51 protein-coding genes are annotated in these 57,085 nt (G+C 69.4%); 12 read left to right on the top strand and 39 right to left on the bottom strand.

What is annotated here, in order from left to right; genetic code table 11:
* Window positions 1–146 precede the first annotated feature (146 nt).
* Window positions 147–1,739, top strand: a complete 1,593-nt coding sequence (locus MHN84_RS27765) for an HNH endonuclease signature motif containing protein (RefSeq protein ID WP_241207686.1) — start codon at window positions 147–149, stop codon at window positions 1,737–1,739.
* A gap of 1 nt (window position 1,740) precedes the next feature.
* Here the strand turns inward: MHN84_RS27765 and MHN84_RS27760 are convergent, their stop codons facing one another.
* Genes MHN84_RS27760 through MHN84_RS27745 form a run of 4 tightly spaced genes read right to left on the bottom strand, consistent with a single transcriptional unit; the run spans window position 1,741 to window position 5,173 of the window.
* The gene (locus tag MHN84_RS27760) at window positions 1,741–2,133 is read right to left on the bottom strand and encodes a universal stress protein (protein ID WP_241207685.1); all 393 of its coding nucleotides are present in this window, start codon (window positions 2,131–2,133) and stop codon (window positions 1,741–1,743) included.
* On the bottom strand, window positions 2,130–3,671 hold the full coding sequence (locus MHN84_RS27755; protein ID WP_241207684.1) for a tripartite tricarboxylate transporter permease: 1,542 nt from the start codon (window positions 3,669–3,671) through the stop codon (window positions 2,130–2,132). Before MHN84_RS27755 ends, MHN84_RS27760 begins: the two co-directional genes overlap by 4 nt.
* Window positions 3,672–4,187, bottom strand: a complete 516-nt coding sequence (locus MHN84_RS27750; RefSeq protein ID WP_241207683.1) for a tripartite tricarboxylate transporter TctB family protein — start codon at window positions 4,185–4,187, stop codon at window positions 3,672–3,674. It lies immediately after the preceding gene.
* Window positions 4,184–5,173 (bottom strand): tripartite tricarboxylate transporter substrate binding protein, encoded by a 990-nt coding sequence (locus MHN84_RS27745; RefSeq protein WP_241207682.1) that lies wholly within the window; start codon window positions 5,171–5,173, stop codon window positions 4,184–4,186. The genes MHN84_RS27750 and MHN84_RS27745 overlap by 4 nt, the downstream gene beginning before the upstream one ends.
* Before the next feature lie 149 nt (window positions 5,174–5,322).
* Here MHN84_RS27745 and MHN84_RS27740 point away from each other — a divergent pair, with 149 nt between their 5' ends.
* Both MHN84_RS27740 and MHN84_RS27735 read left to right on the top strand, forming a co-directional pair.
* Entirely contained in the window at window positions 5,323–6,870 is a 1,548-nt protein-coding gene (locus tag MHN84_RS27740) for an ATP-binding protein (RefSeq protein WP_241207690.1), read from the top strand.
* Window positions 6,863–7,531 carry a response regulator gene (locus MHN84_RS27735; RefSeq protein WP_241207681.1) on the top strand — a complete coding sequence of 223 codons (669 nt, stop codon included), beginning with the start codon at window positions 6,863–6,865 and terminating at the stop codon, window positions 7,529–7,531. Before MHN84_RS27740 ends, MHN84_RS27735 begins: the two co-directional genes overlap by 8 nt.
* A 3-nt stretch (window positions 7,532–7,534) precedes the next feature.
* On the opposite strand, the gene MHN84_RS27730 is transcribed toward MHN84_RS27735, so the two are convergent.
* Entirely contained in the window at window positions 7,535–13,771 is a 6,237-nt protein-coding gene (locus MHN84_RS27730) for a Calx-beta domain-containing protein (RefSeq protein ID WP_241207680.1), read from the bottom strand.
* Between the two features lie 727 nt (window positions 13,772–14,498).
* On the opposite strand from MHN84_RS27730, the gene MHN84_RS27725 reads away from it, so the two are divergent.
* On the top strand, window positions 14,499–15,230 hold the full coding sequence (locus tag MHN84_RS27725; protein ID WP_241207689.1) for a type 1 glutamine amidotransferase: 732 nt from the start codon (window positions 14,499–14,501) through the stop codon (window positions 15,228–15,230).
* On the opposite strand, the gene MHN84_RS27720 is transcribed toward MHN84_RS27725, so the two are convergent.
* Window positions 15,200–16,561, bottom strand: a complete 1,362-nt coding sequence (locus tag MHN84_RS27720) for a TIGR01777 family oxidoreductase (protein ID WP_241207679.1) — start codon at window positions 16,559–16,561, stop codon at window positions 15,200–15,202. The two genes, MHN84_RS27725 and MHN84_RS27720, sit on opposite strands and share 31 nt — an antisense overlap.
* A gap of 114 nt (window positions 16,562–16,675) precedes the next feature.
* Here MHN84_RS27720 and MHN84_RS27715 point away from each other — a divergent pair, with 114 nt between their 5' ends.
* Window positions 16,676–17,341, top strand: coding sequence for a phosphoribosyltransferase (locus MHN84_RS27715; protein ID WP_241207678.1), 666 nt, complete (start codon window positions 16,676–16,678; stop codon window positions 17,339–17,341).
* A gap of 21 nt (window positions 17,342–17,362) precedes the next feature.
* On the opposite strand, the gene MHN84_RS27710 is transcribed toward MHN84_RS27715, so the two are convergent.
* From MHN84_RS27710 to MHN84_RS27615, 20 genes are all read right to left on the bottom strand, one after another.
* On the bottom strand, window positions 17,363–17,692 hold the full coding sequence (locus tag MHN84_RS27710) for a DUF308 domain-containing protein (protein WP_241207677.1): 330 nt from the start codon (window positions 17,690–17,692) through the stop codon (window positions 17,363–17,365).
* Window positions 17,693–17,701: 9 nt separating this feature from the next.
* A complete protein-coding gene (locus MHN84_RS27705) occupies window positions 17,702–18,526 on the bottom strand; it encodes a DivIVA domain-containing protein (protein ID WP_241207676.1) in 825 nt (274 codons plus the stop codon).
* Window positions 18,527–18,728: 202 nt separating this feature from the next.
* Window positions 18,729–19,019 carry a YggT family protein gene (locus MHN84_RS27700; protein ID WP_241207675.1) on the bottom strand — a complete coding sequence of 97 codons (291 nt, stop codon included), beginning with the start codon at window positions 19,017–19,019 and terminating at the stop codon, window positions 18,729–18,731.
* 104 nt (window positions 19,020–19,123) lie between these two features.
* Entirely contained in the window at window positions 19,124–19,780 is a 657-nt protein-coding gene (locus tag MHN84_RS27695) for a cell division protein SepF (RefSeq protein WP_241207674.1), read from the bottom strand.
* Window positions 19,777–20,592, bottom strand: coding sequence for a YggS family pyridoxal phosphate-dependent enzyme (locus tag MHN84_RS27690; RefSeq protein WP_241207673.1), 816 nt, complete (start codon window positions 20,590–20,592; stop codon window positions 19,777–19,779). The genes MHN84_RS27695 and MHN84_RS27690 overlap by 4 nt, the downstream gene beginning before the upstream one ends.
* Entirely contained in the window at window positions 20,589–21,302 is a 714-nt protein-coding gene (pgeF, locus tag MHN84_RS27685) for a peptidoglycan editing factor PgeF (protein WP_241207672.1), read from the bottom strand. The genes MHN84_RS27690 and pgeF overlap by 4 nt, the downstream gene beginning before the upstream one ends.
* A gap of 19 nt (window positions 21,303–21,321) precedes the next feature.
* Window positions 21,322–22,488: a cell division protein FtsZ gene (ftsZ, locus tag MHN84_RS27680; protein WP_241207671.1), complete on the bottom strand. Its 1,167-nt coding sequence runs from the start codon at window positions 22,486–22,488 to the stop codon at window positions 21,322–21,324.
* Window positions 22,489–22,666: 178 nt separating this feature from the next.
* Window positions 22,667–23,542, bottom strand: coding sequence for a cell division protein FtsQ/DivIB (locus MHN84_RS27675; protein ID WP_241207670.1), 876 nt, complete (start codon window positions 23,540–23,542; stop codon window positions 22,667–22,669).
* Window positions 23,539–24,951, bottom strand: coding sequence for a UDP-N-acetylmuramate--L-alanine ligase (murC, locus tag MHN84_RS27670; protein WP_241207669.1), 1,413 nt, complete (start codon window positions 24,949–24,951; stop codon window positions 23,539–23,541). The genes MHN84_RS27675 and murC overlap by 4 nt, the downstream gene beginning before the upstream one ends.
* Complete coding sequence (gene murG, locus MHN84_RS27665; protein ID WP_374238437.1) at window positions 24,948–26,072, bottom strand: undecaprenyldiphospho-muramoylpentapeptide beta-N-acetylglucosaminyltransferase; 1,125 nt, start codon at window positions 26,070–26,072, stop codon at window positions 24,948–24,950. Before murG ends, murC begins: the two co-directional genes overlap by 4 nt.
* Window positions 26,069–27,619 carry a putative lipid II flippase FtsW gene (ftsW, locus tag MHN84_RS27660; protein WP_241207668.1) on the bottom strand — a complete coding sequence of 517 codons (1,551 nt, stop codon included), beginning with the start codon at window positions 27,617–27,619 and terminating at the stop codon, window positions 26,069–26,071. Before ftsW ends, murG begins: the two co-directional genes overlap by 4 nt.
* Window positions 27,620–27,629: 10 nt before the next feature.
* Entirely contained in the window at window positions 27,630–29,072 is a 1,443-nt protein-coding gene (gene murD / locus MHN84_RS27655; RefSeq protein ID WP_241207667.1) for a UDP-N-acetylmuramoyl-L-alanine--D-glutamate ligase, read from the bottom strand.
* A gap of 1 nt (window position 29,073) precedes the next feature.
* Window positions 29,074–30,153 carry a phospho-N-acetylmuramoyl-pentapeptide-transferase gene (gene mraY, locus MHN84_RS27650; RefSeq protein ID WP_241207666.1) on the bottom strand — a complete coding sequence of 360 codons (1,080 nt, stop codon included), beginning with the start codon at window positions 30,151–30,153 and terminating at the stop codon, window positions 29,074–29,076.
* Window positions 30,150–31,634: a UDP-N-acetylmuramoyl-tripeptide--D-alanyl-D-alanine ligase gene (gene murF / locus MHN84_RS27645; RefSeq protein WP_241207665.1), complete on the bottom strand. Its 1,485-nt coding sequence runs from the start codon at window positions 31,632–31,634 to the stop codon at window positions 30,150–30,152. Before murF ends, mraY begins: the two co-directional genes overlap by 4 nt.
* The gene (locus tag MHN84_RS27640; RefSeq protein ID WP_241207664.1) at window positions 31,631–33,190 is read right to left on the bottom strand and encodes a UDP-N-acetylmuramoyl-L-alanyl-D-glutamate--2,6-diaminopimelate ligase; all 1,560 of its coding nucleotides are present in this window, start codon (window positions 33,188–33,190) and stop codon (window positions 31,631–31,633) included. Before MHN84_RS27640 ends, murF begins: the two co-directional genes overlap by 4 nt.
* A gap of 52 nt (window positions 33,191–33,242) precedes the next feature.
* Window positions 33,243–35,186, bottom strand: coding sequence for a penicillin-binding protein 2 (locus MHN84_RS27635; RefSeq protein WP_241207663.1), 1,944 nt, complete (start codon window positions 35,184–35,186; stop codon window positions 33,243–33,245).
* Complete coding sequence (locus tag MHN84_RS27630; RefSeq protein WP_241207662.1) at window positions 35,183–36,181, bottom strand: hypothetical protein; 999 nt, start codon at window positions 36,179–36,181, stop codon at window positions 35,183–35,185. The genes MHN84_RS27635 and MHN84_RS27630 overlap by 4 nt, the downstream gene beginning before the upstream one ends.
* Window positions 36,178–37,284, bottom strand: coding sequence for a 16S rRNA (cytosine(1402)-N(4))-methyltransferase RsmH (gene rsmH / locus MHN84_RS27625; RefSeq protein WP_241207661.1), 1,107 nt, complete (start codon window positions 37,282–37,284; stop codon window positions 36,178–36,180). Before rsmH ends, MHN84_RS27630 begins: the two co-directional genes overlap by 4 nt.
* The gene (locus MHN84_RS27620; protein ID WP_241207660.1) at window positions 37,259–37,693 is read right to left on the bottom strand and encodes a division/cell wall cluster transcriptional repressor MraZ; all 435 of its coding nucleotides are present in this window, start codon (window positions 37,691–37,693) and stop codon (window positions 37,259–37,261) included. The genes rsmH and MHN84_RS27620 overlap by 26 nt, the downstream gene beginning before the upstream one ends.
* Window positions 37,694–37,985: 292 nt before the next feature.
* Window positions 37,986–38,402, bottom strand: coding sequence for a DUF3040 domain-containing protein (locus MHN84_RS27615; RefSeq protein WP_241207659.1), 417 nt, complete (start codon window positions 38,400–38,402; stop codon window positions 37,986–37,988).
* 228 nt (window positions 38,403–38,630) lie between these two features.
* Here MHN84_RS27615 and MHN84_RS27610 point away from each other — a divergent pair, with 228 nt between their 5' ends.
* From MHN84_RS27610 to MHN84_RS27595, 4 genes are all read left to right on the top strand, one after another.
* Window positions 38,631–39,218 (top strand): N-acetyltransferase, encoded by a 588-nt coding sequence (locus tag MHN84_RS27610; protein ID WP_241207658.1) that lies wholly within the window; start codon window positions 38,631–38,633, stop codon window positions 39,216–39,218.
* A 79-nt stretch (window positions 39,219–39,297) separates the two neighbouring features.
* Window positions 39,298–39,945, top strand: coding sequence for a DUF3153 domain-containing protein (locus MHN84_RS27605; protein WP_241207657.1), 648 nt, complete (start codon window positions 39,298–39,300; stop codon window positions 39,943–39,945).
* A gap of 38 nt (window positions 39,946–39,983) precedes the next feature.
* Window positions 39,984–41,084: a bifunctional (2E,6E)-farnesyl/geranyl diphosphate synthase gene (gene idsA2 / locus MHN84_RS27600; protein WP_241207656.1), complete on the top strand. Its 1,101-nt coding sequence runs from the start codon at window positions 39,984–39,986 to the stop codon at window positions 41,082–41,084.
* 2 nt (window positions 41,085–41,086) lie between these two features.
* Window positions 41,087–42,646 (top strand): alpha-(1->6)-mannopyranosyltransferase A, encoded by a 1,560-nt coding sequence (locus MHN84_RS27595; RefSeq protein WP_241207655.1) that lies wholly within the window; start codon window positions 41,087–41,089, stop codon window positions 42,644–42,646.
* Here MHN84_RS27595 and MHN84_RS27590 read toward each other — a convergent pair.
* Window positions 42,567–42,971, bottom strand: coding sequence for an Rv2175c family DNA-binding protein (locus MHN84_RS27590; protein WP_241207654.1), 405 nt, complete (start codon window positions 42,969–42,971; stop codon window positions 42,567–42,569). The two genes, MHN84_RS27595 and MHN84_RS27590, sit on opposite strands and share 80 nt — an antisense overlap.
* 72 nt (window positions 42,972–43,043) lie before the next feature.
* On the opposite strand from MHN84_RS27590, the gene MHN84_RS27585 reads away from it, so the two are divergent.
* Window positions 43,044–44,252, top strand: a complete 1,209-nt coding sequence (locus tag MHN84_RS27585) for a protein kinase (RefSeq protein ID WP_241207653.1) — start codon at window positions 43,044–43,046, stop codon at window positions 44,250–44,252.
* On the opposite strand, the gene MHN84_RS27580 is transcribed toward MHN84_RS27585, so the two are convergent.
* Genes MHN84_RS27580 through MHN84_RS27570 form a run of 3 tightly spaced genes read right to left on the bottom strand, consistent with a single transcriptional unit; the run spans window position 44,249 to window position 47,018 of the window.
* Entirely contained in the window at window positions 44,249–45,637 is a 1,389-nt protein-coding gene (locus MHN84_RS27580) for a class II 3-deoxy-7-phosphoheptulonate synthase (protein WP_241207652.1), read from the bottom strand. The genes MHN84_RS27585 and MHN84_RS27580 overlap by 4 nt on opposite strands.
* A 20-nt stretch (window positions 45,638–45,657) precedes the next feature.
* Window positions 45,658–46,146, bottom strand: a complete 489-nt coding sequence (locus MHN84_RS27575) for a polyadenylate-specific 3'-exoribonuclease AS (protein WP_241207651.1) — start codon at window positions 46,144–46,146, stop codon at window positions 45,658–45,660.
* Entirely contained in the window at window positions 46,146–47,018 is an 873-nt protein-coding gene (locus tag MHN84_RS27570; RefSeq protein WP_241207650.1) for a hypothetical protein, read from the bottom strand. Before MHN84_RS27570 ends, MHN84_RS27575 begins: the two co-directional genes overlap by 1 nt.
* 96 nt (window positions 47,019–47,114) lie before the next feature.
* Here MHN84_RS27570 and MHN84_RS27565 point away from each other — a divergent pair, with 96 nt between their 5' ends.
* Window positions 47,115–48,380: a glycosyltransferase 87 family protein gene (locus MHN84_RS27565; protein ID WP_241207649.1), complete on the top strand. Its 1,266-nt coding sequence runs from the start codon at window positions 47,115–47,117 to the stop codon at window positions 48,378–48,380.
* A gap of 10 nt (window positions 48,381–48,390) precedes the next feature.
* Here the strand turns inward: MHN84_RS27565 and MHN84_RS27560 are convergent, their stop codons facing one another.
* The 6 genes from MHN84_RS27560 to MHN84_RS27535 all read right to left on the bottom strand — a co-directional run bounded on the left by MHN84_RS27560 (window position 48,391) and on the right by MHN84_RS27535 (window position 52,786).
* Complete coding sequence (locus tag MHN84_RS27560) at window positions 48,391–49,305, bottom strand: hypothetical protein (RefSeq protein ID WP_241207648.1); 915 nt, start codon at window positions 49,303–49,305, stop codon at window positions 48,391–48,393.
* A gap of 116 nt (window positions 49,306–49,421) precedes the next feature.
* On the bottom strand, window positions 49,422–50,147 hold the full coding sequence (locus tag MHN84_RS27555; RefSeq protein WP_241207647.1) for a 1-acyl-sn-glycerol-3-phosphate acyltransferase: 726 nt from the start codon (window positions 50,145–50,147) through the stop codon (window positions 49,422–49,424).
* Window positions 50,148–50,224: 77 nt separating this feature from the next.
* Complete coding sequence (locus tag MHN84_RS27550) at window positions 50,225–50,593, bottom strand: hypothetical protein (RefSeq protein WP_241207646.1); 369 nt, start codon at window positions 50,591–50,593, stop codon at window positions 50,225–50,227.
* Complete coding sequence (locus MHN84_RS27545; protein ID WP_241207687.1) at window positions 50,590–51,864, bottom strand: ArsA family ATPase; 1,275 nt, start codon at window positions 51,862–51,864, stop codon at window positions 50,590–50,592. The genes MHN84_RS27550 and MHN84_RS27545 overlap by 4 nt, the downstream gene beginning before the upstream one ends.
* Window positions 51,860–52,297 carry an SRPBCC family protein gene (locus MHN84_RS27540; protein ID WP_241207645.1) on the bottom strand — a complete coding sequence of 146 codons (438 nt, stop codon included), beginning with the start codon at window positions 52,295–52,297 and terminating at the stop codon, window positions 51,860–51,862. Before MHN84_RS27540 ends, MHN84_RS27545 begins: the two co-directional genes overlap by 5 nt.
* A gap of 99 nt (window positions 52,298–52,396) precedes the next feature.
* The gene (locus MHN84_RS27535) at window positions 52,397–52,786 is read right to left on the bottom strand and encodes a polyketide cyclase / dehydrase and lipid transport (RefSeq protein ID WP_241207644.1); all 390 of its coding nucleotides are present in this window, start codon (window positions 52,784–52,786) and stop codon (window positions 52,397–52,399) included.
* A gap of 94 nt (window positions 52,787–52,880) precedes the next feature.
* Here MHN84_RS27535 and MHN84_RS27530 point away from each other — a divergent pair, with 94 nt between their 5' ends.
* Complete coding sequence (locus MHN84_RS27530; RefSeq protein ID WP_241207643.1) at window positions 52,881–54,680, top strand: long-chain fatty acid--CoA ligase; 1,800 nt, start codon at window positions 52,881–52,883, stop codon at window positions 54,678–54,680.
* Here MHN84_RS27530 and MHN84_RS27525 read toward each other — a convergent pair.
* The 3 genes from MHN84_RS27525 to MHN84_RS27515 form a co-directional block, all read right to left on the bottom strand.
* The gene (locus MHN84_RS27525) at window positions 54,677–55,822 is read right to left on the bottom strand and encodes a glycosyltransferase family 4 protein (protein ID WP_241207642.1); all 1,146 of its coding nucleotides are present in this window, start codon (window positions 55,820–55,822) and stop codon (window positions 54,677–54,679) included. The two genes, MHN84_RS27530 and MHN84_RS27525, sit on opposite strands and share 4 nt — an antisense overlap.
* Entirely contained in the window at window positions 55,819–56,637 is an 819-nt protein-coding gene (locus MHN84_RS27520) for a peptidase (protein WP_241207641.1), read from the bottom strand. The genes MHN84_RS27525 and MHN84_RS27520 overlap by 4 nt, the downstream gene beginning before the upstream one ends.
* A partial coding sequence (locus MHN84_RS27515; RefSeq protein ID WP_241207640.1) for an NlpC/P60 family protein occupies window positions 56,606–57,085 on the bottom strand: 480 nt, incomplete at its 5' end. The genes MHN84_RS27515 and MHN84_RS27520, both read right to left, overlap by 32 nt.

Genomic DNA, 57,085 nt, shown 5'->3' with positions numbered 1-57,085 from the left:
GCCAGAACCAAACGGGTCTTCTCCTCGGCGCTGACCTTCACCTTCCGCGATCTCGACATCTGACACTCCCTCTGGACGTGTCACCATCATTCTCCGGCGACCCTGCCAGAAAGTTTGAGTCAGTGGAACGACATAGGTTCGATAGTATGTTCGATCATTTCGTCAGCAGCGCCACCACACCGGGTGAGCGGCTGCGGGCGTACGCGCGGCTCGAGAACGCCGCCTGCGCAGCGCGATTGTCGGCGATGGCCGATCTGCTGGAGCGGGCCTACGCCGCGTCGGGGTCGGCCGAACGAGAGCAATGGCGTTGCGACAACTGGTCCGCTGTGTGTGCGCAGATCGGTGCGGCGCAGACACTGACCAGTGGGATGGTCAACGCGCTACTGACCAACGCGGTCATCCTGCGTGATCGGCTCCCCGAGGTCGCCGCGGTCTTCGCCGAGGGGCTGATCACCTACCTGCTGGTGCGCACCATCTGCCACCGGACCGCGCTGGTGCAGGACGCCGCTGCGCTGCGGGCGATCGACGCCGAGTTGGCCGAGCAGCTGCGGCACTGGGGTGCGAAGTCGCTGAGCCAGACCGAGGCCGACATCGACACGCTCGTGCTGCGCCACGACCCGTATGCGGTGCGCCGGTCGGAGGATGCGGCGCGCGCGACGGGAGTCACCGTGCACACCGATGACGCCTCTGGAGTCGCTCATGTGGATGCGACCGTCACCGCCACCGACGGCGCAGCATTCGACCGGCGCGCCGACCTATTGGCCCGCACTGTGTGCGATCGTGATCCGCGCACGCTCGATCAGCGCCGGGCGGCCGCGCTGGGCGCGATGGGGTTCGGCTGGGACCGGTTGCCGTGCCTGTGCGAGCAGCCAGACTGTGACGCCGCTGCCAAACCTGCGGTCGGCGGGGTCGTCATCCATGTCATCGCCCGTGAGGACGCCGTCGATGATGTAGGCGACCGTGCTACCGCCGCTGCGCCCGAGGCCGAGACGGATCCGCCACCGGGGAAGCCACGGACAGGCGACCTCACCGCGCAGCGACGCGCTCTGACGGGTCAATCGCCGCCACTACTGTCACAGCCGTTGCGCGACAACACCTTCATGCAACTCGTCGCCGATCTGAACGCAGACCCCGGCGAGTTCAGTCCGGCTTCGCCGGGGATCGTCATCGGGGGTCCGGTACTGCCCGCGGCCGTCGTCGCGCACCTCGCGATGAACGCCACGATCGCGACGTTGACACATCCGGGCAAGGCTCCACCGGAGCCCCGGTACCGACCCTCGAAAGCACTGGCCGACTTCGTGCGTGCTCGAGATCTGACGTGCCGCCACCCGGGTTGCATCCGACCGATCGATGACCTCGACCACCCTATCCCGTACCCCTGGGGTCCGACGTGCGCGTCGAACCTGGCCGGTTACTGCCGTCACCACCACCTGCTGAAGACCTTCTGGCCGGGCTGGGCGACCGTGCAGTATCCCGACGGGACGATCGTGGTCACCGACCCTGACGGCCAGAGCACGACGAGCTACCCGGGGAGCCGAATGCTGTTTCCCGAGCTGTCAGAGTCCACCGCACCGGTGAGCGGGCGCGGCACCCCACCGCCGAAATGCAGCACAGGGCTCACCATGCCGAAGCGGCGGATCACCCGTGCGGCGGCGCGTCGACAACGCGTCGACGCCGAGCGACAACGCAATGCGCCGTGGGCGGAACAGCATCTGCGCGAGTCGATTCCACCGTTCTGAGTCAGTCCTCGGCGGGTTTGACAGCCAGCACCGGCTTGGGGCATTCCAGAATCAACTTCTGCGCGACGCTGCCGAGCAACAGCTTGCCGACCGGACTGCGGTGGCGGATGCCCACGACCAGCAGCTGCGCGTCGTCGCGATCCATCGCCGACAAGAGCTCATCCGCGGCGTCGACACCCACCGGCTGCGTCAGTTCGAAGGCCACTCCGCACTCCTTCAACCGCGCTTCGACGTCATGCACTTGCGCTTCCCCGGCGAACCGCGAATCCACATAGGCTTCACCGGATGTCGCGTTGATGACGAACAGGTCGGTGTCGCGCAGCTTCGCCTCGGAGATGCCGTGCTCGAGCGCGGCCTGGCCGAACCGGTCCGCGGTGTACCCCACGACGATCACAGCTGACCCGCCTTTTCCTTCTGATCCTTGTCGTCCTCGACCACGAGCAGGGTCTCCTCGCTGCGGTGCATCAACCGCAGAACCAGCGGCGCCAGCAGCAACAACGCCATCAGGACATAGGTGACGATCGCGACCGGCTCGGTGAACAGGTTGCCCCAGTCACCGCCACCGAGCTGAAGGCTCTGCCGCAGTTGACGTTCGATGCGTGGCCCGAGAATGACGCCGATGATCAACGGGAGCACGGGAAGTCCGAAGCGCCGCATCATCAGACCCATCAACCCGAACACCAACAGCAGAATCAGGTCCAGCGGTTGCAGATTCACCGAGAACGCCCCGAGCGTGGCGAAGAACAGGATGCCGGCGTACAGGTACGGCCGCGGTGTGCGCAGCAGCTTGGCCCACAGCGGCGCCAGCGGCAGGTTCAGCACCAGAAGCAGGAAATTGCCGATGAACAGGCTTGCGATCAACGTCCAGATCAGCAGCGGCTCCTTCTCGAACAGCGTCGGCCCCGGCTGGATGCCGTAGGACACGAACGCGGTCAGGATCACCGCGGCGGTGGCATTGGTCGGCAGGCCGAGTGAGAGCATCGGCACCAATGTCCCTGCCGCCGAGGCGTTGTTGGCCGCTTCGGGTCCGGCGACGCCTTCGATGGCTCCCTTGCCGAACTCCTCGGGATGTTTGGAGAGCTTCTTCTCGGTGATGTAGCTCAGGAAGGTCGGCAGCTCGGCGCCACCGGCGGGCAACGCACCGAACGGGAACCCGAACGCGGCGCCGCGCAGCCACGGCTTCCACGAGCGTCCCCAGTCCTGCTTGCTCATCCAGGGCCGCCCGACCGGGATCACATCCGCCGGACGGCGGCGCAGATGCGCGGCCACCCACAATGCCTCCCCGATCGCGAACACGGCCACCGCGATCACGACGATGTCGATGCCGTCAGCGAGCAGCGGGATGCCGAACGTGGCGCGCGGCTGTCCGGTCAGCGAGTCGATGCCGACGATGCCGATCGCCAGGCCCAGCAGAAGCGAGATCAACCCGCGCATCTTCGACGAGCCGAGCACCGCGGTGACCGCGACCAGCGCGAACAGCATGATCGCCAGGTACGACGGCGCGCCGAGCGTGACGGCGAAGCGGGAGATGGTGGGCGCGAACGCGGCCAGCAGCGCGGTACCGATCGACCCCGCGACGAACGATCCGATCGCTGCCGTGGCGAGGGCTTGCGCCGCCCGCCCCGCTTTCGCCATCTTGTTGCCCTCGATCGCCGTGATCACCGACGACGACTCGCCCGGGGTGTTCAACAGGATCGAGGTGGTGGACCCGCCGTACATGCCGCCGTAGAAGATGCCGGCGAACATGATGAACGCCGCGCTGGGGCTGACGTTGTAGGTGATCGGCAGGAGCAGCGCCACGGTCATGGCGGGCCCGATGCCCGGAAGCACGCCGACGGCGGTGCCCAGCAGCACGCCGATCACGGCGTACAGCAGGTTCATCGGAGTGGCGGCCTCGGCGAAGCCCTGGAGCAGCCAGTCGAAGTTTCCCATTTACAGAATCCCATCCAGAACGCCTGCGGGCAGCGGGATCCCGAGCCCGGAGTAAAACCCGTAGAACGTGCCGACGGCCAGCACGGCACCGATCACGACGTTGCGCACGTAATGCTTGCTGCCGAGCACGGTGGCGCACCCGGCGAAGAACAGCGCACCGGCGATCGCCCAGCCCAGCGGCTCCACCAGCACGATCAGCAGGATGAAGAGCCCGACCAGCAGGCCGACGGTGCGCCAGTCACTGGGCATGTCGGGATCGATGTCCTCACCTGCGTCGGCCTCGCCGCGGGAGCCGCGGGGAATCGCGACGGCCAGCACCACCGCCATCACCAGCAACCCGATGCCGATGGCGATCGGGAACAGCCGGGGCCCCACGGGATCCACCTCGGCGTAACCGCCGGGCATCGTCACCCCGTCGAAGACCAGGAAGGCTCCGACGATCACCATCACCGCGCAGACGACGTACTGCGCGTAGTCCGGACGAGCCGGCGCCGAGGTGTCCTGTTTCTCGCTCATACCAGCCCCAGATCCGTCAGCGTGGTCTCCACCCGGCGATCCTGCTCTTCGAGAAAGTCCTCGAACGGCGCTCCGGTCATGAAGGCATCCGTCCACCCGTTCTTCACCAGCGCTTCCTTCCAGGCATCGGTCGCGTGCATTTCCTCCAGCACCTTGATCAGTGCGTCGCGGTCCTCATCCGAAATCCCCGGCGGCGCAAGCACTCCGCGCCAGTTGGTGAACGTCAGGTCGATTCCCGCCTCCTGCAGGGTGGGTGCGTCGACACCGTCGACCCGCTCATCGCCCGAGACCGCGAGCACCCGCACCTGACCGGATTCGATCTGGTCGACGTACTCACCGAGGCCCGAGGTGCCCGCGGCGATCTTGTTGCCGAGCAATGCCGTCAGCAGGTCGCCACCGCCGTCGTAGGACACGTAGTTGACCTTGGTCGGGTCCACACCCGCCGCCTTGGCGGTCTCCATCGGGAACAGGTGATCGGGACCGCCCGGATTCGAGCCACCGCCGACGGTGATCTTGGCCGGGTCCGCCTTCCACGCCGCGATGAAGTCGGCCAGCGTCTTGAACGGCGACGAGGCCGGCACCAGGATGCCCTCCTGCTCCTCCACCATCTTCGCCAGCGCGGTGGCGCTGGAGGCACGGGCCTTCGAACCGTTGGTGAACGTCGCCCCCACCACGCCCAGACCCATCATCATCATCAGGTCGCCGTTGCCTTTTTCGTTGATCAGACGAGCCATCGCGACGGTGCCGCCGGCGCCGATCACGTTGAAGACCTCGACGCGGCCGGTGATCTTCTCGTCTTCCATGATCTTGACCGCTGTGCGGGCGGTCAGGTCGTAACCGCCACCCGGGCTGTTCGGCACCATCATGCGTAACCGGTGCAGCCCGGTGTCCTCGCCACGAGTCACACCGCACGCCGTGAACAGCAGCGCGGCGATCACAGCGAGGACGATGCCGGCGACCGGCGTACGCCGGCCCGATGCGAACATGTCGTCCTCCGTCAGTCGATTGTGATGCTCAGCAATACTGGACCCCGGCAGTGATTCAGGTCACGCATAAGAACGCAAAGGAAATTCTGGTCATTAAGAACATCCCGCTCGCCCGCAGCCTCGCCGCGCAGTTCCTGGCGTTTCAGCTGATGGTGGTCGCGGTCGTGCTGATCGCGGTGGGGGCGGTCTCGGTGGCGCAGTCGACCAGCGAGTTCCGGGAGGCACGGGGGACGCGGATGATCGCGGTGGCCGAGAACATGGCCTCCACCCCGATCGTGCGGGAACGCATCGAACGCGCACCCGCCGATCCCTTCGCCGGCCGCATCCTGGCCCCGGAGGTCGACCGGGCGGTCGCGCTGTCGGGCGCGACCCTCGCCGAGATCCTCGGCCCGGACGGAACGGTGTGGGTGTCCTCGGATCCGTCGCGCGTCGGCGCCCGGGTGGACCTCGGGCCCAGCCGCGCCGACGAGGGGCGGGCCTGGTATGGCGATGCGGACGTCGACGGCACGCACAGCCTCATCGGCCAGGTGCCGATCCTGTCCGCCGACGGGGACGTGCTCGCCATCGCATCGGTCAGCGAGGGCTATCCGTCGGTGTGGGACCTGCTCTCGGGCGCAGGCGAGCGGCTGCTGATCTACCTGGGCCTCGGGGCTGCGCTCGGCCTCATCGCCTCCTACCTGCTGTCCCGCCGGATCAAGAGGCACACCCGAGGTCTGGAGGTGGCGGAGATCGCCAGCCTCGCCGATCACCGAGAAGCGTTGCTGCACAGCATTCGAGAAGGCGTGATCGCGGTCAACACCGACGGGGAGATCACCGTGCTCAACGACAGCGCACAGGAGTTGCTCGGAGTCGGGGCCGACGCGGTCGGCAAGCGAGTCGATCGGGTGGGGATCGACGCCGCGGTGGTGGCGCTGCTGATCCCGGGCGAGTCGGCCGAGGACACGGTGATCGCAACCAGGACACGGTTGCTCGCACTGAGCCGTCGTGCCGCCACCAGCGGCGGCGAACGCATCGGTACGGTGACCACGATGCGCGACAGCACCGAACTCGCTGCGCTGCAGGGCCAGTTGTCGTCGCACAAGAGCGTCACCGACACCCTGCGGGCGCAGACACACGAATTCGCCAACCAGCTGCACACCATCTCGGGCCTGGTGCAGCTCGGCGAGTACGACGCCGTGCGCGACCTGGTCGGCACGTTGACGCGGCGCCGCGCAGAAATCAGTGACGCCGTGACACAACGCATCTCGGACCCGGCGGTGGCCGCACTGTTGATCGCCAAGACCTCGCTGGCTGCGGAGAGCGGCGTCGCGCTCGAGCTGACACCCGAGTCGCACCTGGCGCCGTTGGAGCCCGCGCTGGCCACCGACGTGATCACCCTGCTGGGCAACCTGATCGACAACGCCGTCGACGTATCGGGCGGAGCGCCGCGACCCGTGGTGACGGTGGAGATCGACGACAGCGACGGACTGGAGATCATCGTGGCGGACACCGGACCCGGAGTGCCCGAACACCTTCGGGAGGCGATCTTCGCGCGCGGAGTGACGTCGAAACCGGACGTACCGGGCGGGCGTGGTATCGGGCTGGCTCTGGTGCGACTGGTCACCGCCGCGCACGGGGGCACCGTCGGTGTCCGCAACGTCGCCGACGGCGGCGCCGAGTTCACCGTGCGGCTGCAGGCGGTGCGCACCGATGCGTGACGTGCTCGTCGTCGACGACGACTTCATGGTCGCCGAGATCCATCGCCGATTCGTGGACCGGGTGGACGGATTCCGCGTCGTCGGGGTGGCGCGAACGGGCGGCGAGGCACTGCGCGCAGCGCGCGAGCTCCGCCCCGACCTGATCCTGCTCGACGTCTACCTGCCGGACATGACCGGGCTCGACGTCCTACAGCGGTTGCGCGCCGACGGCGACAGGGTCGGGGTCATCATGATCACCGCGGCGCGTGAACTCGACACTGTCAGCGGCGCGCTGGACGGTGGCGCGGCCGACTACATGATCAAGCCCTTCGAATTCGACCAGTTGCAGACCAAGCTGGTGGCCTTCGCGGCACGGGCCGACGCGCTGGAGTCCGCAAGCGGTGTGGACCAGTCGCTGATCGACTCGCTGTTCGGCGGCCCGACGGTGACACCCGCCGCCAAGGTGCTGCCGAAGGGACTCGGCGCCGAGACCGGGGAGCTGGTGTTGGCCGCGGTGCGCGATGCCGGCGAGGTGTCGGCCGCCGAATGCGCTGAGCTGGTGGGCATCTCACGCGTCAGCGCACGACGCTACCTCGAGCACTACCTGAGTACCGGCACGGTCGAACTGCGTCTGCAGTACGGCGTGGGGCGCCCGGAGCGACGGTACCGGCTGGTGCGGTAGAGCTCACAGCACCGCGCGGTCGGTCACGACGCCGACCCCGACGCCATCGCCGATCGAGGCACCGGTCGGGCTCGACAACATCACCACGAAGTTCTCCGTGCCTTCGAGGAGGGTATCGCCGAACACCACGACGGTCACCGTCTTGGTGGTCTCCCCCGGCTGAAAGGTCACCAGGCCTGTGGCGGCGCCGTAGTCGTCGCCGGCCCGGGCCGTTCCATCCGCGGTGGCGTAGCGCACCGTCACCGGCTGCGTCGACGGCGCGGTGAGCGACACCGTGAAACGGGCGAGCACCCCGGCGCTGCCCTCGTCGAAGTCGAACTGAATGGCCGACAGATAGGCCATTTTGGCGTCGTTGACCGTCTTCCAGTCGTCGGCCAGCACGCCGCCGGTGTCGGTGGAATTCGGGTTCCAGGACCAGAAGGTCCACGACATGTCCTGCGTTCCTGCCGGGATGTCGATCGTGCCGTCGTTGTCGAAATCGCCCGACAGATAGGACGTGATCGCCTCGTACCAGATGACGTCCTTCGGATCGGTGAGCCGAGTGCCGAACTCGCCGAGGTACACCGGGGCGATGTTCTGCTCGTAGAGATAGCCCCACATCTGGTCGAACTTGTCCGGCAGTGCCGCACCGAAGTTCGGCGCCGCGAACCACGGCTGGTTGTACACCGAGTTGGGGTAGTCGTGCGGCGAGTACACCACCCGGTCGGCCACGTTCAGCACGATCGGACGGTCCTTGGCGCCCATCAGGTTGCCACCCCACCAATAGGATTGGCCCTGATAGGTGGCCACGCCCTCGACGAAGATCAGCCAGCCGGGGTTCAGGGCCACGATCGCGTTGCCCGCTCGCTCGGCAGCGGCGGCCCAGTCGGTGGCGCCGCCGCCTCCCCACGTGCCGTTGTACGGCTCATTGTGCAGATCGGCGCCGATCACCGTCGGGTCGCCCGCGTAGCGCTGGGCCAGCATCTGCCAGTCGGCGATCCAGGACGCCTCGGAGTACCGGCTGTTGTACCAGAGCCCGTTCTCACTGGTGCCCGCGCCGGCGGTGCTGCGATGGTGGTCGAGGATCACCCGCATCCCGATGTCCCCGGCATAGGCGATGATCTTGTCCATCACCTGCAGCGATGTCAGTCCCGCGAGATCGGGGTTCTTGGCGAGGTCGATACCCGTCGGGGCCGCGCTGCTGTGCAGCATCGCGCTGGAGTACGGCAACCGGATGGTGTTGAAGCCCAGATCTGCCATCTGGTCCATCATGTCCTTGTAGTTGCGCGTCCACAGGCCGTGCGGCGCCCGGATGTCGCTCTCGAATCCGAACCAATTGACCCCGGCGATCTGCACCGGTGTGCCCGCCGCATCGACGATCTGGTTGCCGGAGGTCGAGAAGTATCCGGCGCCCACGCCACTTCCGGGGGCGCCCTCGGTGACCGCGGCGTCGGAGATGCTCAGCGACACCGACGGCGGCGCGGCGACATCGTCGTTGGTGATGGTCCCGACCGCGGTGCCGTCGGCCATCGTGGCACCACCCGGGTTGGACAGGGTGAGCGTGAAGGTCTCGTTCGGTTCGACGGCCGTGTCGCCGAGGATGGACACCTGGATCTGTTGGGTGAGCACGCCGGGGGCGAAGGTCACCGTTCCCGATGACGCCGTGTAATCAGTGCCTGCGGTCGCGGTACCGTTCGACGTGGAATAGCCGACGGTGACCGGACCGGACGATGCCTTCGACAGGGTCACCACGAACGTCATCGACGTTGTGCCGCTGTTCGTTTCGGTCACGGCCGCGTCGGCCACCGAGAGGGCCGGTGTCTGCGCGGCGGCCTGCCCGTTGACGACGAGGTTGGTCACGGTCGCCGCGGCCCCGCCCGGGGAGGCTTGGAAGCCGAAGCTGACCGTCTTGCCCGCTGCGACGGTCGGATTCCACGTCGCGTTGCGAACCACGTAGTGATCGCCCGAGTGGCTGACGATCTCGGCGTTCCAGATGTTGCTGATCTGCGCCGGGGTGTCGAACTCGACCGTCCAGCCCGCCAGGCCGGACGGGCCCGCGGTCACCGTGACGGCCCCGGTGAACCCCGACCCCCAGTCGTCGGTGACGGCGAAGGACGCCGAGGAGTTGCCCGAACCCGGTGTGGCGACATCGTCATTGGTGATGGTGCCGATCGCCGAGCCGTCGGCGATCGTGGCTCCGGTGGGGCTCGACAAGGTGAGCGTGAACGTCTCGTTCTGTTCGACCGTGGTGTCGCCGATGACGGGGACGCTGACCTGCTGACTGGTCACCCCCGCGGCGAAGGTCAGGGTTCCGGAGCGCGCAGTGAAATCCGTTCCTGCGGTGGCGGTTCCACCGGACGTCGTGTAGGCGACGGTGACCGGTGTGGTCGAGGGCTTGTCGAGGGTGACCGTGAAGACGAGATTGTTGGTGCCGCTGTTGGACTCGACGACAGCCGCGTCGGCGACCGACAGCTTGGGCGGCACCGCGGTCGGATTCTGACCGATGGGGGTGCCGTTGACGACGAAGTTCGTCGCGGTGGCCGAGCCGCTGCCCGGCGAGGCCTGGAAACCGAATTCCACGGTCTGGCCCGCCGTGACCTTGGCGTTGTAGGCGGCGTTGCGCACCACATAGTGGTTGCCCACCCGGCTGACGATCTCCGCGTTCCAGATGTTGCCGATCCGCGCCGGTGAGTCGAATTCGACTGTCCAACCTGCGAATCCGGCGGAGCCGGCGGTCACCGACACCGTGGCGGTGAAACCGGAGCCCCAATCGTCGTTGACCGTGTACGTCACCGAGGTGTTGCCGCTGGGCGTTCCGGTGGTGGGGTCATCATCGGTGATCGTGCCGATCGCGGTACCGTCGGCGATCGTGGCCCCGGCCGGGTCAGACAATGTCACCGTGAAGGTCTCGGCCGATTCGGCGACGGCGTCGCCGACGATGTCCACGTGCATGGTGCGGGACGTCACGCCTGGCGCGAACTCGACCACGCCCGTCGTGCCGATGTAGTCGGCACCGGCGATCGCGGTGCCGTTCGAGGTCGCGTACCGCACCGTCACCGGCTGGGTGGACGGCTTGTCCAGCGTGACCACGAACAGGAAGTGCGAGTGGTCGCCGTTGCCTTCGGTCACTGTCATGTCGGCGATCGAGATCGCCGGCGGTGGACCGGAGATCGAGTTGACCGTCCCGAAGTCGTCGAACACTGCGCTGAAGCCACCGGCCGGCGTGTTCGTGCCCGAGGCGTTCGTCGTCGCTTGTCCGAGACTGCCGGGGTAGTCACGGTTGAGCGACCACATGGACAGCATGCCGAGGCCATTGACACGGGCGAAGTTCTCCAACGTCTGCGCGTCGGCGACGGTGAACACCTCGGTCAGCACATCGTTGACACCGATCATCGGCGTGACACCCAGCTGGTTCCAGCCGAAGCTCTGCCCGTAGGTCGAGAACAACGCGGTCAACTGCGCGTGGGTGGACTGCGCGGCCGCAACGGCCCACGCCCCCATCGTCTTTGCGTTCGGCCCGCTGGTGGGCGCGGCCGACTCACCGTAGTCCATTGCCATGATGTTCACGCCGTCGAGCTTGACCCCCGCGGCGAGAGCGGTCCGCACGACGTTCACGCCGTCGGCGGTCAGTCCGGCGGGCAAGACCGGAAGGGTGTACCAGATCTCGAGATCCGGCATGCGTTGCTGCAGCAGCTTCAGCGCCTGGGCGTTGAGCAGGATCGACGCGGGATCGGCCACTGCCGCGCCCTCGATGTCGAAGTCGATGCGGTTGAGGCGATAGGTGGTGACGATGCCGGCGTACGCGTCGGCCAGCGCCGCAGCGCTCAGTCCGCGGGCGGCGTACCACTGCGCCAGGCTCGTACCGGACGCCCCGCCGAGCGAGATCATCACGTCGCCGCCGACAGCCTGCAGCGCCGCGATCGACTGGTTGATCGCGGTGGCCTGCTCGAGCGTCGAATCGGGGGTCAGCGCCGACAGGCCGGCCCAGCCCGGCTTGCCGTCCGGCGTCGCCTGCAGGAAGCCCAATGTGAACAGTGAGACGCCGCGCTGCTGGGCCAGCGCCACCAGGTTGGGTACCGGCCAGGCGCCCATGTCGACGTAGGCCGCGAAAAACGCCTCGCCCCACAGGGCGTCGCCGGGGTTGCCGGAATTGAGGCCGCCGGTTCCGGGCGTGACGCCCGCGTCGTCGTCGGTGATCGTGCCGACCGCCGTGCCGTCACCGATCGTCGCGCCGACGGGGTTCGACAACGTCACGGTGAACGTCTCGGTGGACTCGTGGACGCTGTCGCCCACGATGTCGACGTGCACCATCTGCGTGGTCACGCCCGGTGCGAATGTCGCAGTCCCCGCTGCCGCGGTGAAATCGCTTCCGGCAGTGGCGGTGCCGTTCACGGTGGTGTAGTGCACCGTCACCGTGTCGGTCGAGGCCTTGTCCAGGGTCACCACGAACATGAAGTGGCTGTGCTCGCCGTTGCCTTCGGCGACGGTCAGGTCCGCGATCGAGACCGCGGGCGGCGTCGCAGGCGCCTGGTCGAGGTCGTCGTTCACGATGGTGCCGATTCCGGTGCCGTCGGCGATCGTGGCGTTGACCGGGGCCGAGAGGATCACCGTGAACTGCTCGTCGAGTTCGACGAGCGTGTCGCCGTTGACGCTGACCAGCACCGTCTTCGACGTTTCACCCGGCGCGAAGACGAGGGTGCCGACCGCGGGGACGTAGTCGTTGCCCGCGGCGGTCGCGGTGCCGTTACTCGTGGTGTAGCCGACCGACACCGTATCGGTCGAGGCTTTCGAGAGTGAGACGGTGAACGCCAGGGCGCTGGCGCCTGCCTGCCCTTCAGCGGCGGCGGCGTCGCTGACCGACAGTGCCGGCCGCGGGGCCGTGGGTGCCGCTTGATAGATCAGGTTCTGCCACTTGGCCAGAGCGCCGCTGTCGAGGGCGATGATGTTGCTCGGCGTAAGGTCGCCGAGGGCGACACCGGCCAGCGTGTAGCTCTGGTTGTTGGCGGTGATCGCGATCCGCGTGGCTCCGTTGACCTGTGACACGTCGAACTCGGGAGCCTTGAACCAGCCGAAGTCCAGCCGGTCCACGGCGGGGTCGAACTCGAGCACGGTGTGTGCACCGTAGTTCCACGCGATCTTCGTGGTGGCCCCGGTCTGCCCGGCTGGCGGCTGGCCGTTGCCGGCGGCCGTGGGCCACACCGTGGTTCCCGCCACGGGGACGCCCTGCGGCCGGATCTGGGCATCCGGAACCGCACCGATGCCGAGCTGCAGGTGCAGGCGGTCCTCGCGGACCTGGGCGCTGTGGAAGACGAAGTTGCGCGCCGTGAGCTGACTCGTGCTGACGCCTTGCAAAATCAGCGCCTGTCCAGTGCCGGCATTCGAGATGACCACCCCGTCAGGGGTGTCGCGCATGTACACCTGCTCACGCGTGCCGTAGTAGCGGAAATCGACGACGTCGGTGGCGGGATCGAACGTGACGCGGTCGATCTGACCGACCTCGTGGGAGCGCGCGTACACGGTGTGCGGCTGCGCCACCACGCCGTGCTCCCACGCCAACGCACCCGAGAGATCCTGTCGCAGATGGTCGTTGACGATCGGGGCGAAGCTGTCGACGGTGAGCTGGCCTAGCGAGACGCCCCGGATGACGGCGGTCTCCCCGGACCACGGGTTGCGGAAGCCGACTCCGTCGGGGGTGTCGACGACGATGAAGTTGTGCACGGAGACGTCGCCGAGGTCGAGTTTGTCCCTGGCGGGGTCGAATCCGACGATGTCCGGCCCTGCCGTCGTGACGGGATGCACCGAACCGGTGGCGCTCGCCGTCGCGGCCACGGTGGCCGCCCCTGCGTCGGCACCGTTGAGCCTCACCGTCACCGGCACCCGGGTACCGCGTGCGGAAAGCCCGGCGTCGGCGCGCCGGACCCTGACCACGAACGAGTCACGCCCGCCGATGCCGCTCAGGCGCGACCCGGCGATGTAAGTGAAGTGTCCGGTGTCGTCGACCGCCACCTCACCGCGGCGCGGTTGGCGAATCACTCTGTACGACAGTCTTTCTGCATCAGGATCGACGGCATTCAACGCGCCGGTGACGATGCCCGGTTCGAGCGGCTCGGACATGGTGGGGACCGCGGTGGGCCGGTGACCGACGGACCTCTTACCGGTCTCACGCCGCAGCGTCCCGAGAACCGCGGTGACGCCCTCGAACGACGGCAGCGGCGCCGGGTCGTCATCTGGCGCGGAGGGCCCGATGACGCGGACCGACATCGATTGATCCTCACGGTCGAGTCGACTCCGCCGAGTCGGGCGGCTGTGCTTGGAAGTCCGCGGCTTCTCGTCGGCCCCGAACCGCTTCTGCCTTGTGACCTGTGACCGCACGGACGGGCCGGCGTCCGCCGTGGCGCCCGCAGCGGGGCCCTCGTCGGCGGGATCGGCTGCCGCGATGGCGGGCACCGCCATCCCGATGCCCAGCGCTACAGCTAACCCACCGACTCGGCCAACATATCGTGCGTAACCCATCAGCAACTCACCTCGACGTCGTAGAGAGAATTTCGCACGAGCGCTGGCACGAAATCCACCGAACCGCAAAACAAAATTAACGAGTGTGAAAAGCACTACAACACGCACATCGACGCCGCGTCAAGATCGTTCGGTGAACTCGCCGATGTCGGATGTATCGAAATCCTAAGCAAATCTGACAATAGCGGCCTGTGTGCTGAATACACAGTTCACGGCCCGGGGGTCGACGACGTCGCAAACTCCGATGCCAATCGGACAGACAGCATGGCAGCGCGGGGCTCCGTCGTCGCTCTGCCACCCAGGCATCCCGCGGACCGACGAGCAGAAGCTGGACAGCGCAATGTCAAAACTGTGTACACCGCTGGCTGTGACATTACAACCAGCAAATTACATTTCCTTGACTCGCTGTAGAGCAGCTAACTTTTGGACTCAGACGAGCCCCGTGGATGCTCGACCTGCGCCGCGGTCGGAGATAATGGCCGGCGTGGCACCCACGGTTCTGTTCCTGCGTAACGAGCACATGGCCACCGAGGCACTGCTCGGTGAGGCGTTCGCCGAGGCGGGATTCGATGTCGAGCACTTCCAGGTGGTCCCACCCGAGCAGGTGGACTCCCCCGCCGTCGACGTCACGTTCCCCGACCCGACCCACTACGACGTGATCGTGCCGCTCGGCGCGCGGTGGCCGGTCTACGATCCGGCACTGCGCGACACCTGGGTCGGCGCGGAGATGGCGCTGCTGCGGAATGCCGCCGACGCCGGTGTCGCGCTGTTGGGCGTGTGCTTCGGCGGTCAATTGCTGGCCCAGACATTCGGCGGCACGGTGGCGCGTTCGCCGCGCCCGGAGATCGGTTGGTACGACGTCCTCAGCGACCGCTCCGACATCGTGCCCGGCGGGCAATGGTTCCAGTGGCATTTCGACCGATGGACGCTGCCCCCCGGCGCGACCGAACTCGCCAGGACCCCTAACGCTTCGCAGGCGTTCCTCCTCGACCGCGCCCTCGGTCTACAGTTCCATCCCGAGATCGACACCGAGCTGCTGCGGGCGTGGCTGGCCGACGACCGCGACGGCGACGTCGCGGCGGCAGGCCTCGATCACGAACAATTGCTCACTCGCACAGCCGATCTCGCCGCTGACGTCGCACCACGAATCCGGGCGTTGGTGTCCGGCTTCGTCACTCACGTGGTGGGAAGCTCGCGCCCCAGCTGATGGACCAACACCTCGGCGACGCGGCTGTGCCGGAACGGATGCCCGGCAGCCAGGAGTTTCGCCGGCAACACGCGCTGGCTCGCCTCGGCGAGTTCACGGGCGCCCTGCGCGCCCAGCAGCACCCGGGGACCCAGGCTCGGAACCGGCAGTAACGCCGGCCGATGCAGCACGCGCGCAAGCTCTTTGGTGTACTCCGTGTTGCGCACCGGCTCGGGTGCCACCGCGTTGACCGGGCCGTGCAGCTCCGTATCGTAGAGCGCACGGTGGTAGACGTCGACGAGATCGTCCAAGCCGATCCAGGACAGCCACTGCGTGCCGTCGCCGACCCGCCCGCCCAGGCCCGCCGCGAACAGCGGACGCAGAAGCTTCAGCGTGCCACCCGCCGCGGCCTGTACGATCCCGGTGCGTACGAGGACAACCCGCAACCCCGCGTCCGCGGCGGGCACAGTCGCGGCCTCCCAGTCGGTGACCACCTCGGCCAGGAAACCGTCGCCGCGAGAACCATCCTCGGTCAACGTGACATCGCCCCGGTCGTAGCCGTAGTAGCCGATCGCCGACGCGCAGATGAACGCCGACGGACCGTCCTCCGTCGCGGCGGCCACCGCCGCGAGCCGACGGGTCGGCTCGATTCGGCTGTCGCGGATGGCTTTTCGGTGCGCATCGGTGAAGCGACCGGCGATCGATTCGCCGGCGAGGTGGATGACGGCGTCGACGCCGCGCAGCAGATCCGCGGCGGGGGCGGCCGGGTCCCAGTGGCGCTCGTCGGCGCTCTCGGCAGGTCGCCGCACGAGTCGGATCACCCGGTGCTTGCCGGTGGTCAGGAACGCGCACAGCGCGGCGCCGACCAGTCCGGAAGAACCGGTGACGGCAACGGTGAGGCGCTGGGTGCCCGCCAGTTCGGCGCGCTGATGCGCCGCCAGATCGCCGATGAGCTGCCGGTGCCGGTAGGCGAACATCGGTCGCAGCAACGCTGCCGGCACCGCCGCCTCGACCCGGTCGTGGATGCGGGTGCCGGGATCGGCGTCGTCGAACGTATGGGTGTGCCGCCAGCGCCCGGCCAGACGGGGCGGCCAGGACGTCGGACCGTCCGACGACAACTCGTCGACGAAACGGTGGCCCTCGACGTAGGCGTCGGGCTGGTGGCGCGCAACCCAGCGCAGCCCGCCCGGCAGACCGAGCACCGCCACCCCGTCGGCCAGCGACTGCGCCTCGGACACCACGGTCATCGGTTGCCACGGGGGCACCAGCCGCCGCATGGCGCCCGGTCGCGTATGCCACTCCCACACGTCACGCAGCGGGTGCTCCACCACGCTGTCGTAGTCGATGCCCATGACCCTCCCTGCCTCGTCGTCGATCAGTCATTCGTCACCGTCGCGGGCCCGGATTGCCCGCTCGACTGCGCAACGGGATACCCGAGCGCGATACTGTTCGCACCGAGGTGTGACTTGACTGCTCCCGAGACCCGTTCCGCGCCACCCTTTCGCGACCGTCGCGAGGCCGGCGAGGTGCTCGCGCGGAGTCTCGCCCGTTACCGCGACCGTCCTGACACCACGGTGCTCGGACTCGCCCGGGGCGGGGTACCGGTCGGTCGGGAAGTCGCAGCCGTGCTGCGTGCGCCGCTGGATGTGTGCGTGGTACGCAAGCTCGGCAGCCCGCAGCAACCCGAACTCGCCATGGGTGCAGTGGCAACCGGCGGCCCCGCCGTGCTGAACGAGGACCTGATCGGCAGCCTCGGACTGAGCGACCCCCAGGTGCGCGAGGTCATACACCGCGAGACGGCCGAAGTGCACCGCCGCGAACGCGCGTACCGCGGAGACCGCGCACCGCTCGAGCTCACCGGCCGCACCGTGATCCTCGTCGACGACGGCATTGCGACCGGAGCCAGCATGGTGGCCGCGGTCCGCTGGGTGCGACGCGCCGGCGCGGTGCGTGTGATCGTGGCGGCGCCGGTCGGGCCGCGGTCAACGTGCCGTGCCCTGACCTCCGAGGCCGACGACGTGGTGTGCTCCCTGACGCCCGCCGATTTCCGCGCCGTGGGGCAGGTCTACGCCGACTTCCATCAGATGACCGATGACGAGGTCCGCGAGGCGCTGACCACAGCCCCGACGTGAGTTGTTCGGGGACAACGCGATTCAGCTCTTGGCCGGGTCCTCGTCGGATCGCTCGGCGGCTGGGACGGGCTCATCGGCGGGATAGTCCTCGGCCTCGGATGCGATGGGGGCCTCGTCGGGATAGTCCTCCACCGCAGGCTCACCGCCCGCGTCGTCGACCCGGTCGTCCTCGGTGGCGGCCTCGTCGGCGGCGCTCTTCGAGCGATCACGTAGCGCGTCGACGATCAGCAGGATCACGCCGATCACGCTGGCCGCGATGCAGACCCAGGCGATCAGAGCGTTGCTGGTGACGACCGCGAGCACCAGGGCTGCGAGGCCGATGACGGCGAGTACGAGCGCGACGATGAGCATGGGGTGAGGCTAGTTGTTACCCCGATTGAACTGGTTGAATCCGCCGTCGCTGTTCGCACCGGAATCGACCGGGGCGGCCGAACCACGCTGGCCGAGCTCCTCGAGCTGCGATTCCAGGTAGGTCTTCAGACGGGTGCGGTATTCACGTTCGAAGGTGCGCAGTTGCTCCAACCGGCCCTCGAGCACGGTGCGCTGCTGGTTGATCGTGCCCATGATCTCGGAGTGCTTGCGCTCGGCGTCGGCCTGCAGGGCGTCGGCCTTCTCCTGGGCCTGCCGCAGCTGCGCCTCCGAGCGGCTCTGCGCATCGGCGAGCATCGCGTCGGCGCGCTGACGCGCCTCGGTGACGGTGGTCTCCGCGGTCTGCCGGGCCTCGGCGACCATCGCGTCGGCTTGCGCGCGCGCATCGGAGAGCATCTTCTCGGATTCGGCCTTCGCGCCGTCCGTCAGGCGGTCCGCGGTGTCCTGTGCCAGGCTGAGAATCTTCGCCGCCCGTAGGTGCTGATCCTCGGAGGCAGGAGCAGACTGCTGCGCGGCGGGCGCCTCGTACACGGGTTGCGGAGCCGGCTCCGGCTCCGGCTCGGGCTCCGGCTCGTACACCGGCAGCGTCTGGGTCGGCTGGGCGGCCGAGGCGGCCCCGCCGGAACGCGCGGAGGCGAGTTCGGAGTCGAGCTCCGACACCCGCTGACGCAGGTCGGAGTTCTCTTCGATCAGGCGGGACAGCTCGTTCTCGACGAGATCGAGGAACGCGTCGACCTCGTCCTCGTTGTAGCCGCGCTTGCCGATGGGTGGCTTGCTGAATGCAACGTTGTGCACGTCGGCAGGAGTGAGCGGCATCGTCTGCCCCCTTGAGTCTGGATCGTCAAAACGATCTCACAGTGTAAAGCCTGACTTGAAGGTAACTGGCGTCCATCCTGTCACACCAGACCCTGCGGTTGCAGTCGAGGGCGATAATTACATCGAATCTCCACCTGCATCGCGCCGCACATCTTGCCCGCACCCGGGCCAGACTCCACAAACGCCCTGCTCCGGGCCGGTGTCAGACCGCCGCGTCGAACGCCAGCCGCATGCCGATGAACGCGAGCAGCAACAGCACCATGATGGACAGGTCGAAGCGCACCGCACCTATGGTCAGTTGCGGGATGATGCGCCGCAACAGCCTCACCGGCGGATCGGTCAGCGTCATGATGACCTCGAGCACCACCACGGTCGCCCCGCGGGGATGCCAGTCCCGGCTGAACGAACGGATGAACTCGACCACGACCCGGGCGATCAGCAGCAGCCAGAACACGAACAGCGCGAAACCCAGGATCTCGAAGAAGAGCCCCACCGGAAGGTGACCTCACTCCCAACAGTTGTGACGGGGAAGCCGCCGCGAGAACCGCACCGGCGACGCCAGCCTACCTGTGCAAAAGTGATGCTCGACCGGCCGCACTACTGGTACGCGTAGAACCCCGCCTCGGCGATGCGGCGGCGCTGCTCGGCGGTGACGTCCACGTCGGCCGGCGACAGGAGGAACACCTTGGTGGCCACCTTGTCGAACGAGCCGCGCAGCGCGAACGCCAGCCCGGCGGCGAAGTCGACCAGCCGCTTGGCGTCGGCGTTGTCCATCGAGACCAGATCCATGATCACCGGGGTGCCGTCGCGGAACCGCTCGCCGATCGTGCGGGCTTCGCTGTAGTCCTTGGGCCGCAGCGTGGTGATCTTGGCCAGCGGGCTGCCCGCTTCGAACAACTCCGCCATACCGCGCGGGTCCATCGCCAGCGCACCCCGGGTCGATCCGCGCATCGCACCGAAACGCGGTGGAGTGCGGTCGAATTCGCGCGGTGACCGCATGCGGGGCTCGAACCGGCCGTCATCGAAGCCGGCAGGCATCCCACCCCGGTAGGCGGCGGGCTCGTCGTACTCGCGGCGGCGACCCTCGGGCAGGTCGTCGTACCCGCGCGAGTAGCCCTCGTCGTCGAAGCGATCCTCCCGGGGACGGCGGTAGCTGCGGGCGGGGCCGCGCTCGTCGTCCTCGTAGTAGTCGTCCTCGTAGTCGTCCATGGGGGCCATACCGAAGTAGGCCTTGACCTTGTGCAGTGTGCTCATTGTGAGGACCCCTCGTGCGGTGATGACCTATGGCCGGGCTTTGTTGTCTGTGATGAAGGTGTGACTCGTGTGACTTCTGGTGGTGACGTTAGCGGGCGGGCGCCCAACAGCGCGGTACCGACACGCACACACGTCGATCCGTGTCGCACGGCCGCTTCGAGGTCGCCGGACATGCCCGCGGACAGCTCGAGCGGCCGTCCGCACCACTGCTGCACCCGCTCGCGTTCCCGTGCCAGTCGCGCGAACGCCGCGTCGGCGTCGGCGTCCAGCGGCGGAATGGCCATGAGACCGGCGAGCGTCAGCGCGGACGCCTCCGCGACGGCTCTGCACAGCGCGTCGAGCCGCTCCGGTGCGTCGACATCGACACCGCCCCGGCTCTCGTCGCGGTCGAGGCTGACCTGCACGAACACCCGCAGCGGTGCGCTGCGCACCGCAGTCTGCAGCGCCTCTTCCGCAGAGCGAGCAAGCGCAGCAACAACTTTCGGACTGTCGACGGAGTGCGCCGCATAGGCCCAGGTGCCGATCGAGCGGGCCTTGTTGCGCTGGATGCGCCCGATCATGTGCCAGCGGACGTCCCCCGCGAGCTCCGAGAGCTCGGCGACCTTGCGGGTGGCTTCCTGATCGCGCGATTCGCCGAACGACCGGCAGCCCAGGCGATACAGCGCAGCGATGTCGGACGCCGGGAAGAACTTGGTCACCGGCAGCAGCTCGATCTCGTCGGCGGCGCGGCCCGCCGCCTCGGCCGCCTGCGCGAGCCGCTCGCGCAGCCGCGCGAGGTTGTCGCCCAATTCCTGCTCACGTTCGGCGGTCACGATGCCGGCTCCAGCCAGATCAGTGACGCCAGCCGACCTGTCGGCGCGCCCCGGCGGTGGCTGAACAGGTTCGGATCGGCGTAGGTGCAGCGGGGGTCGACATCGATGGCCGTGATCCCGAGCGAACGAAGCTGCGCGGCGATCCCGGCACGCAGGTCCAGCCCCGGCGTACCGCGTGGGGTGCGGCTGCGGCTCCCTGGCAGCAGACGTTCCACCTCGTCGGCCATCTCGGCGGGCACCTCGTAGTTCGGTCCGCTGACGGCCGGGCCCAGCAGCACCGAGATGTCGGCCACCTGCGCCCCGGCGTCGACCATGGCTTCCACCGTCCGCGGCACGATGCCACCGGCGGCGCCCACGCGGCCGGCATGCACGGCCGCGATCACTCCGCGCCGCGCATCGGCCATCAACACCGGCACACAGTCGGCGGTCACCACCGCGAGCGCCAGCGACGGCGTCGTCGTCACCAGGCCGTCGGTGTCGTCGATTGTCTGACCGCCGTGATCCACCACCGCCACGCGGGTGCTGTGCGTCTGGTTCATCCACACCACACCGTCGGCGCCCAGGCCGGTGGCCGCGGCGAGCCGGCGTCGGTTCGCCGCCACCGCAGCGGGATCGTCGCCGACGTGGTCACCCAGGTTGAACGTCGCGAAGGGAGGTTTGGACACCCCACCGCCACGGGTGGTGGTGACACGGCGCACACGGAACATCACGTGCGACGAGTATGCCGCGTCAGTGACGCATGAACGGGGGCACGTCGACGTCGTCGTCGGAGATGCCGTCATCACCGCCGCCGATGCGCACCGTGGCTCCGTTGGTGTGCGCGGCGGACACGCTCGCCGGATCGGCCGACTCGAACAGCGACGAGCCCACCCGGCCCGCCTTGCCCGGGGCGATCGACTGCGCCGAAGCCGCGGCGGGAGCCTCGCCCGTCACGGGCTTGCGGCCCGGTCCGGCGGCGTCGAAGCCCGCGGCGATCACCGTCACGCGCACCTCGTCGCCGAGGGAGTCGTCGATCACGGTGCCGAAGATGATGTTGGCGTCGGGATGGGCGGCGTCCTGCACCAGCGAGGCGGCCTCGTTGATCTCGAACAGGCCCAGATCGCTACCACCGGCGACCGACAGCAGCACGCCCTGCGCACCTTCCATCGAGGCCTCCAGCAGCGGCGAGTTGATCGCGATCTCGGCGGCCTTGAGCGCACGGCCGTCGCCGCGGGCCGAGCCGATGCCCATCAGCGCGGTGCCCGCAGAGCTCATGACGCCCTTCACGTCGGCGAAGTCGACGTTGATCAGGCCCGGGGTGGTGATCAGGTCGGTGATGCCCTGCACACCGTTGAGGAGCACCTCGTCGGCGCTGCGGAACGCGTCCATGAGCGACACCGCGGCGTCGCCCATCTGCAGCAGCCGGTCGTTGGGGATCACGATCAGCGTGTCGCAGCTCTCGCGCAGCGACTGGATGCCGTTCTCGGCCTGGTTGCTGCGCCGCTTGCCCTCGAAGGAGAACGGGCGCGTCACCACGCCGACGGTCAGCGCGCCGAGCTTGCGGGCGATCGAGGCCACCACCGGGGCGCCGCCGGTGCCGGTGCCGCCACCCTCGCCCGCGGTGACGAACACCATGTCGGCGCCGCGCAGCAGCTCCTCGATGTCGTCCTTGGCGTCCTCGGCGGCCTTACGGCCGACCTCGGGGTCCGCCCCCGCGCCCAGGCCGCGCGTCGAATCGCGCCCGACGTCGAGTTTGACGTCGGCATCGCTCATCAACAGCGCCTGTGCGTCTGTGTTGATCGCAATGAACTCGACGCCTTTGAGACCCTGCTCGATCATCCGGTTGACGGCGTTGACGCCGCCGCCGCCGATGCCGACCACCTTGATCACTGCGAGGTAGTTATGCGGGGGGGTCATCGCATCGCCCTTTCCTGCCCTGGTTGCCTGTCCTGACACGGATAACCGCTGCGACAAACCCTCAATCTCAACTAGAGGCTTAGAGTTATGTCAAGTTGTTCCGTACATGCAGAACGGTAGGGCCGGGTCACGCACATGCCGAGCAGGCGCGCCGCGTGTCGGAACGAATTTTCGCCGGTTACTTGACCGTCGGCAGATCCGGGGACGACACGTCGTACGTCTTCCCGGGCTGGGTGAGCAACGCGCCGAGCTTGAGCGCCTTCTCCTCGGTGCGATCGGTGGTCCCCCACACCACGGTGCGACCGTCGATCAACGTCAGCGTGATCGCCGCGACCGACGGCGCCGACACCCGGCCCACCTGCGACGCCACCTCCGGACGCAGCGACGTCACCACCTCGAGCGCGGCCTTGGTGGCCGGATCGTCGGGCCCGGGATTCTCCACGTCCAGATACGGGATGCTCGGCGGCGGCGGTCCGGTCGCGAAGTCGACGCCGTCCTTGTCGAACAGATGCACCCCGTCGGGATAGTCGCGGACGACGACGGGCACCCGCTCGACCACGGTGATCCGCAGCGTCGACGGATACTCCCGCTGCACGCGCACGCTCGCGACCCGGCGGATGCCGGCGATCCTCTCGGCCACCGCATCGGTGTCGACCTGGAGCAGCGGCTCTCCGGGCGGCACCCCCGCGACCGCCACCACCTCGTCCTGCGTCACCGCGCCCAGCCCGACCACCACGACGGTGCGCGCCGACATGATCGGCGTGAAATACAGCAGCAGGCCGATGCCGACGACCACGACGGCCGTCACCGCGGTCCACAGCAGCACCTTCAGCCCGCGCACCGTGCCCCGACCCAGCGTCGCCGTATCGGCCGAGCGCGCGACGAGCGTGCGCCGTTTCGCCTCGCGGCGGGCCGTCTCGATGGCGGTGGCCCGCGCCTGCGCAGCGCGCCTCTCTTCCCGCTCGCGCCGGGCGCGCCGCCGAGGCCCCTCGACGTCGACGGGTTCGGGCGTGTCCGGCTCGGTATCGGGCTCGCCGTCGGTCGGCTCGGTCATCGCAGCTGGGCCAGGATCTCGTTACCCAACAACGTGACATCGCCCGCACCCATGGTCACCACGACGTCTCCGGGCTGCGCCGCCGCCGCCACGGTTGCCGCGACGGTGGAGAAATCGGGCAGGTATCGCACCGGTACGCGGACGTGTTCGGCGACCGTGGCGCCGCTGACACCGGCCAGCGGTTGCTCCCGTGCGGCATAGACGTCGAGCACGAACACCTCGTCGGCCAAGCTCAACGCTTCGCCGAACTCGCGTGCGAATGTGGCTGTGCGCGAATACAAGTGTGGCTGGAACACCACCACTGAGCGGCCACCGGTCTCGTCCACCAGCGCGCGCACCGCGGTCAGCGCGGCCGTGACCTTGGTCGGATGGTGGGCGTAGTCGTCGAAGACGCGCACCCCGGCCGCGGTACCCACCAACTCGAAACGCCTACGCACGCCTTCGAATTCTGCGAGCGCGTCGAGGACATCGTCGGGTGTGGCGCCCACCTGTGTGGCGGCCAGCAGCGCGGCCAGCGCGTTGAGCGCCATGTGCCGTCCGGGGACGGACAGCCGCATGGTGCGCGGGCTGCTCTCCCCCGCCAGCGCCACCGTGGCCACCGCGCCGGTGCCGCGCTGCCGCCAGTCCAGCAGTGCACCGGCCAGGCCGTCGTGGGTTCCAGACCCGTAGCGCAGCACTCGGATGCCCAGTGCCGCAGTGCGTTCGGCGAAAGCCGCCGCACCGGGATCGTCGGTGCACACCACCACGGCTCCCCCGGGGCGCAACCGCTCGGCGAATGCGTCGAACACCGCGACGTAGGCCTCTTCGGACCCGAAGAAGTCCAGGTGATCGGCCTCGATGTTGGTGACCACCGCGACGTCGGGCCGGTACTGCACCAGCGAGCCGTCGCTCTCATCGGCCTCGGCCACGAAATAGGCGCCGCTGCCGTGGTGGGCGTTGGTGCCGGGCTCGCCGAGGTCACCGCCGACGGCGAACGACGGGTCGAATCCACAGTGCTGCAACGCCACGATGAGCATCGAGGTCGTCGTGGTCTTGCCGGCCGTGCCGGTCACCATCAGCGTCGTGTCCTCGGCCATCAACTCGGCCAGTACGGCCGGCCGCAGGATGACCGGAATCCCGCGCCGGCGTGCCTCGACCAACTCCGGGTTGGTCTTCGGGATCGCGGCGTGCGTGGTGACCACCGCGGTCGGTCCGCCGGGCAGCATGTCCAGCGCCGACGCGTCGTGACCGATGCGGACCTGCGCGCCGCGCGCCCTCAGCGCGTGCACCGCCCGCGACTCCTTGGCGTCCGACCCGGACACCTGGCCGCCGCGGTCGAGCAGAATGCGCGCGATACCCGACATTCCGGCGCCGCCGATGCCGACCATGTGCACCCGCTGTAGCTCGGCGGGCAATGCCGCGGTGCTCATCCTCGGACCCGCCCGCTGTGCGCCAGGGCCACCTCGAGCGCCACCTCGGCCACCCGACGCGCCGCGTCGGGATGTCCGGCCAGCTTCGCCGCGGCCGTCATCGCGGCCAGGCGGGCCCCGTCGGTCAGCAGCCCGGCGACCGTGGTGGCGACGAGGTCGGGGGTGAGGTCGCGATCCTCGACCAGCAGTCCCCCGCCGGCGGTCACGACCGGCAGCGCATTGAGCCGCTGCTCGCCGTTGCCGATCGGCAACGGCACGTACACCGCGGGCAGGCCGACGGCGCTCACTTCCGCCACCGTCATCGCACCGGAGCGGCAGATCGCCAGATCGGCGGCCGCATAGGCCAGATCCATGCGGTCCAGGTACGGCACCGCCAGGTACGGCGGATCGCCGGGCGCCGGGGTCCGCAGATCCAGCGTGTTCTTGGGCCCGTGTGCGTGCAGCACCGCGATGCTCTGCCGCGCAAGGGCTTCCGCGGCCCCCGCCACCGCGCGGTTCAACGACTGCGCACCCTGGGAGCCGCCGAAGACCAGCAGCACCGTGTCGTCGTCGGAGAAGCCGAAGAACGCGCGCGCCTCCGCCCGCAAGGCGGCACGGTCCAGCGCCGTGATCGTGTCGCGGACCGGCACCCCGACGACCTCGACCGGACCCAACCCCGGGTCGGGCACCGCGGCGAGGACACGGGCGGCCGAACGGACCCCCACCCGGTTCGCCCAGCCGGCGCTGGCGTTGGCCTCGTGCACGACGACCGGGACGCGCCGGCCCGGACGTACGCTGCGCGCCGCCAGGTAGGCCGGGACCGCGACGTAGCCGCCGAAGCCGATGACGACGTCGGCCGCGACGTCGTCGAAGATCGCCCGCGTCTGCCGGACCGCCTGGCGCACCCGCAGCGGCAGCCTCGCCAGATCCGCCGATGGTTTACGGGGCAACGGAACGGGGGTGATCAGCTCCAGGCGGTAGCCACGCTCGGGCACCAGCCTGGTCTCCAAGCCGCGGGCCGTGCCCAACGCGGTGATCCGCACGCTCGCATCGAGCGCGGTGAGCGCATCGGCAACGGCCATCGCGGGTTCGACGTGACCGGCGGTGCCGCCGCCGGCGAGAACCACGGAGATACCGCTCACCCGTGACGTTGACCTTCCAGTGTGCGAGCCCGTCGGCCCTGATTGCGCTGGCCAGCACCATAACCGACGGGTGGGGTGGCCGAGCGCACCGGGCGCTTGGCCGATCGCGACCGCGCAGCTTTCGCGGGCGTGGAGCCGGGCTTGGTGGCCTGCCGGGCGTTGCGGCCCGAGCGGGTCTTCAGGCGGTCACGCAGCGCCTCGGTGCGGGTGGGCACGTAGGGGGCGGGCAGCGGCAGACGCAAGAGCCGGTTGACCCGGTCGTCGCGGCCGGCGCGCAACGCGGCGACGGCCTGCGGTTCGTGGCGCGCGGCGTTGGCCATGATGCCGATCATCAACAGCGTCGTGGCCGTGGACGTGCCTCCGGCGGAGATCAGGGGCAGCTGCAGCCCGGTGACCGGAAGCAGGCCGACGACATAGCCCACGTTGATGAAGACCTGCGAGAGCACCCACAGCGTGGCCGTCGCGGTGAGCAGCCGCAGGAACGGGTCCGCGGACCGTCGCGCGATACGCATGCCGGTGTAGGCGAACAGGCCGAACAGACACAGCAGCCCGGCCGCGCCGATGAAGCCGAGTTCCTCGCCGACGATGGCGAAGATGAAGTCGTTGTGGGCGTTGGGCAGGTAGTTCCACTTCGCGGTGCCCTGGCCCAGACCGTCGCCGAACACGCCGCCGTTGGCCAGCGCGAAGCGGGCCTGGCGGGACTGGTAGCCCATACCCTGGGCATCGGCGCCCGGGTTGAGCCAGGCCTGCACGCGCGCCGACCGGTAGCCGGCCGTCATGGCCAGCACCGCACCCGACACGACGACCGCGCCCAGCGAGGTGAGGAACACCCGCAGCGGGAGGCCGGCGTACCAGAGCAGACCGAGCAGGATCACACCCATCGACATCGTCTGCCCGAGATCCGGCTGGGAAACCACCAGGGCCAGCGCGATCACCGCGACCGGCACCAGCGGCACCAGCATCTCTTTGAGCGAGGCCTGCTCCATGCGGCGCGCCGCCAGCAGGTGCGCACCCCACACCGCCAACGCGATCTTGGCCAGCTCCGACGGCTGCATGGAGAATCCGGCGACGACGAACCAGCCGCGCGACCCGTTGGCCTCTTTGCCGATGCCGGGGATGAGCACCAGGACGAGCAGCACGATCGTGAACAGGAAGCTGCTGAACGCGAAGCGGCGCATCACCGCCACCGGCGTGCGCATCGCGATGTAGAACGCGAGCAGGCCGATCGCCGTCCACAGCACCTGCTTGCCGAAGACCGCCCACGGCGAGCCGTCCATGTCGTAGGAGTAGACACCCGAGGCCGACAGCACCATCGTCAAGCCCATCGTGATGAGCAGCGCGGTCACGGCGATGATCAGGTGGAACGACGTCATCGGCCGGTCCAGCCAGGCTCCGACGCGGGTGCGCGGTGCGGTCGCGGCGCCGCCGGAGTCGTGCGAGGACGACGTGGACGACTTCCCCGCGGTCAGCGCAGGCAGGGCGGTCCCCGTATCGTCGGCCGCGGGGTTGGCGCGCCGGTGGCGCAGCCGGGCGAGGATCGCGCTCATCGGTGACCCGCTATCGGAGCGCTGCGCGTACGGCCGCGGCGAACGTGTCGCCCCGGTGCCCGTAGCTGCGGAACTGGTCGAAGGAGGCGCCTGCCGGTGCGAGCAGCACCGTGTCGCCGGGTCCGGCGAGACCGCGCGCAGCGTCCACGACGGCCGCCATGACGGCGTCGGCCACCGGACCGTCACCCGCCCGAGCGTGAGTCACACCTGTCACAGCTTTCTCAACCACCCCAGAATCCTCCCCCGTCAGCACCTCGACAACGGGGACATCCGGCGCGTGTCGTGCCAGCGCCTGCGCCACGACCGCCCGGTCGCGGCCCAGCAGAACGACTCCGACCAGGCGGTTCGCCACCGCGACCAGCAGCTCGTCGACCGAGGCGCCTTTGAGTAGACCGCCGGCGACCCAGACGACCCGGGGGAAGGCGCTGATCGACGCGCGGGCGGCGTGCGGATTGGTGGCCTTGGAATCGTCGACGTAGGTCACCCCGTCGGCCACGGCCACCACCTCGGCGCGGTGCCGGCCCACCGCGAACGTCTCGAGCGCCTGCGCCACCGCGGCGGCGGGCACCTCGACCGCCCGCGCGAGCGCCGCGGCCGCCAACGCGTTCAGCACACCCACCGGGCCGGCCACCGGGACCCGCGCGGCCTCGGCCAGCACCAGACCCTCGGCGAACGCGTTGTCGATAAGATGACCGTCGGCCACACCCAGCTCACCGGGGCCCGGTTCACCGAGCCGGAAGCCGACCCGGGTCGGCGCGGCGCAGTCGGCCAGCAGCGCCGCCGCGATCGGATCGTCCACACCACCCACGGCGATCGGCCCGGTCAGCGCCCGCGCCTTGTCCTGGGCGTAGGCCTCGAGCGAGCCGTGCCAGTCCAGGTGGTCTTCCGCCACGTTGAGCACTGCGCCCGCATCCGGGTGCACCGACGGCGCCCAGTGAAGCTGGAAGCTGGACAGCTCGACGGCCAGCACGTCGACGGGCTGGTCCAACACTGCCAGTACCGGCTCGCCGATGTTGCCGCACAGCGCCGAGCGCCGGCCCGCGGCGCACAGCGTCGCGTGCAGCATCGACGTCGTCGTGGTCTTGCCGTTGGTGCCGGTCACGACCAGCCACGTCTTGGGCGGCCCGTAGTGCCCGGCCCGGTCCAGCCGCCAGGCGAGCTCGACGTCACCCCACACCGGGACGCCGGCCGCCGCGGCCGCGGCGGGCACCGCGCCCTCCGGCCGGATGCCGGGGCTGACGACGACGAGATCGAACTCCGCGATGGTCGCGGCGGCGCCGGCCGGGTCGACGACCGCGCCACCCTGCTGCGCGTAGGCCGTCAGGGCCGACGGGCTGTCGTCGGTGAGGGTGGCGCGCGCGCCCAGCGGCGTCAGCGCCGCCAGCACCGCGCGGCCGGTGATGCCGGCGCCCACGACCAGCACCGCGGCGCCGGGTGCGATGACGTCGCTCACCTCACGCCCCGACGGTCGTCAGCCACTCGCTGTAGAACAGCGCCACCCCGAGCCCGCACGCGATCGCGGTCAGCAGCCAGAACCGGATGATCACCGTGGTCTCCGCCCAGCCCACCAACTCGAAGTGATGATGGAACGGCGCCATCCGGAACACCCGGCGGCCCGTGGTGCGGAACGCCATGATCTGCACCACCACCGAGGTGACCTCGGCGACGAACAGCGCGCCCAGCACCACCGCGAGCATCTCGGTGCGGCTGGTCACCGACAGGCCGGCGATGATGCCGCCCAGAGCCAGCGACCCGGTGTCGCCCATGAAGATCTTGGCCGGGGCGGCGTTCCACCACAGGAAGCCGATGCACGCCCCGGCGGTGGCCGCAGCGATGATCGCCAGATCCAGCGGGTCCCGCACGTTGTAGCAGCCCAGGCCCGGGCTGGTGGCGCACGCGTTGCGGAACTGCCAGAACGTGATCAGCACGTAGGCGGCACACACCATCGCCATCGCGCCGGCGGCCAACCCGTCCAGGCCATCGGTGAAGTTCACCGCGTTCGACCAGGCGCTCACGACCACCACGCAGAACAGCACGAAGATCGCCGGGGCCAGCGTGACCGTGGCGATCTCCCGCACGTAGGACAGTTCCGCGCTGCCGGGGGTCAGGCCGTCGGCGTTGCGGAACTGCAGCGCGAGCACACCGAACAGCACGGCGGCGACCAGGATGCCGACGGTCTTGGCCGTCTTGTTCAGCCCGAGGTTGCGGGCGCGGCGCAACTTGATCAGATCGTCGACGAACCCGACGACGCCCAACGCGGTGGCCAGGCCGAGTACGAGCAGCCCTGACGCCGACGGCCCCTTGCCGTCGATCACCACGCCGACCAGATGCGTGCCGAAGTAGCTGGCCCAGATGCCGGCGACGATCGCGACACCGCCCATCGACGGCGTGCCCCGCTTCTTGGCGTGGCTGGGCGGACCGTCCTCGCGGATCTCGTGACCGAAACCCTGCCGGGTGAACAGCCGGATCAGCACCGGGGTGAGCAGGATCGACACGAAGAGCGCGATCCCGACCGCGATCAGGATCTGCCTCATCGGCCGTCCTCGGCGATCAGCGCATCGGCCACAGCGTCCAGCCCGGCGGCTCGGGACGCCTTGACCAGCACCACGTCGCCGGGCTGCAACTCCGCGCGCAGCACATCGAGCGCGGCCTCGGCATCGGCGACCGGCGTGGCCTCCGAGCCCCAGGAGCCCTCCATCACCGCGCCGTTGAACATGGCGCTCATAGGCCTCCCGGTTCCGACGACGATGAGTCGAGAGACATCTAAGCGCACGGCCAACCGCCCGATGCGGTCGTGCTCGGTAATCGAGTCCTCGCCGAGCTCGCCCATCTCACCGAGCACCGCCCACGTGCGGCCTTCGCGACCCATCCACGCCAGCGCCTTGAGGCCGGCGCTCATCGAGTCGGGGTTGGCGTTGTAGGCGTCGTTGATGATCGTCACGCCGTCGCTGCGGGTGGTGACCGCCATCCGCTGCGCCGACACGGGTCCGGCGCCTGCCAGCGCGTCCGCGATCTGGGTCAACGACGCCCCGCACTCCAGCGCCACCGCGGCCGCGCACAGCGCATTCGAGACCTGGTGGTCACCGTGCACCGCCAGCGAGACGCCGACCTGCCCGTCGGCGGTGTGCAGCGTGAACTCCGGGCGCGCGAGCGCGTCGAGGCTGACATCGTCGGCCCATACATCGACGGTGGTGTCGGAGGAGTCGGCGCGCCCGACCCGCACGACGCGCGCCTGCGTCACCTCGGCCATCTTCGCCACGATCGAGTCGTCGGCATTGAGGATCACCACACCGGACGACGGAACAGATTGCGGCAGCTCAGATTTCGTCGCCGCGATCGCCTCCCGCGAACCGAACTCACCGAGGTGGGCGGTGCCCACGTTGAGCACCACCGCGATCGACGGGCGCGCGATCCGCGCGAGCGCGGCGATGTTGCCGCGGTGGCGCGCCGACATCTCGAGAACGAGGAAGTCGGTGTCGGCGGTCGCCCGCAACACCGTCCAGGGATGACCCAGCTCGTTGTTGAACGATCCCGGCGGAGCGATCACCTGACCCAGCGGGGCGAGGACGGCGGCGATCAGATCCTTGGTCGACGTCTTACCCGACGATCCGGTGATCCCGATGATCGTCAGGCCGTCGGCGGCCAGCTCGGCGGCCACCGCGGCCGCCAACCTGCCGAGCGCGGCCAGCACCGCCGCGCCCGACCCGTCGGCATCGTGTTCGAGCACGCTGGCCGCACCGTCCTCGGCGGTGACCGGGTCGACGACGACCGCGGGCACCCCGACCGGGCGCGCGGCGAGCACGCCGACCGCACCGGCGTCGAGCGCCGCCGCGGCGAAGTCGTGGCCGTCGGAGCGCGCCCCCGGCAGCGCGAGGAACAGACTGCCCGGACCGACGGCGCGGGAGTCGAATTCGACGGTCCCGGTGACGCGCAGCGTGGCCGCCTCCTCGGCGCCGACATCGGCGAGCCGGCCGCCCACGATGTCGGCGATCTGGGCCAGCGACAGCTCGATCATCGGCTCTGTCTCCCCGCGGTGAGCGCATCGAGCGCGGCGGCGAGCTCCGCGCGGTCGTCGAACGGGCGGGTGACACCCCGGCTGGTCTGGCCCGTCTCGTGGCCCTTGCCCGCGATCAGCACCACATCACCCTCCCGCGCCCACGCCACCGCGTGATCGATCGCCGCCCGGCGCTCGCCGATCTCGACCACCTCGGCACGCCCACCCGCGGTGCCGGCCACGATCGCGGCCCTGATGTCCGAGGGCTCCTCATCGCGAGGGTTGTCGTCGGTGACCACCACGAGGTCGGCCAGCCCCGCGGCGACCTCTCCCATCGGGAAACGCTTGCCCGCATCTCGGTTACCGCCCGCTCCGAACACGACGGCGAGCCGGCCGGCGCAGTGGCTGCGCAGCGTCTCGAGCACCGCCTCCAGCGCCCCCGGCTTGTGGGCGTAGTCGACGACCGCCAAGAACGGCTGCCCGCGGTCCACCCTCTCCAGCCGTCCCGGCACCGTCGCCGCCCGCAGGCCGGGCACCGCCTGCTCGGGCGACACCCCCACCGCGTCGAGCAGCGCCAGCGCCAGCGCGGCGTTGGCGATGTTGTAGCGACCCGGCAGGCCGATCTCGACACCGTGGTGCACCCCGGCCGGGTCGACGACGACGAAGTCCTGGACGCCACCGGGTCCATCGACGGACTCGGTCCGGATCTGCTCGACAGACCAGTCGGCGGTGCCGGCCGGCGTCGCCTGCAGCGCGACCGTGACCGCGGTGTCGGCGCGGCGTGCCATCGCACGACCCCACTCGTCGTCGACGCAGATCACCGCCTCGGCGGCATGCGTCGGCGACGCGGGATCGAACAGTTTGGCCTTGGCCTCGAAGTACTCCTCCATCGTGGAGTGGAAGTCGAGGTGGTCGCGGGACAGGTTGGTGAAGCCGCCGACGGCGAACGACGTGCCGTCCACCCGGCCGAGAGTCAGCGCATGGCTGGACACCTCCATCACCACGGTGTCGACTCCGCGCTCGAGCATGACCGCGAACAGCGCCTGCAGATCGGGTGCTTCGGGGGTGGTCAATCCGCCGGCCTCGTCGCGGCCGTCGATGCGGACCCCGACGGTGCCGATCAGCCCGGCCACCCGCCCGGCCGCCCGCAGACCGGCCTCGATCAGGTAGGTGGTGGTGGTCTTGCCCGACGTACCGGTGACCCCGATGACGCGCAATCGCGTCGACGGATTCCCGTAGACGGCGGCCGCCGCCGCACCCAGCACCGTGCGCGGGTGCGCGTGCAGCAGCACCGGCACACCGATGTCGCCGGCGGCCGAGAGCTCGGCCAGCCCGTCGTGGTCAGTCAGCACCGCAACGGCGCCGCGCGACACCGCGTCGGCCGCGTAGCGGGCTCCGTGGGAGCGTGCGCCCGGCAGTGCGGCGAACAGATCACCCGGGCGGGCGTCCTGGCCCCGCAGCGTCACTCCCGTCAGGTGCAGCTGCGGCAGCGGGTCGACCTCGGCGTGCACCGCGGAGATGAGACGAGCCATTTCCCCGAGCGGTAGGCCTGCGGGATGGTTGGGGCGCAGATTCATGGCCATGTCACAGTACCCAGCCCCGCACCCGGCCCGTGGCCGCCTGCGAGCGTCACCCCGCCTGGAGGGTGAGCGGCGCCCCGGGGTCCTTGGACAGCGGCACGTTCTCCCGCTGCAGCAGCCACGACGCGATGTTGTGGAACAGCGGCGCCGCCGAGGAACCGGGCGACCCGTCAGCGGCCCGGTGCGGCGCATCCATCATCACGCCCACCACGTAGCGCGGATCGTCGGCCGGCGCCATGCCCGCGAACGTGATCCAGTAGACGTCGTCGTAGTAGCAGCCGCAGGCGGGATTGATCTGCTGCGCGGTGCCCGTCTTGCCGGCGATCTGATATCCCTCGACCGCCGCGGCGGGTCCGGTGCCCTGCTGAATCCCCATCGGGTCGCGCTGCACGATCGCACGGAACATGTTGCGCACCGTGCGCGCGGTCTCCGGGGAGACCACCCGGACACCCTCGGGCCGCGGTTCGTCGGTGCGGGTGCCGTCGGGGGCGATCGTCGCTTTCAGGATGCGCGGCGGAATCCGCACACCGTCGTTGGCGATCGCCTGGTAGATGCCCGACATCTGCAGCAGGGTCATCGAAAGGCCCTGTCCGATCGGGAGATTGGAGAAGGTGCTGCCCGACCATTGGTCGATGGGCGGAACCAGCCCCGCGCTCTCACCGGGCAGTCCGACACCGGTGCGCTGACCGAGGCCGAACTTGCGCAACATCTCGGCGTACTTCTGCGGCCCGACGCGCTGGGCCAGCATGAGCGTCCCGACGTTCGACGACTTCCCGAACACGCCGGTGGTGGTGTACGGCATGGTGCCGTGGTTCCATGCGTCGCGGACGGTGACGCCGCCCATGTCGATCGAACCGGGAACCTGCAGGACCTCGTCCGGGGTGGACAGATGGTTCTCGATCACCGATGCCGCGGTGATGATCTTGTTGACCGACCCCGGTTCGAACGGCGACGACACCGACAGATTGCCCAGCTCCCGGGTGGATTGCTTGCTGATGTCCTGGCCGGGGTTGAAGGTGTTGTCGTTCGACATCGCCAGCACCTCACCGGTTTTGGCGTCGAGCACCACCGCGGAGACGTTCTTCGCGCCAGAGGCGTCCTTGGCCATCTGGACCTGCTGCTGGACGTAGAACTGGATGTCGTCGTCGAGGGTCAGCATGACCGTCGACCCGTTCACCGCGTCGTGCCGATTGCGGAGGCTGCCCGGAATCATGACGCCGTCGGAGCCACGGTCGTAGGTGACCGAGCCGTCGGTTCCGGCGAGCACCGAGTCCAGGGAATCCTCCAGGCCCAGCAGGCCGTGGCCGTCCCAGTCGATGCCGCCGACGACGTTGGCCGCCAGCGACCCACCCGGGTATTGGCGCAGATCCTGACGTTCGGCGCCGACCTCGGGGAAGTCGGTGGTGATCGCGTCGGCGATCGCGGGATCGACCGCACGGGCCAGATACACGAACGTCTCGTTGCTGCGCAGCTTCTTGAGCACCGTGGCGCTGTCGGGTTTGTTGCCCAGCCGGGACGCGACCCCGTCGGCGATCTGCCGCAGGCGCGCATCCGGCGTCGGGACGGTCACGGCCGAGCCGCCACCGTCCTCGCTCTCGGCCGCCTTGCTCTTGTCGTAAGCCTCTTGCAACTGCTTGCGCACCCGCTGCGGCTGGAACGTCAGCGCGCGGGCCTCGATGGTGAACGCCAGCTTGTCGCTGTTGCGGTCCACGATCGAGCCGCGCACCGCGGCGTCGACGTCGGTGACCTTGAGCTGGCCCGCGGCCTCAGCGCGCAGCCCGTCGGCCCGCGGCACCTGCAGCGTGAACAGCTGGGCGGCGGCGAGCACGAGCAGCAGGAAGATCACCGCGTTGCCGGTGCGGTGCCGGAAGACGAAGGACGCACTGCGCAGCCCGCTGGTCGTGACTGGCCGGCGCACCCGGCGCGACCGCGCCGAGCGTTCGGCACTCCCCGCGCGCGCGGTTCGGCGCGCGGGCTGCGCCTTGCGACTCATGCCGGCGGGCCCGGCACCGGTGCGGCGGGCTCGACGGGCACGGGGGCGGGCAGTGCCGCGGGCGCCGGACCGGGCAAGGGACCGGGCATGGCACCGGGCATCGGACCGGGCAAGGCACCGGCGACCGTGTGCGGCACCTCGACACCGGGCGCCTGAGCAGGCAGCGGCGCCTGGCCGGGCAGCAGCGGCGCGCCGGGCAGCGGCGCAGTGAGGGGCATGGTCTGCGACGGTAGCCGGACCGGGACCTCAGACGGCGTTACGACGCGCGGAGCGGGCGGCGCAGGCGGAGCAGGCTCGGGCAGCGGCGCGTTCAGTGGGGGCGGCGGCACGCCCTCGGCGGGCTTCGGGGTGCCGACCACGACCCAGTTGCCTGAGGCGTCCTGCACCAGATGGGCGGTGTCGCGGGACGGGATCATCCCGAGATTGCGGGCCGCCTCGGCCAGCGCAGGCGCCGCCTGCGCCTGCAGCACATCGCGTTCCAGGGCCTCCTTCTGTTGCAGCAGCGCCTGGTTGACCTGGCGCGCGTGCCCCAGCTGATACGACCGCTCGGCCGCGTCGGTCGACAGCCACAGCGTGACCCCCAAGCCCAGCCCGAGGCAGCCGATGACCAGCACCACGAACGGTACCCGCGCGACGAGGCGACGCGGATTGAGATCGATCGACGCGAGGCGGACCAACAGACGCTGCCGCAGTGGCGGCCGCACGACCTTGGGCGCCTTGGCCTTACGCGCCTTCGCCCGAGCCTTCGCCTGGCTCGCGGTCTTCGGCCGGGCCGGGGTGTCGGTGAGCCGCTGGATCGGCGTCGTGCGGGGCGCAGGCCGGCTCCGGTCGCCGGCACGGGCCCGCGGCGACGCGTCGACGGGCGCACGCCCGGCGTCGCGGACCGGACGGCGGCCCGCCTTCTTCGCCGTGCCCGCTGCAGCGCGGGACGAGGCGCGAGCCTTGGTGTTCTTGCCTGCCTTCGGGCCCGCCTTGGGCGTTCTCTGGGTCTTCATCGGTGCTGCCCCCCAACTTTCTCCAACGCGCGCAACCGAACCGGAGCGCTTCTGGGATTTCGGTCGATCTCCTGCGCACTCGCGCGTTCGGCGCCTCGGGTCAGTGCGATGAATTCGGGTCCGTGGCCGGGTAATTCGACCGGCAGACCGGCGGGAGTCCGCGACGCCGTCGCTGCGGCGAACTCCTGCTTCACGATGCGGTCTTCCAGCGACTGGTAGGCCATCACCGCGATGCGTCCGCCGGACCGCAACGCGCGCAAGGCCTTCGGGATCGCCAGCCGCAGTGCGTCGAGCTCTGCGTTGACCGCGATGCGCAGCGCCTGGAAGGTGCGCTTGCCGGGGTGTCCGCCGGTGCGCCGGGCCGGCGCCGGGATCGCCTGGTAGAGCAGCTCGACCAGTTCACCGGTCGAGGTGAAGGGAGTGACCGCGCGGCGGCGCACGATGTGGGCGGCGATGCGTCCGGCGAATTTCTCCTCGCCGTACTCGCGCAGAATGCGCGCGATCTGTTTCTCCTCGTAAGTGTTGAGAATGTCCGCTGCCGTCAGCGGGGCGTCGGAGTCCATCCGCATGTCCAGCGGGGCGTCGGTGGCGTAGGAGAACCCGCGCTCTGGTTGGTCGAGCTGCATGGAGGACACGCCGAGGTCGAACAGGAACGCATCGATGTCGGTCAGCTCGAATCCGTCGTAGCGGGTGTGGATCGCGGTGAACCGGTCGCCGAACGGCGCCAGTCGGTCGCCGGCGATCCGCAGAGCCTGGGGGTCGCGGTCCAGCCCGACGACGCGCAGTGCCGGGAAATCGGTCAGGAAGCGTTCGGTATGCCCTCCGGCACCCAGGGTGGCGTCGACCAGGGTCGCGCCGGCGCCGTCGTCGCCGTGCCGGGTCAGCGCGGGCGCGAGGAGCTCGACGCAGCGGTTGAGCAGAACCGGAACGTGCGGCTGGTCGGTCATCGCAGCACCCTCAGCGATCGGGGCGGCCCCTGCGGCGAGGTCCCTGTCCGAGAGCACGGACCTGACGTCGGGGAAGTACGTCAGGGCCGGTTCGGGCAGAGGCCGCGCCGCACGGGCCTGCGGGGCCAGGTCAAATGATGTCGCCGAGTGCTTCATCGCTGGCCGCGGAGAAGTTCTCTTCGTGAAGCTCCTGGTAGTCCTGCCATGCCTGGGCGTCCCAGATCTCGAGGAATTCGATCGAGCCGATGACCACGCACTCCTTGCTGAGGTTCGCGTAGCGGCGGTGCTCGGCGGACAGCGTGATCCGGCCCTGGGTGTCCGGATACTGCTCGTCGGTGCTGGCGGCCAGGTTGCGCAGGTAAGCGCGTGCCTGCGGGTTGCCCCGCTTCGCCCGGCCGGAGATCTCGGTGACCATTTCCTCGAACTCCGCCCGCGGATAGACAGCCAGGCTGTGATCTTGACTCTTGGTGACCATCAACCCTCCTGCCAGTGCGTCGCGGAACTTGGCGGGCAACGTGAGTCGCCCCTTGTCATCGAGCTTGGGCGTGTAGGTGCCGAAGAACATCTCGCCACCTCGCTCAGACCTCGCCCTGGCGGAACCCCGGTCGCTCCGTTGTCCGCCACTTTACCCCACAATCCCCCACTTTGCGCCTAAGCACGGGTGGCATTTCGTGTCCGTCCCCACTCGGCGCAGGTCAGAGTCCGCGAAGAGAAGCCCGACGGGCTCCGCACTCACCCCCGCCGACGAAGGAAATCGCAGCTCAAAGCCACCACGCACGCTCGACGGGGCATGGTGGGGGGTGGTGGGGCAAAAAAGAGGGGCAGCCCTGGCGGGCTGCCCCTGAGTGCGCGAAACGCTATTCGTCGAAGCGGCGGCGGAACCGGTCTTCCATGCGACTGGTGAACGAGCCACCACCACCCTTGGCACGCTTGCCTCGATTGGCCGGGCCACCGGAGCCACCGCCGGACGCCGGCCGCTCACCGGGCGCACCCATTCGGGGACCGGTGATCGCGAAGACGACACCGCCGAACATCACGATGAAGCCGATCACCGACAGGATCGGGAAGCTGCCGATCATGGTCGCCTTGAACGCCACACCCGAGACCAGCATCGCTAGGCCCACCACGAACAGTGCGGCGCCCTGCAACCGGCGCCGCGTCGAGGGCGCCCTCAGAGTCCCGCCGCGAACGCTGGACGCGAACTTGGGATCCTCGGCATAGAGCGCGCTCTCGATCTGATCGAGCATGCGCTGCTCATGATCGGAGAGTGGCATTCGTCCCTCCCTCTTGCCGTGGGGGCGTCTCAGTCGTTCAAACATCAGGGTGTGCCCGTATGGACGGGCACGCAACGTCAATGATACGAGCAGAATCTGAGCCGTACCACCTACTTCGGTCCCCGATTCTATGACGAGGCGCTGTCGTCGGATGCCGCGCGTCACTTTGGCTCCGATCCGTCCGATAATGGTGGCGGCCATCGGGTCACCACAGGGAAGGGCACATACTTGGCGACGCATCTGATCGAGCTGTCGCCCACCGACATGCAGCGCCGCCTTCGTGACGCACTGTCCATCTACGTCGACGCGATGCACTACCCCCGCGGCACCGAAGAACACCGTGCCTCGATGTGGGTCGAGCACACCCGCAGGCGCGGATGGAAGGCGGTGGCCGCGGTCCAGACGAGCGACGATCCCGGCGAGGCGGAACTGACCGACGCGCCGATGCTCGGCATCGCCTACGGCTACTGCGGTGCGCCCGACCAGTGGTGGCAACAGCAGGTGGTCGCGGGACTGCGCCGCAGCGGCGCCGACGCCGCGCGCATCTCAGCACTGATGACCAGCTATTTCGAGCTCACCGAACTGCACATCCTGCCGCCGGCGCAGGGCCGCGGACTGGGCGAGGCCCTCATCCGTGCCCTACTGCAGGGCCGCGACGAGAACCACGTGCTGCTCTCGACGCCCGAGATCAACGGCGAGGCCAACCGCGCCTGGCGCCTCTACCGCCGGCTCGGCTTCGCCGACGTCATCCGCGGCTACCACTTCTCCGGAGATCCGCGGGCGTTCGCGATCCTCGGACGCGCGCTGCCGCTGTAGTCGCTCGCGCGGGTACGCGGTCTGGCACGATGACCCGGTGCGCAACCGCCACCGGACCTCCAGGCGTGTCCTCGGAATCATGCTCGTGCTCCTGGTGCTGGCACCGTCGCTGATCGGCTGCGTCCGGGTGCGCGCTTCGCTGACGGTCTCCCCCGACGACCGGGTCTCCGGCCAGATCGTGGCCGCGGCCAAACCGCGCGACGACAGCGACAGGGGCCCGCAGCTGCTCAACAACCTGCCCTTCGCGCAGAAGGTCGCGGTCTCCGACTACAGCCGCGACGACTACGTCGGCTCCCAGGCCGTGTTCTCGGACCTGACCTTCGCCGAGCTGCCCCAGCTGGCCGGCATGAACCGCGACGCCGCCGGCGTCGACATCTCGCTGCGCCGGGCCGGCGACCTCGTCATCCTCGAAGGCCGCGCGGACCTGACGTCGCTCAGCGATCCGGAAGCCGACGTGTCGCTGTCGGTGTCGTTTCCCGGCGAGGTCACCTCCACCAACGGCGACCGGGTGTCCTCGGAGGTGGTCGAGTGGAAATTGCGGCCCGGGGTCGTCAGCACGATGAACGCCCAGGCCCGCTACACCGATCCCAGTGCGCGTTCGTTCACCGGCGCAGCGATCTGGCTCGGCGTCGCGTCCGTGATCGTCGCCGGCATCATCGGCGCGCTCGCCTACAACAACCGGGACCGCTCGCCGAAACCCGGGCAGCTCGAAGAACCTCTACGCTGAGCACGCAGACGAACGGAAGAAAGGGGCGCCCGCTGAGCGTGGATGCCAACCCCACCCGAAACGCCACTGCGGCCCCGTCGGCCGTCGAGCTGGCCGCGGCCGTCACCGAACAGCTTCGCGGCTACCTGCAGCAGCGCCGCCGCGATGCGGCCTACATCGGCACCGACTACGCGGTCTTGACCGAAGCCCTCGAGGAATTCGTCCTGCGCGGCGGTAAGCGACTTCGCCCCGCGTTCGCGTACTGGGGGTGGCGCGCCGTCGCAGGTACCGAGCCCGACGCCGCGGTCCTACGCCTGTTCGCGGCACTGGAACTGCTGCATGCGTGCGCCCTGGTGCACGACGACGTGATCGACGCCTCGGCGACGCGGCGCGGTCTGCCCACCGTGCACCGCATCTTCTCCGACCGGCACCGCGAGCAGCGCTGGCACGGCTCCCCCGACCAGTTCGGGCTGTCGGCGGCCATCCTGCTCGGCGATCTGTCCCTGGTGTGGGCCGACGACATCGTCACCACGGCACCCATCGGAGCCGACGCGCAAGCCCGGGTGCAGCGGGTGTGGGCCGCGATCAGGACCGAGGTGCTCGGCGGCCAGTACCTCGACATCGTCAACGAGGCCAGCGGCGCCGACACGGTGGCCGCCGCATTGACCGTCAACACCTACAAGACGGCCTCCTACACCATCTCGCGTCCGCTGCAGTTCGGCGCCGCAGCCGCCGGGGACCGCCCCGAGATCCAGGACGCCTTCCACGAGGTGGGCACCGGCCTCGGGATCGCGTTCCAGCTGCGCGACGACGTGCTCGGCGTGTTCGGCGACCCGGCCGTCACCGGAAAGCCGTCCGGGGACGACCTGCGTTCCGGCAAGCGCACCGTGCTGCTCGCCGAGGCGATCGCGCTGGCCGAACAGCGGGACCCGGTCGCGGCGAAACTGCTCCGCACCTCCATCGGCACCGATCTGTCCGACGACGCGGTCACCGAGCTGCGCGCGCTCATCGAATCCGTCGGGGCGCTGGCAGCAGTCGAGAATCGCATCGAGACCCTGACCGCGACCGCGATCGCCACCCTCGACTCGGCGCCCATCGACGCGCAGGCGCGGGCCGGCTTGACCGAGCTCGCCAGATTGGCCGCGAACCGCACCGCGTAGGCATGACGACACCCGCGCTCTCCTCCGCACCGCCACTGTCGCGGTTCCGCGCCTTCGCGGGGTCTGCGGCGGCCAAACCGGCCTGGGTCGGGGCACTGGGGGCTGTGCTGGTCACCGCCGGCGGCCTCGGCGCCGGCAGCACCCGCCTGCACGACCCGGTCCTCGAGTCCATGCATCTGTCCTGGCTGAGATTCGGCCACGGCCTGGTGCTCTCGTCACTGCTGCTGTGGAGCGGTGTGGTGCTGATGCTGGTGGCCTGGCTGTGGCTCGGCCGGCACGTGATCGCCCGCACCGCAACGCACTACACCATGGTGGTCACCACCGGCTTCTGGCTCGCCCCGCTTCTGCTGAGCGTGCCGCTGTTCAGCCGCGACACCTACTCCTACCTCGCGCAGGGCGCCCTGCTGCGCGACGGATTCGACCCCTACCTGGTCGGCCCGATCGAGAACCCGAACTCGCTGCTGGACAACGTGAGTCCCATCTGGACCACCACGACGGCGCCATACGGGCCGGCGTTCATCCTGATCGCCAAGTTCGTCACCATGGCCGTCGGGAACGACGTCATCGCCGGCACCATGCTGTTGCGGCTGTGCATGTTGCCGGGGCTGGCCCTGCTGATCTGGGCGGTCCCGCGGGTGGCGCGGCACGTCGGAGCGAACACCACTGCCGCCCTGTGGATCTGCGTGCTCAACCCGCTGGTGATCATCCAGCTGATGGGCGGGGTCCACAACGAGATGCTCATGGTGGGCCTGATGATGGCCGGCATCGCGCTGTGCTTCGGTGACCGGTGCGTGGCCGGCGTGACGCTGATCGGGGTCGCCGTCGCGGTCAAAGCCACGGCGGGCCTGGCTCTTCCGTTCATGGTGTGGGTGTGGGCGCGTTCGTTGCAGCAGCGTCGCGGCTACTCCCGGGGCAAGGCGTTCCTGATCGCCGCCGCGTCCGCCGTGGTGGTGTTCGCGGCCGTGTTCGCCGTGCTCTCGCTGGCCGCGGGCGTGGGTCTGGGATGGCTGACCGCGCTGGCGGGTTCGGTGAAGATCATCAACTGGCTGACCGTGCCCACCGCGATCGCGAACGTCACCAATGCGGTGATCGGCCTCGTGATCCCCGTCAACTTCTATGCGGTGCTGGACATCCTGCGCATCATCGGGATCGGGATCATCGCCGTCTCGGCACCGGTGCTGTGGTGGCGGTACCGGCGCACCGACCGCGACGCCCTGATGGGCATCGCCACGCTGATGGTGATCGTGGTCCTGTTCGTGCCCGCCGCGCTGCCGTGGTACTACACGTGGCCGCTCGCGGTGATGGCCGCGCTCGCCCAGTCGCCGCGGGCCATCGCGCTCATCGCGGCCTTCTCGACGTGGATCACGGTGATCTGGCGGCCCGACGGAGCCCACGGCATGTACTCGTGGTTCCACGTGGCGCTCGCGACCTCCTGCGCGGCGGCCGCGTGGTACTGGTTACACCGGGCCCCTGCCACGGAGCTCAGTACGCCATCGCCTGCGCGCGGCGAACCACCTCTCGAGCCTGATGCGAATGCAACGCGTCCACCGGGCGCGCATTAGCCAACCCCTCGGTCGAGCCGTCGCGCCGGATCGTCAATGACGGATCCGGGGTGAACAGCCACCGCACGATCTCGGTTTCGTGGTAGCCGCCGTCGTGCAGCACGACCAGCAGCCCCGGCAGCGGCTTGACCACGTGACCCTTGTCGTCGAAGAAGACCTTGGGGATCACCACGTCGCGGCCGCGGCGCACGGCCACCAGGTGGCCCTCCCGGAGATGCTGATGGACCTTGCTCACCGGAACCTTCAACAGCCGCGCGACCGTGGGCAGGTCGTAGACGTCCTCGTCGGGAGCCAACACGTCCTCGGCAGTCGGAATGCTGCTCATCGCACAGAGTCTAGGCCCATCGCGGCGCAGGGCGATGCCGCTTGGCGGGCCGGCGGTGTCCCGCCTCGTACCATGAGTCCGATGGAGACCTTCCAGCCGACCGGCGGGCTGACCGGCGCAGTGCTGGACGGCCGCTACCGAGTCGGTCCGCTGATCGCCACCGGCGGAATGTCCGCGGTGTACCGCGGCGTCGATGTGCGGCTGGACCGCCCGGTCGCGCTGAAGGTCATGGACAGCCGCTACGCCGGCGACGAACAGTTCCTCACCCGGTTCCAGCGTGAAGCGCGGGCCGTCGCGCGGCTCAAGGACCCCGGGTTGGTCGCTGTCTACGACCAAGGCGGCGGCGCCCGCAGCGGCGAACCCCCGTACCTGGCGATGGAACTCGTCGACGGCGGCACCCTGCGCGAATTACTCCGCGAGCGCGGTCCGATGCCGCCGCACGCAGTGGCCGCGGTGCTACGCCCCGTGCTCTCGGGCCTCGCCGCAGCCCACCGCGCCGGGCTCGTGCACCGCGACGTCAAACCGGAGAACGTGCTCATCAGTGACGACGGAGAGGTCAAGATCGCCGACTTCGGCCTGGTGCGGGCACTGGCCGAGGCCAAGATCACCGCGACGAGTGTGATTCTCGGCACCGCCGCATATCTGGCGCCCGAGCAGGTGGCGTCAGGGGACACCGACGCGCGTGGCGACGTGTACGCCGTCGGCGTGCTCGTGTTCGAACTGCTCACCGGCGCCACGCCGTTCACGGGAGACACTCCGCTCGCGGTGGCCTATCAGCGGCTGGACCACGATGTGCCACCGCCCAGCAGCCGGATCGCCGGTGTGCCACGGCAATTCGACGAACTCGTGGCGTGCGCGACGGCACGTGACCCGGCGGGCCGGTTCGCCGATGCAGCCGAGATGGGCGAAGAGCTCGACACGATCGCCACCCGACTGGGGCTACCCCGCTTCACCGTGCCGGCACCGCGCAACTCTGCGATGCACCAGTCGGCGTCCGTCGTCGACACCCCCACCACGAACCTCGCCGGTCCGCGGCACACCCGCGTGATGGAACGCGTCGACGCACCCGAACCCGAACCCACCGAGCTGGACCCCGACGACGATGACGAATACCGGCCGCCGACAGGGCGATTCGCCGGGATCGACCTCGAGGAGTTCTATTGGGCCCGCCAGCGCGCGCGACGCGTGCTGGCATTCTGGGTCATCGCCGTGCTGACACTGGCCGGGCTGGCCGCTGCGGGCGCGTGGACGCTCGGCACCAACCTGCCCAACCTGCTCTAGTCGCGCAGCATCTCCGCGACCAAGAACGCCAACTCGAGCGACTGCTGCGTGTTCAGCCGAGGATCGCAGGCCGTCTCGTAGCGACCCGCCAGGTCGGTGTCCGAGATGTCCTGCGCCCCACCGAGACACTCGGTGACGTTCTCGCCGGTGATCTCGACGTGGATGCCACCGGGGTGGGTGCCCAGCGCGTGGTGCACCTCGAAGAAGCCCTGCACCTCGTCGACGATGCGATCGAAGTGGCGCGTCTTGTAGCCCGTGGACGACTCATGGGTGTTGCCGTGCATCGGGTCGCACTGCCAGATCACCTGGTGCCCCGACGCCTGCACCTTCTCGATGATCGCCGGCAGCACGTCGCGGACCTTGTGGTTGCCCATGCGGCTGACCAGCGTCAGCCGGCCCGCCTCGTTGTGGGGGTCCAGCCGCTCGACGTACTCCACGGCCAGTTCCGGCGACGTCGTCGGCCCGATCTTGATCCCGATCGGATTGGCGATCACCTCGGCGAATGCGACGTGCGCGCCGTCGAGCTGGCGGGTCCGCTCCCCGATCCACAGGTAGTGCGCGGACAGGTCGTACAGCTTGGGGCCCGTCGGCGATTCCGTGTCCATCCGCAGCATCGCGCGCTCGTAATCCAACACCAGCGCCTCGTGGCTGGCGTAGATCTCTGCGGTGTCGAGGTTGCGGTCGTCGACCCGGCAGGCACTCATGAACCGCAATCCGCGGTCGATCTCCCCGGCCAGCGCCTCGTAGCGCGCCCCGGCGGGCGAGGTCCGGACGAACTCGCGGTTCCACTCGTGCACGTGGTGCAGGGAGGCCATTCCCGACGACGTCAGCGCCCGCACCAGGTTCATCGCGGCACTGGCGTTGGCGTAGGCACGCACCAGACGCGACGGATCATGCTGGCGGACCAGGGCATCGGGGGCGAAGCCGTTGACCATGTCGCCGCGGTAGGACTTCAGACCCAGCGCGTCGGTGTCCGACGAACGCGGTTTGGCGTACTGCCCGGCGATGCGGGCGACCTTCACCACCGGCATGCTCGCGCCGTAGGTCAGCACGACCGCCATCTGCAGCAACGTGCGGATGTTGGCGCGAATGTGCGGTTCGGTGTTGTCGACGAACGTCTCGGCGCAGTCGCCGCCCTGCAGCAGGAACGCCTTGCCGCGTGCCACGTCGGCCAGCTGGGCCTTGAGCTTCTCGACCTCCGTCGGCACGGTGACCGGCGGCACGCTCTCCAGCACGGTGCGCATCGCGGCGGCCTGCCCGGCGTCCCAGCTCGGCTGCTGCAACGCCTCGCGGGCCAGCGCCGCGTCCAGGCGCGCACGGAGATCCTCGGGCAGCGGAGGCAGCGCAGGCAGCTGGTCGATGGGTACGTCGACGGTCCAGTTCACCCGTCCATGGTAACGGCGGGTCAAAACCGCTTTTCGTCGGTGATCAGCCGGTACCGGACCAGGTTGTGCTTGGCGTCGACCAGCGCGTCGTGGGCGTCGCGGGGCCGGGGCGGCATGCGGGGGCAGCCGTGATCCTCCCAGTACTGGCGCAGCTCACGGGTGAACCGCGGCATCGCCGGCGGCAGATCCGTCATCGGTCCCCACAGCTGGCACAGCACCACATGGTCGTAGGCGCCCACCCAGGCCCACAGCTCGATCGGTTCGTCGCCGTCGACGCCGAAGAAGTCCTCCAACTCCGAGCGGATCTGCCGTCGCGACCGCCACAGCTTCGACGCAGGCGACGGCAGCTTCGGCAGCACGTTCTTGCGCACCCAGCGGCCCGCGCGCTCGGGGTCGAACTCGGTGGAGATGGCGTAGTACTCGCGACCGTCCTCCGCTGCCACACCGATGGAGATCAGCTCGATCGTGCGCCCGTTGTCGATGAACTCGGTGTCGTAGAAGTAGCGCACTAGGCGACGTCCCTGCTGGGCGCCGGCGCCGCGTGGATCTCGCGGTCGAGCTCCTGATCGACGAGCTTGTCGTCGGGGAACTTCGGCATGCCCGAGATCGCATCCTGGAGCCAGAGCTTGGCCTGGATGACCGGCCGGCGCAGCCAGCGTTCCCGCTCGAGGGCGCGGTGCATCTTGCGGGGACGGTTGGTGTACCGCCACCGCGCCCACGGTGCGTGCGGACGGGAGAGCCGAATCGCGCCGATGACCAGCAGCGGGGTGATGAACATGCCGATCAACCCGGTCCACACCTTCCCTTTCAGCAGCACAATCACCGCCAGCGCCAACGTGAGCACCGCCGTGCCGATCACCAGCACGCGTGCCGCCACGGAGTCGTCGTCGCGCCAGATGGTGACGTCGAAGAACGACAGCGGATTGAAGCCGAGGATCAGCAGGCCCGCCACCGCGACCGCGACGAACACCGCGTCCACCGACGCCCGGCCGTCTTCGGACCAGTACACATCGGACAGGTGAAGGATGAGCGCGAACTCGTCGAGCACCAGCGCCGCACCGATCCCGAAGACGATCGAGGCGGCGGTGAATTCGGGCACCCCGCCGTCGACGGCGAGCGTGACCATCGCGACACCGGAGACCATCACCAGGATCACCCCGATCACCACGTGGTGGATGTGCAGCCCGCCGCCGCCGGAGATGTTGCGCGGCTGCCACCATTTGCGGGGCGCGTCGCTGTCGGCGTGGCTGCGGATGTACCGCACGATCGTGCGGGTCACGAAGAACGTCAGGATGAACGCGACCAGGCAGCACACCAGCGGCAACCGGGAGTACGGGATGCCGTCGGGTAGCCCGAAGTCGATGTCCAGGGACGGGTGCACGAGGAGAACGTACGCCAAAAGTCCTGCCGACCTGCGCGTGTCGCGGCCCGGGCTGGCGCGGATGCCGCGACGGGCACCGATACTCTGGTCCGCGTTATGAGGACGTTGCGGGCGGGGTGGGTGCCGACGCTGGCCTGGCGGCTGTTCTGCCTGCTGGCGGCGATGGCGCTGATCGGCGTGGCGTGGCAGCTGCTGGGCCATGTCCCCTACCGGATCGACATCGACGTCTACCGCATGGGTGGACGGGCCTGGCTGGACGGCCGGCCGCTCTACGCCGACGGCGCGATGTTCCACACCCGCGGCGGCATCGACCTGCCGTTCACCTATCCGCCGCTGGCCGCCGTGGTGTTCTCACCGTTTGCGCTGCTGAGCCTCGAGGCAGCCAGCATCGCGATCACGGTCACCACGCTGATCCTGCTGCTGGTGTCCACGGTGATCCTGCTGACTCGTCTGCAGGTGTGGCCGCGGACGCAGATCACCGGCGAGCCGGCGTGGCTGCGCCGCTGCTGGCTGGCCGCGGCGATCGTGGCGCCCGCGGTGGTCTACCTGGAGCCGATCCGCGCGAACTTCGACTTCGGCCAGATCAACGTCGTGCTCATGACGCTGGTGATCGCCGACTGCGTGCCGCGGCGCACGCCGTGGCCGCGGGGTCTGCTGCTGGGCCTGGCTATTGCGTTGAAGCTCACCCCGGCGGTGTTCCTGCTGTACTTCCTGCTGCGCCGCGACACGCGCGCACTTCTCGTGACCGTGGCGTCGGCGGCCGGGGCGACGCTGCTGGGCTTCGCGTTCGCGTGGCGGGATTCGTGGGAGTACTGGACCGAGACGGTACGCAACACCGACCGGATCGGGACCGCCACGCTGAACACCAACCAGAACATCGCCGGCGCGCTGGCCCGGCTGGGCCTCGGCGACGACGTGCGCTTCGTGCTGTGGACGGTGCTGTGCTTCGCGGTGCTGGCGTTGACGGTGTGGGCGGTGCGCCGGGCGCTGCGCGCCGAGCAGCCGGTCCTGGCGCTGATGTGCGTGGCGATGTTCGGCCTGGCCGTGTCGCCGGTGTCGTGGTCACACCACTGGGTGTGGACGCTTCCGGTGATGGTGACGACGGCGGTGCTCGCGGTGCGGCTGCGGCACGCCGGTCTGGCGGCGGTGTTCCTGGTCGGGCTGCCGCTCATGGTGTGGACGCCGATCACTCTGCTCCCCGAGCACCGTGAGACCACCGCATCGCTGTGGCGGCAGGTGGCCGGCGCGTCCTATCTGTGGTGGGCGCTGGCCACGATCGTCGTCGCAGGCACGGTCACCGCGCAGGCTGCACGCAACCGGAACACTGCCGGGGTGCCCGCCGTCGACGCGGTCCAGGCGTAGATCCCCCTCCCTAAGCGGCGTCCCTGAAGCGCCCAAACCGACGATTGGGCGCGAAAGCGCGAGTGGCCCACGCCATTGCGTCGATCTCGGCGCCGCCGCGGCGCAGATAGGCCTCGTACACGCGCACGCTCACCTCGCGCGGCGGATCCTCGTTGACGACCGTGACCACCTCCCAGTCGAGCCCGGCGAGCATCGGACGTCGCCGCCTGTCCTTGAGGTACTGGGAGCGCTCCGTCTGATGTTGGGCGCCGTCGTATTCGACGGCAAGCCCCAGGTTGCGCCAGCCCATGTCCAGCACCGCGGTGAAGCCGTCGGCGGTGCACACCTCGATCTGCGTCTCCGGCCGGGGGAAGCCGTTGTCGACGAGCAGGAGCCGCAGCCTGCTCTCCCGAAGCGACTCCGCGCCCGCGTCGACCAGTGGCAGCAATTCCCGCAGCTGGCGGACCCCGCGCACCGGCCCGTAGTGGTCGATGAGGCGCTGCACGTCAGCTGCCGTGAACGGCGCGGCGCGCATCAACGCGTCGATTCTGCCGAGGGCCAGTGCGCGCGGTTGATGTCGGCCGAGGTCGAAAGCCGTGCGTGCCGCGGTCGTGACAGGCAGACCCGCCACAACAGTGAGCTCGTCAGGACGGTAGCGGTCCATGCGGATCACCAGCCCGGGCTGCCGCCGACGTTCCGACACCAGCAGCTCGATCGGCTCCCGCGCATCGACCCACCGCGCACCGTGCAGTGCTGACGCGGCGGCGCCCGCGATGACGCCGAGTCGATCCGACGTCAACCAGGCGCCGAGGATGCGGTCGTCGAGTGTGGGAACCGCGTTCTTGGGCATGTAGACGCCCCGAAACATCTGCGTGTACCAGCGCCGCAGCTCGTGGCGGGGGGCGCCGTCACCGAGTGCTTCGCGGCCGAGAAAGACCTCTGTCATGACGGCATCGTGGCCCTGTCCTCCGACAAGGCCTGCCCACCGCCGTCGAACACGACGAAATGGCGTCGATCACTCGCACTTTCCCGCCCGAACGTCGGTTTGGGCGAAATGTGCGCTCAGCCGGCGGCGGCCTCCGGGAGCCGGGTCGGCGGCTTGGCGGCCGCCTCACCTTTTCCCTCTTTGATGTCGGCGGCGTAGAGGTCGACATACTCCTGACCGGACAGCTGCATCAGCTCGTACATGACCTCGTCGATCACCGCACGCTCGATGAAGCGGTTCCCGGCCAGACCCTCGAAGCGGGAGAAGTCCATCGGGGCGCCGAATCGGACCGTCACCCGGCCGAAGCGCCACATCTTGCTGCCCGGCGGGTTGACGACGTCGGTGCCGATCATCGCGACCGGGATCACCGGCACCTGCGTCTCGAGAGCGAGCCGGGCCAGACCCGTCTTGCCCTTGTACAGCCGGCCGTCCGGCGAGCGCGTGCCCTCCGGATACATGCCGAGCAGTTTGCCCTGGCTCACGATGCGCTCGGCGGTGGTCAGCGCACTCTGCGCACTGTCGGCGTCCGTGCGGTCGATCGGCACCTGCCCGGCAACGGTGTAGAACCACCGGGTGAACCACCCTTTGAGCCCCGTACCGGTGAAGTACTCGGCCTTGGCGAGGAACGTGATGCGCCGGTTCACCACCAAGGGCAGATAGAAACTGTCCGCCACTGCCAGATGGTTACTGGCGAGGATCACCGCGCCGTTGGCCGGAACATGCTCCAAGCCTTCGACTTTGGGTCGGCCGAGCAGGGTCAGCAACGGTCCCATGAAGACGAACTTGAACAGCCAGTACCACATGGACCCTCCAGTTCACCCGACCGAGATGCTCTGCGCCAACCTTACCCACGCCATGTGCCGCCGACCACAGGTGACGCCTACTCCTCGACCGTGACGGGGATGTGCTGATACCGGCCCGAGGGCGGCGGCTCGTCCGGCGGAGGCACGGGATCGGGGGCGGGGCTCCCCTGACCGGCTGTATCGGCCTGATCGTTGACGATCGCGCGTACCACCGTGAGCAGCGCGACGCTGTGCTCGGCGACCACCGACAGCAGCGGATGCTGTTCCCCGGAGACCAGCGCCGCGAGCGCGCAGACCGGGCACCACACCTGCTGGCACCGACCGGGACTGTCCGACGCGCTGGCCGCCCGCGCGGCCGCCAGCTTGATCGCGGGCTCCAACCGGTCGAGGATCGACTGCGCGAGAGCCCGCAGTTCCGGGCCCGGGTCAGGGTGAGTGCCGCTCATGCTGGCCACACCTCCGGATTGGGTCGGAAACGCACCGTCAGCTCAGTGCCGCGGAGCTGGGCGTCGACGACGATGCATCTTCTCAGCACCGAGGCCAGACGCACCCGGCGCCGCATTCCACCGACGCCGATGATCAGGTCGTCGTCGACCCTACCCAACGACAGCGCCGACGAGTCGACCTGAGGCAGATCCACCCGCAACCGGTACACCGCGTCGACGCCAGTGCCGGACTCCCGGTCGACGATCGGCCGCAGCGGGCCCGGTGGGGGCGACCCATCACGCCGGCGGGCGTTGTCGAGCAGCTCGCCGAGCGCCTTGGGCCCGATCGGCTCCCCGGCCAGGTGGGGCACCAGGACCAGCGCGACGTCGCCGATCACCCGGTCCAGCTCGTCGAGCACCGCCCGCTGCTCGCCGATGCGTTCGGCGTACCAGTCGAACGCGGGGTGATCGGGAAGATTGTGATATTCGAACGAATCATCCTGCACCAGAACCTGATTGACGATCAGCTCGGCGACCTGGACCCCCATCAGAGCCAGCGAGCCCAGCGTGCGGGCCGCCTCAGCGGCCACCACCCGCTCCGGCGTCATCACCAGATGCGCACTGACCCGCGCCGAATCGGTGAGCATCGTGCCCAGGCTCTCGGCGCTCGCCCCGATACGCTCGGCCAGCCCCACCACAGCGACCGACCGGGGATCGTCGAACGTGGACAACCGGCGGTGCCGGGGCCAGGCCCGCTCGAGGTAGAGGCCGAAGGTGGCGGGCAGGGTGAGCATGCGCATTGCATCGGCGGTCGAGGCGCAATCGACGACGACGAGATCCCAGCGCCCCGATTCGGCCAACTCGGCCACTTCGTGCAGACCGAGCACCTCCTGCACGCCCGGTAGGGCCGAAAGCTCTTCGGGCGCAAGATCGCTGACATCCGACTCGGGGAAACGCCCGGCGAGCAGACCCGCCGTCTCGCGCCAGTGCGCCGCCAGCAGCGCCAGTGTGTCCAACGCGAGCGCATCGAGCAGGCCGCCGCCGCCGTCGGCGGTGTCGAGATCGGCCAGCACGCGGGTCGGCGCCCGCTCCCCCGTCGGTGTGATCGCCACGCCGAGCACATCGCCGGTGGAGTGCGCCTGATCGGTCGACACGATCAGCACGCGCAGCCCGGACCGCGCTGCGCGCACTGCTGTCGCGGTCGCCAGCGTCGACTTCCCGACACCACCCTTGCCGACGAACAGACTGATCCGGGTGACCCCGGAGGCCTGGGTGGCGTCCGTGCGCTCAATCAGCCTCGACTCGTTTCTTCAGGTCTTTCAACGCGGTATCGGTCAGTCGGCGCTCGGCCTTGCGCTTGAGCAGCCCGATCATCGGGATCATCAGATCCACGGAGAGCTCATAGGTGACGTCGGTCCCGGATCCCTTCGGCGCCAACCGGTATGCCCCCTCCAACGATTTGAGCAACGTGCTCGACACCAGCGTCCACGTGACCGACGCATGATCGGCCGGCCACCGATAGGCGAGCACCATGGCGTCCTTGAGCACCGCGGCGTCGAGCACCAATCGCGCCACCAGCGGATAACCCTCGTCGTCGGCCTCGAGGACCTCCGCCTCCTTGTACTCGGCCACCCAGTCGGGATAGGAGTTGATGTCGGCGATGACGTCCATCACCGTCGAGGGGTCGGCGTCGATGTAGATCGTCTGAGCCGTCTTGTCCGCCACTGAAGTCTTCTCCAGTCCTTCCGGTGCTGAGCCGGGCAGCACATCCCCCGCTGTTGGCGGCGAATCTACCCTCCCGGGGCCTGGTATAGCCGCTATCTCTCAGGCCAACCGCGACACGCCGACAGGGCGGCCCGACTCCAGTGCCTGTTTCACTTCGAACGCCATCGCCTTGCCGGCCACGCGGCGGCGATGGTTCATCTTCGCCAGGTTCATCTTCGCCAGCTCCCAGGCCGCAGCACCCGACGGCTCGGCGTGCATGAAGTAGTGCAGCACCACGCCGTCGAGCACCTTTTCCAGCCAGATCTCCATGGTGCCCGTCAGCGCGCCCGTCACCGTCCAGCGCTGACCCAGCTCGCCGCGGTCCTCGACCACGGTGAGGCGGAGATCGGGCCACCAGCGGCCCCAGCTCGCCGGGTCCGCGACCGCAGCACCCACTGCCGCGGGATCCGCCGCGACGAAGGTCTCGTCCGCGATCTGGATGCTGTTCATGACTGCCTACCTTCACACATGCTCGGGTCCCGGCCCAGGCCGGCCGACTACTCTGTACACGGCATAGCGACGTGTCAAGCGAGAGGCATCCATCGTGCGCGAGTACAGCGAACCGGCAACGTTCACCATCGGCGAACACGACAACGTGGCCGCACCCGTCTACACGCACGAGGCCGCCGACCCCGACCACGTGATCTTCCAGCGCCTGGTCGACGGCCGGTGGACGGATGTGACGTGTCGGCAGGCGGCCGAGCAGATCCGTTCGGCCGCAAGGGGTTTGATCGCCGAAGGGGTGCAGCCCGGGGACCGCGTGGCGGTGCTGTCGGCCACCCGCTACGAATGGGTGATCCTCGACTACGCGATCCTCTCGGTCGGCGCGGTGACCGTACCCATCTACGAGACGTCGTCGGCCGACCAGGTGCGCTGGGTGCTCGAGGACTCCGCAGCGGTGCTGGCGTTCGTGGAGACGGACGCGCACACGCAGATGGTCAAGGAGCTCCACGACAGCCTGCCCGACCTGCGCAAGGTCTTCACGATCGACGCCACCCCGGCCGCGCTCGACGAACTGTCCACCGTCGGCGCGGACACCGATGCCGCCGAGGTCGACCGCCGGCGCGAGGCCATCTCCTCGAGCGATCCCGCCACGCTGATCTACACCTCGGGCACCACCGGCCGGCCCAAAGGCTGTCAGCTCACCCATGCCAACCTGCTGTCGGAGACGCGGGGCGCCACGCACTGCTTCCCCAGCCTGCTGCGCAAGGGTGGACGGCTGCTGGTGTTCCTGCCGCTGGCCCATGTGCTGGCCCGGGCGCTGTCGATGACGGCCTTCGCCAACGGCGTCACGATCGGCTACACCAGCGACATCAAGAACCTGGTGCCGATGTTCGGCCAGTTCAAGCCGACCGTGATCGTGTCGGTCCCCCGGGTGTTCGAAAAGGTCTACAACACCGCCGAATTGAACGCCAGCGACAGCGGCAAGGGCGCGATCTTCACCCGTGCCGCCGAGACCGCGATCGAATGGAGCAAGGCGCAGGACACCGGCGGCGCCGCCCTGCTGCTGCGCGCCAAGCACGCACTGTTCGACCGACTGGTCTACGGCAAGCTGCGGGCGGCCATGGGCGGGGACTGCACGGCCTCGATCTCCGGTGGCGCACCCCTGGGCGCCCGGCTGGGCCACTTCTACCGCGGCATCGGCCTGACCATCTACGAGGGCTACGGCCTGACCGAGACCAGCGCGGCCATCACCGCCAACCGGATCGGCCAGCTGAAGGTCGGTACCGTCGGAAAGTTGTTGCCCGGCAACAGCATGACGATCGCCGAGGACGGCGAGCTGCTGGTGCGCGGCGGGGTCGTGTTCGACGGCTACTGGCGCAACGAGACCGCGACCGCCGAGGCGATCGTCGACGGCTGGTTCCACACCGGCGATCTCGGCAGCGTCGACGCCGACGGTTTCCTGTCGATCGTGGGACGCAAGAAGGAGATCATCGTGACCGCGGGTGGCAAGAACGTCGCGCCCGCGGTGCTCGAGGATCAGCTCCGTGCGCATCCGCTGATCAGTCAGGCGATGGCCGTCGGCGACGCGAAGCCGTTCATCGCGGCACTGATCGCGATCGACCCCGAGGCATTCGAGGGGTGGAAGCAGCATCACGGTAAGCCGGCAGCGGCGTCGGTGGGCGAGCTGGCCGACGACCCGGACCTGACCGCCGAGATCGACGCCGCGGTGAAGAACGCCAACAAAGCGGTGTCGAAGGCCGAGGCGATCCGCAAGTTCCGAATCCTGCCGGTGGACTTCACCGTCGAAACCGGTGAGCTCACCCCGACGCTGAAGGTGAAGCGCAAGGTCGTCGCCGACAAGTTCGCGGCGGAGATCGAAGGGCTCTACACCAAGGATTAGAGCAGCCGCGCCAACCGCGCAGCCTGCATCTGCCACTGCCAGTTCTCGACCGCCCAGGTGCGTCCGGCCGCGCCCATCGCCGCGGCCCGGGTGCGGTCGGCGAGGAGGTCACCGACTGCCGCGGCGATCGCGCCGACGTCCCAACCGTCGACGATCAGCCCGGTCTCGCCGTCGACGACCGTCTCCGGCGCCCCGCCCGAGCGGCCGGCCACCACCGGCACACCGGTGGCCGAGGCCTCCAGGTACACGATGCCCAACCCCTCCACGTCCAGCCCGCCGCCGCGCGTGCGGCACGGCATCGCGAACACGTCGGCCATCGCGTGGTGGTCGGGCAGTTCCTCCCCCGGCACCCCGCTCGTGAACACCACGTGCTCGGCCACCCCGAAGCTGTGCGCCAGCCGCTGCAGCGAGGTCCGGTAGGGCCCGCCGCCGACGATCACCAGCGCAGCCCCGGGCACCCGATCCCGGATGGTCGGCAGCGCCCGGATCAGCATGTCCTGGCCCTTGCGCGGCACCAGACGCGACACGCACACCACCACGGGCCGATCGCCGAGGTGATATCGCGCGCGCAATTCTGCGCGGGCCACCTCGTTGGGGGCGAAGCGGTCGATGTCGACCCCGGGCGGCACATGTTCGAGTGCGGCGTTGCGGCCGAACGCCGAGGCGAATCTGCGCCGGGTGTAGGCGCTGATGTAGGTCACCACGTCGGTGTCGTTTCCGATGCGGCGCAACGCCGTTCGGGCCACCGGCAGCATCGACCAGCCGACCTCGTGACCATGCGTGCTGGCGATGACCCGACGAGCGCCTGCCGCGCGTGCCAGCGGCGCCAGCAGCGCCAGCGGCGCCGCCGCACCGAACCAGACGGTGTCGATGTCATGCTCGGCGATCAACCGCCGCATCCGCCACGCGACGCTGGGCTCGGGCAACATCAGCGTCGTCGGATGGCGCACGACCCGGTAGCCCGACGCCGCCGCCACCGCGTCATAGTCCTCGGCGCCCTTCCACGTCGGGGCGTAGACCGTCAGCGCGTCGACGGAAGTCCCGCGTGATCCGACCAGATGGTCGACCAACGCCTCGAGGTAGGACTGGATGCCGCCGCGGCGCGGCGGGTAGTCGTTGGTGACGAGCAGGACCCCGCTCATGCGGGCAGGTCGATCCCGAGCACAGTGCGCACCGCCGTGGCGGCGTCCGGATGGCCGGGAGCGCATGCCGCGACGTAGAGCTCCCGCAGCCGGTGCGGGCCGTAGGTCTGCCCGACGAAGGTGGCGAAGGACCAGGCGCGGTCGTAGGCCTGCGACCGGGCGGGGCCGGGCGTGCTCAACTCCGCGTCGGTGGGCAGCCGCGCAGGCATCTCGACGCGGCCAGGCGGGGCGGGGCGGCCCACGTAGTCGGCGACCCCCTCGGTCAGCCACACCGGCGCATCAGCAGCCGTGGCGGCGCGCGCAGCGTAGTGAAAAAGCTCGTGGCGCAGCACGATCCGCAGATCGGCGGCATCCATCGTGCCGGCCGCCGGAGAGAACGTGATGCGTTCGGCAGTCGTGGTCGCGGCGGTGTCGGCCCCTGCACCGGCCAGCGCGGAGAACTGCTCGGGCGATCCGGCCACCACGATCGGAATGTCTTCGGGCCATTGCGGACCCCAGAACGCCGTGACGGCCTGCTCGGCCCCCGGCAGTTCGGCAGCGATCCGGTCGAGTAGCGGAGCGGCGTTGCCGCCGAGGTCGATCAGCTGGGCTCTGCGACCGCCCGGCGTGATGACGGTGCGCAGCGCCGCAGTGCTTGCCGGGGGCGGCGTGAGGACCGCTGTCGGAGATGCTGCGAGCGCGGGTGCTCCGGACGGCGCGGGGTAGGCACCGCCGATCACCAGGACGGCGCACAGAGCTTCGGCGCCCAGCAGCGCCGCGAGGCGGTGCCGGGAGCGGGCCCGATCAGTAGCGGCGGACGTTGTAGATCGGGGCATTGTCCACCGGGGCGACTCGCACCGGCGTGCCGTAGGTGGACGCGTGCACCATCATTCCGTCGCCGATGTAGATGCCGACGTGAGATGCATCGGAGTAGTAGGTGACCAGGTCGCCGGGCTGCATCTGATCGCGGGACACCGGCTGCCCGCCCGCGGCCAGCGCCTGGCTGGAGTGCGGCAGAGAGATGCCGGCCTGCTGGAAGGACCACATCACCAGCCCCGAGCAGTCGAAGGCACTCGGCCCGGCCGCGCCCCAGGAGTAGGGCGATCCGATCCGGCTCAGCGCCGCCTGGATCACGGTGGTCGCGACGGGGGATCCGGGCGGGGCGATGTCGCCGGGCGGGATCGCTCCTGGCAACGGGGGCGCAGGCGGCGCGGCGAGCACGGCCGGGTCCTGGCCGGGGGCCGGCGGCAGAGGGGCCGCCGGAGCCGGCGGGACGGGCGGGGC

This window comes from Mycobacterium sp. PSTR-4-N, from assembly GCF_022348085.1.
Taxonomy (GTDB): Bacteria; Actinomycetota; Actinomycetes; order Mycobacteriales; family Mycobacteriaceae; genus Mycobacterium.
This window is presented reverse-complemented; position numbering and strand designations above follow the sequence as displayed.

Coding starts and splice junctions, on each gene's coding strand:
- MHN84_RS27765 (WP_241207686.1), top strand. CDS start 147: ATGTTCGATCATTTCGTCAGCAGCGCCACCACACCGGGTGAGCGGCTG.
- MHN84_RS27755 (WP_241207684.1), bottom strand. CDS start 3,671: ATGGGAAACTTCGACTGGCTGCTCCAGGGCTTCGCCGAGGCCGCCACT.
- MHN84_RS27750 (WP_241207683.1), bottom strand. CDS start 4,187: ATGAGCGAGAAACAGGACACCTCGGCGCCGGCTCGTCCGGACTACGCG.
- MHN84_RS27745 (WP_241207682.1), bottom strand. CDS start 5,173: ATGTTCGCATCGGGCCGGCGTACGCCGGTCGCCGGCATCGTCCTCGCT.
- MHN84_RS27740 (WP_241207690.1), top strand. CDS start 5,323: ATGGTGGTCGCGGTCGTGCTGATCGCGGTGGGGGCGGTCTCGGTGGCG.
- MHN84_RS27735 (WP_241207681.1), top strand. CDS start 6,863: ATGCGTGACGTGCTCGTCGTCGACGACGACTTCATGGTCGCCGAGATC.
- MHN84_RS27730 (WP_241207680.1), bottom strand. CDS start 13,771: ATGTCGGTCCGCGTCATCGGGCCCTCCGCGCCAGATGACGACCCGGCG.
- MHN84_RS27725 (WP_241207689.1), top strand. CDS start 14,499: ATGGCCGGCGTGGCACCCACGGTTCTGTTCCTGCGTAACGAGCACATG.
- MHN84_RS27720 (WP_241207679.1), bottom strand. CDS start 16,561: ATGGGCATCGACTACGACAGCGTGGTGGAGCACCCGCTGCGTGACGTG.
- MHN84_RS27710 (WP_241207677.1), bottom strand. CDS start 17,692: ATGCTCATCGTCGCGCTCGTACTCGCCGTCATCGGCCTCGCAGCCCTG.
- MHN84_RS27705 (WP_241207676.1), bottom strand. CDS start 18,526: ATGCCGCTCACTCCTGCCGACGTGCACAACGTTGCATTCAGCAAGCCA.
- MHN84_RS27695 (WP_241207674.1), bottom strand. CDS start 19,780: ATGAGCACACTGCACAAGGTCAAGGCCTACTTCGGTATGGCCCCCATG.
- ftsZ (WP_241207671.1), bottom strand. CDS start 22,488: ATGACCCCCCCGCATAACTACCTCGCAGTGATCAAGGTGGTCGGCATC.
- MHN84_RS27675 (WP_241207670.1), bottom strand. CDS start 23,542: ATGACCGAGCCGACCGACGGCGAGCCCGATACCGAGCCGGACACGCCC.
- murC (WP_241207669.1), bottom strand. CDS start 24,951: ATGAGCACCGCGGCATTGCCCGCCGAGCTACAGCGGGTGCACATGGTC.
- ftsW (WP_241207668.1), bottom strand. CDS start 27,619: ATGAGCGCGATCCTCGCCCGGCTGCGCCACCGGCGCGCCAACCCCGCG.
- mraY (WP_241207666.1), bottom strand. CDS start 30,153: ATGAGGCAGATCCTGATCGCGGTCGGGATCGCGCTCTTCGTGTCGATC.
- murF (WP_241207665.1), bottom strand. CDS start 31,634: ATGATCGAGCTGTCGCTGGCCCAGATCGCCGACATCGTGGGCGGCCGG.
- MHN84_RS27640 (WP_241207664.1), bottom strand. CDS start 33,190: ATGAATCTGCGCCCCAACCATCCCGCAGGCCTACCGCTCGGGGAAATG.
- MHN84_RS27635 (WP_241207663.1), bottom strand. CDS start 35,186: ATGAGTCGCAAGGCGCAGCCCGCGCGCCGAACCGCGCGCGCGGGGAGT.
- MHN84_RS27630 (WP_241207662.1), bottom strand. CDS start 36,181: ATGAAGACCCAGAGAACGCCCAAGGCGGGCCCGAAGGCAGGCAAGAAC.
- rsmH (WP_241207661.1), bottom strand. CDS start 37,284: ATGAAGCACTCGGCGACATCATTTGACCTGGCCCCGCAGGCCCGTGCG.
- MHN84_RS27620 (WP_241207660.1), bottom strand. CDS start 37,693: ATGTTCTTCGGCACCTACACGCCCAAGCTCGATGACAAGGGGCGACTC.
- MHN84_RS27615 (WP_241207659.1), bottom strand. CDS start 38,402: ATGCCACTCTCCGATCATGAGCAGCGCATGCTCGATCAGATCGAGAGC.
- MHN84_RS27605 (WP_241207657.1), top strand. CDS start 39,298: ATGCTCGTGCTCCTGGTGCTGGCACCGTCGCTGATCGGCTGCGTCCGG.
- MHN84_RS27595 (WP_241207655.1), top strand. CDS start 41,087: ATGACGACACCCGCGCTCTCCTCCGCACCGCCACTGTCGCGGTTCCGC.
- MHN84_RS27590 (WP_241207654.1), bottom strand. CDS start 42,971: ATGAGCAGCATTCCGACTGCCGAGGACGTGTTGGCTCCCGACGAGGAC.
- MHN84_RS27585 (WP_241207653.1), top strand. CDS start 43,044: ATGAGTCCGATGGAGACCTTCCAGCCGACCGGCGGGCTGACCGGCGCA.
- MHN84_RS27565 (WP_241207649.1), top strand. CDS start 47,115: ATGAGGACGTTGCGGGCGGGGTGGGTGCCGACGCTGGCCTGGCGGCTG.
- MHN84_RS27560 (WP_241207648.1), bottom strand. CDS start 49,305: ATGACAGAGGTCTTTCTCGGCCGCGAAGCACTCGGTGACGGCGCCCCC.
- MHN84_RS27555 (WP_241207647.1), bottom strand. CDS start 50,147: ATGTGGTACTGGCTGTTCAAGTTCGTCTTCATGGGACCGTTGCTGACC.
- MHN84_RS27550 (WP_241207646.1), bottom strand. CDS start 50,593: ATGAGCGGCACTCACCCTGACCCGGGCCCGGAACTGCGGGCTCTCGCG.
- MHN84_RS27535 (WP_241207644.1), bottom strand. CDS start 52,786: ATGAACAGCATCCAGATCGCGGACGAGACCTTCGTCGCGGCGGATCCC.
- MHN84_RS27525 (WP_241207642.1), bottom strand. CDS start 55,822: ATGAGCGGGGTCCTGCTCGTCACCAACGACTACCCGCCGCGCCGCGGC.
- MHN84_RS27520 (WP_241207641.1), bottom strand. CDS start 56,637: ATGCCCCGATCTACAACGTCCGCCGCTACTGATCGGGCCCGCTCCCGG.